Annotated in this window: 59 protein-coding genes and 1 pseudogene (1 of these 60 only partly in view); 22 read left to right on the top strand and 38 right to left on the bottom strand. The window is 69.4% G+C overall.

All coding sequences use genetic code 11. The features are described 5' to 3' along the window. On the bottom strand, positions 1 to 246 hold the start of the coding sequence (locus HNQ79_RS29215) for a recombinase family protein (protein WP_185035985.1). The gene continues 624 nt to the left of window position 1, outside the view; 246 of the gene's 870 nt are visible here — the first part of the coding sequence; its start codon is at positions 244 to 246; its stop codon lies off the left edge, out of view. Between the two features lie 287 nt (positions 247 to 533). Between HNQ79_RS29215 and HNQ79_RS29210 the strand changes: the two genes are divergently transcribed. From HNQ79_RS29210 to HNQ79_RS29185, 6 genes are all read left to right on the top strand, one after another. After that, positions 534 to 2,114, top strand: a complete 1,581-nt coding sequence (locus HNQ79_RS29210) for a Mu transposase C-terminal domain-containing protein (RefSeq protein ID WP_185035984.1) — start codon at positions 534 to 536, stop codon at positions 2,112 to 2,114. Further along, a complete protein-coding gene (locus HNQ79_RS29205) occupies positions 2,114 to 2,878 on the top strand; it encodes an AAA family ATPase (protein WP_185035983.1) in 765 nt (254 codons plus the stop codon). The genes HNQ79_RS29210 and HNQ79_RS29205 overlap by 1 nt, the downstream gene beginning before the upstream one ends. Continuing rightward, complete coding sequence (locus tag HNQ79_RS29200) at positions 2,875 to 4,410, top strand: hypothetical protein (protein ID WP_185035982.1); 1,536 nt, start codon at positions 2,875 to 2,877, stop codon at positions 4,408 to 4,410. The genes HNQ79_RS29205 and HNQ79_RS29200 overlap by 4 nt, the downstream gene beginning before the upstream one ends. Further along, positions 4,407 to 5,204 (top strand): helix-turn-helix domain-containing protein, encoded by a 798-nt coding sequence (locus HNQ79_RS29195; RefSeq protein ID WP_185035981.1) that lies wholly within the window; start codon positions 4,407 to 4,409, stop codon positions 5,202 to 5,204. Before HNQ79_RS29200 ends, HNQ79_RS29195 begins: the two co-directional genes overlap by 4 nt. A gap of 360 nt (positions 5,205 to 5,564) precedes the next feature. Then, the gene (locus HNQ79_RS29190; RefSeq protein WP_185035980.1) at positions 5,565 to 6,446 is read left to right on the top strand and encodes a hypothetical protein; all 882 of its coding nucleotides are present in this window, start codon (positions 5,565 to 5,567) and stop codon (positions 6,444 to 6,446) included. A gap of 12 nt (positions 6,447 to 6,458) precedes the next feature. After that, a complete protein-coding gene (locus HNQ79_RS29185; RefSeq protein ID WP_229923728.1) occupies positions 6,459 to 7,292 on the top strand; it encodes a hypothetical protein in 834 nt (277 codons plus the stop codon). A 144-nt stretch (positions 7,293 to 7,436) separates the two neighbouring features. Here the strand turns inward: HNQ79_RS29185 and HNQ79_RS29180 are convergent, their stop codons facing one another. Together HNQ79_RS29180 and HNQ79_RS29175 are read right to left on the bottom strand one after the other, a co-directional pair. Continuing rightward, a complete protein-coding gene (locus tag HNQ79_RS29180; protein ID WP_185035979.1) occupies positions 7,437 to 7,589 on the bottom strand; it encodes a hypothetical protein in 153 nt (50 codons plus the stop codon). After that, the gene (locus HNQ79_RS29175; protein ID WP_229923729.1) at positions 7,586 to 7,993 is read right to left on the bottom strand and encodes a hypothetical protein; all 408 of its coding nucleotides are present in this window, start codon (positions 7,991 to 7,993) and stop codon (positions 7,586 to 7,588) included. The genes HNQ79_RS29180 and HNQ79_RS29175 overlap by 4 nt, the downstream gene beginning before the upstream one ends. A gap of 122 nt (positions 7,994 to 8,115) precedes the next feature. Between HNQ79_RS29175 and HNQ79_RS29170 the strand changes: the two genes are divergently transcribed. The 5 genes from HNQ79_RS29170 to HNQ79_RS29150 all read left to right on the top strand — a co-directional run bounded on the left by HNQ79_RS29170 (position 8,116) and on the right by HNQ79_RS29150 (position 12,663). Beyond that, positions 8,116 to 8,388, top strand: coding sequence for a hypothetical protein (locus HNQ79_RS29170; RefSeq protein WP_185035978.1), 273 nt, complete (start codon positions 8,116 to 8,118; stop codon positions 8,386 to 8,388). Further along, positions 8,385 to 8,777 carry a hypothetical protein gene (locus HNQ79_RS29165; protein WP_185035977.1) on the top strand — a complete coding sequence of 131 codons (393 nt, stop codon included), beginning with the start codon at positions 8,385 to 8,387 and terminating at the stop codon, positions 8,775 to 8,777. The genes HNQ79_RS29170 and HNQ79_RS29165 overlap by 4 nt, the downstream gene beginning before the upstream one ends. Positions 8,778 to 9,153: 376 nt before the next feature. Next, entirely contained in the window at positions 9,154 to 9,987 is an 834-nt protein-coding gene (locus HNQ79_RS29160) for a nucleotide-binding protein (RefSeq protein WP_185035976.1), read from the top strand. Between the two features lie 74 nt (positions 9,988 to 10,061). Next, positions 10,062 to 10,910, top strand: a complete 849-nt coding sequence (locus HNQ79_RS29155) for a hypothetical protein (protein ID WP_185035974.1) — start codon at positions 10,062 to 10,064, stop codon at positions 10,908 to 10,910. Positions 10,911 to 11,193: 283 nt separating this feature from the next. Beyond that, positions 11,194 to 12,663, top strand: coding sequence for a DUF2637 domain-containing protein (locus HNQ79_RS29150; protein ID WP_185035972.1), 1,470 nt, complete (start codon positions 11,194 to 11,196; stop codon positions 12,661 to 12,663). 87 nt (positions 12,664 to 12,750) lie between these two features. Here the strand turns inward: HNQ79_RS29150 and HNQ79_RS29145 are convergent, their stop codons facing one another. The 9 genes from HNQ79_RS29145 to HNQ79_RS29105 all read right to left on the bottom strand — a co-directional run bounded on the left by HNQ79_RS29145 (position 12,751) and on the right by HNQ79_RS29105 (position 17,326). Then, positions 12,751 to 13,662, bottom strand: a complete 912-nt coding sequence (locus HNQ79_RS29145) for a serine/threonine-protein kinase (protein ID WP_185035971.1) — start codon at positions 13,660 to 13,662, stop codon at positions 12,751 to 12,753. Between the two features lie 159 nt (positions 13,663 to 13,821). Beyond that, a complete protein-coding gene (locus HNQ79_RS29140; protein WP_221508280.1) occupies positions 13,822 to 14,499 on the bottom strand; it encodes a hypothetical protein in 678 nt (225 codons plus the stop codon). After that, positions 14,496 to 14,870 (bottom strand): hypothetical protein, encoded by a 375-nt coding sequence (locus tag HNQ79_RS29135; protein WP_185035969.1) that lies wholly within the window; start codon positions 14,868 to 14,870, stop codon positions 14,496 to 14,498. Before HNQ79_RS29135 ends, HNQ79_RS29140 begins: the two co-directional genes overlap by 4 nt. Then, a complete protein-coding gene (locus HNQ79_RS29130; protein WP_185035967.1) occupies positions 14,867 to 15,031 on the bottom strand; it encodes a hypothetical protein in 165 nt (54 codons plus the stop codon). Before HNQ79_RS29130 ends, HNQ79_RS29135 begins: the two co-directional genes overlap by 4 nt. A 176-nt stretch (positions 15,032 to 15,207) precedes the next feature. Then, positions 15,208 to 15,645, bottom strand: coding sequence for a hypothetical protein (locus HNQ79_RS29125; protein ID WP_185035966.1), 438 nt, complete (start codon positions 15,643 to 15,645; stop codon positions 15,208 to 15,210). Then, a complete protein-coding gene (locus HNQ79_RS29120; protein ID WP_185035964.1) occupies positions 15,642 to 15,788 on the bottom strand; it encodes a hypothetical protein in 147 nt (48 codons plus the stop codon). Before HNQ79_RS29120 ends, HNQ79_RS29125 begins: the two co-directional genes overlap by 4 nt. After that, complete coding sequence (locus tag HNQ79_RS29115; RefSeq protein WP_185035961.1) at positions 15,785 to 16,240, bottom strand: hypothetical protein; 456 nt, start codon at positions 16,238 to 16,240, stop codon at positions 15,785 to 15,787. Before HNQ79_RS29115 ends, HNQ79_RS29120 begins: the two co-directional genes overlap by 4 nt. A 196-nt stretch (positions 16,241 to 16,436) precedes the next feature. After that, positions 16,437 to 16,826 (bottom strand): ATP-binding protein, encoded by a 390-nt coding sequence (locus tag HNQ79_RS29110; RefSeq protein WP_185035960.1) that lies wholly within the window; start codon positions 16,824 to 16,826, stop codon positions 16,437 to 16,439. Between the two features lie 44 nt (positions 16,827 to 16,870). After that, a complete protein-coding gene (locus HNQ79_RS29105; RefSeq protein ID WP_185035958.1) occupies positions 16,871 to 17,326 on the bottom strand; it encodes a hypothetical protein in 456 nt (151 codons plus the stop codon). A 519-nt stretch (positions 17,327 to 17,845) separates the two neighbouring features. On the opposite strand from HNQ79_RS29105, the pseudogene HNQ79_RS29100 reads away from it, so the two are divergent. Continuing rightward, a pseudogene (locus tag HNQ79_RS29100) lies at positions 17,846 to 18,570 on the top strand (helix-turn-helix domain-containing protein). Further along, the gene (locus tag HNQ79_RS29095) at positions 18,567 to 18,923 is read left to right on the top strand and encodes a DUF397 domain-containing protein (protein WP_185035955.1); all 357 of its coding nucleotides are present in this window, start codon (positions 18,567 to 18,569) and stop codon (positions 18,921 to 18,923) included. The pseudogene HNQ79_RS29100 and the gene HNQ79_RS29095 overlap by 4 nt, the downstream one beginning before the upstream one ends. A 313-nt stretch (positions 18,924 to 19,236) precedes the next feature. Here HNQ79_RS29095 and HNQ79_RS29090 read toward each other — a convergent pair whose 3' ends face one another. The 5 genes from HNQ79_RS29090 to HNQ79_RS29070 form a co-directional block, all read right to left on the bottom strand. Further along, the gene (locus tag HNQ79_RS29090; RefSeq protein ID WP_229923730.1) at positions 19,237 to 19,596 is read right to left on the bottom strand and encodes a hypothetical protein; all 360 of its coding nucleotides are present in this window, start codon (positions 19,594 to 19,596) and stop codon (positions 19,237 to 19,239) included. Next, a complete protein-coding gene (locus HNQ79_RS29085) occupies positions 19,593 to 20,207 on the bottom strand; it encodes a hypothetical protein (protein WP_185035953.1) in 615 nt (204 codons plus the stop codon). The genes HNQ79_RS29090 and HNQ79_RS29085 overlap by 4 nt, the downstream gene beginning before the upstream one ends. 85 nt (positions 20,208 to 20,292) lie before the next feature. Next, entirely contained in the window at positions 20,293 to 20,991 is a 699-nt protein-coding gene (locus HNQ79_RS29080; protein ID WP_185035951.1) for a hypothetical protein, read from the bottom strand. Between the two features lie 180 nt (positions 20,992 to 21,171). Further along, the gene (locus tag HNQ79_RS29075) at positions 21,172 to 21,903 is read right to left on the bottom strand and encodes a hypothetical protein (protein WP_185035950.1); all 732 of its coding nucleotides are present in this window, start codon (positions 21,901 to 21,903) and stop codon (positions 21,172 to 21,174) included. Between the two features lie 62 nt (positions 21,904 to 21,965). Beyond that, on the bottom strand, positions 21,966 to 23,033 hold the full coding sequence (locus HNQ79_RS29070; RefSeq protein WP_229923731.1) for a peptidoglycan DD-metalloendopeptidase family protein: 1,068 nt from the start codon (positions 23,031 to 23,033) through the stop codon (positions 21,966 to 21,968). 522 nt (positions 23,034 to 23,555) lie between these two features. Between HNQ79_RS29070 and HNQ79_RS34140 the strand changes: the two genes are divergently transcribed. The 8 genes from HNQ79_RS34140 to HNQ79_RS29030 are packed head-to-tail and all read left to right on the top strand — an operon-like array spanning position 23,556 to position 32,606. Continuing rightward, positions 23,556 to 24,326 (top strand): hypothetical protein, encoded by a 771-nt coding sequence (locus HNQ79_RS34140; protein WP_229923732.1) that lies wholly within the window; start codon positions 23,556 to 23,558, stop codon positions 24,324 to 24,326. Continuing rightward, entirely contained in the window at positions 24,323 to 24,649 is a 327-nt protein-coding gene (locus tag HNQ79_RS29060; protein ID WP_185035948.1) for a hypothetical protein, read from the top strand. Before HNQ79_RS34140 ends, HNQ79_RS29060 begins: the two co-directional genes overlap by 4 nt. Position 24,650: 1 nt before the next feature. Continuing rightward, positions 24,651 to 25,418, top strand: coding sequence for a hypothetical protein (locus HNQ79_RS34135; protein WP_229923733.1), 768 nt, complete (start codon positions 24,651 to 24,653; stop codon positions 25,416 to 25,418). Beyond that, on the top strand, positions 25,411 to 27,264 hold the full coding sequence (locus tag HNQ79_RS29050) for a hypothetical protein (protein ID WP_185035946.1): 1,854 nt from the start codon (positions 25,411 to 25,413) through the stop codon (positions 27,262 to 27,264). Before HNQ79_RS34135 ends, HNQ79_RS29050 begins: the two co-directional genes overlap by 8 nt. 3 nt (positions 27,265 to 27,267) lie before the next feature. After that, positions 27,268 to 28,794: an SCO6880 family protein gene (locus HNQ79_RS29045; protein WP_185035944.1), complete on the top strand. Its 1,527-nt coding sequence runs from the start codon at positions 27,268 to 27,270 to the stop codon at positions 28,792 to 28,794. After that, the gene (locus tag HNQ79_RS29040; RefSeq protein ID WP_185035942.1) at positions 28,794 to 30,344 is read left to right on the top strand and encodes a putative type IV secretion/conjugal transfer ATPase; all 1,551 of its coding nucleotides are present in this window, start codon (positions 28,794 to 28,796) and stop codon (positions 30,342 to 30,344) included. The genes HNQ79_RS29045 and HNQ79_RS29040 overlap by 1 nt, the downstream gene beginning before the upstream one ends. Then, positions 30,344 to 32,053, top strand: a complete 1,710-nt coding sequence (locus HNQ79_RS29035) for a type IV secretory system conjugative DNA transfer family protein (protein WP_221508278.1) — start codon at positions 30,344 to 30,346, stop codon at positions 32,051 to 32,053. The genes HNQ79_RS29040 and HNQ79_RS29035 overlap by 1 nt, the downstream gene beginning before the upstream one ends. Then, a complete protein-coding gene (locus tag HNQ79_RS29030) occupies positions 32,046 to 32,606 on the top strand; it encodes a hypothetical protein (protein ID WP_185035941.1) in 561 nt (186 codons plus the stop codon). Before HNQ79_RS29035 ends, HNQ79_RS29030 begins: the two co-directional genes overlap by 8 nt. A 65-nt stretch (positions 32,607 to 32,671) precedes the next feature. Here HNQ79_RS29030 and mobF read toward each other — a convergent pair whose 3' ends face one another. Next, positions 32,672 to 38,317, bottom strand: a complete 5,646-nt coding sequence (gene mobF / locus HNQ79_RS29025; RefSeq protein ID WP_185035939.1) for a MobF family relaxase — start codon at positions 38,315 to 38,317, stop codon at positions 32,672 to 32,674. Positions 38,318 to 39,216: 899 nt separating this feature from the next. On the opposite strand from mobF, the gene HNQ79_RS29020 reads away from it, so the two are divergent. Next, a complete protein-coding gene (locus HNQ79_RS29020; protein WP_221508277.1) occupies positions 39,217 to 39,807 on the top strand; it encodes a hypothetical protein in 591 nt (196 codons plus the stop codon). 97 nt (positions 39,808 to 39,904) lie between these two features. On the opposite strand, the gene HNQ79_RS29015 is transcribed toward HNQ79_RS29020, so the two are convergent. From HNQ79_RS29015 to HNQ79_RS28920, 20 genes are all read right to left on the bottom strand, one after another. Continuing rightward, positions 39,905 to 40,507 carry an HNH endonuclease gene (locus HNQ79_RS29015; RefSeq protein WP_185035936.1) on the bottom strand — a complete coding sequence of 201 codons (603 nt, stop codon included), beginning with the start codon at positions 40,505 to 40,507 and terminating at the stop codon, positions 39,905 to 39,907. Positions 40,508 to 40,570: 63 nt separating this feature from the next. Then, positions 40,571 to 41,542, bottom strand: a complete 972-nt coding sequence (locus HNQ79_RS29010; protein WP_185035934.1) for a hypothetical protein — start codon at positions 41,540 to 41,542, stop codon at positions 40,571 to 40,573. A 172-nt stretch (positions 41,543 to 41,714) separates the two neighbouring features. Further along, on the bottom strand, positions 41,715 to 43,178 hold the full coding sequence (gene dndC / locus HNQ79_RS29005; RefSeq protein ID WP_185035932.1) for a DNA phosphorothioation system sulfurtransferase DndC: 1,464 nt from the start codon (positions 43,176 to 43,178) through the stop codon (positions 41,715 to 41,717). A gap of 194 nt (positions 43,179 to 43,372) precedes the next feature. Beyond that, positions 43,373 to 43,669, bottom strand: coding sequence for a hypothetical protein (locus tag HNQ79_RS29000; protein WP_185035930.1), 297 nt, complete (start codon positions 43,667 to 43,669; stop codon positions 43,373 to 43,375). Between the two features lie 79 nt (positions 43,670 to 43,748). Further along, positions 43,749 to 44,189, bottom strand: a complete 441-nt coding sequence (locus HNQ79_RS28995; protein ID WP_185035928.1) for a DUF6197 family protein — start codon at positions 44,187 to 44,189, stop codon at positions 43,749 to 43,751. Between the two features lie 77 nt (positions 44,190 to 44,266). Further along, positions 44,267 to 45,184 carry a hypothetical protein gene (locus HNQ79_RS28990; protein WP_185035926.1) on the bottom strand — a complete coding sequence of 306 codons (918 nt, stop codon included), beginning with the start codon at positions 45,182 to 45,184 and terminating at the stop codon, positions 44,267 to 44,269. A 331-nt stretch (positions 45,185 to 45,515) separates the two neighbouring features. Further along, positions 45,516 to 45,707: a hypothetical protein gene (locus tag HNQ79_RS28985; RefSeq protein ID WP_185035924.1), complete on the bottom strand. Its 192-nt coding sequence runs from the start codon at positions 45,705 to 45,707 to the stop codon at positions 45,516 to 45,518. A gap of 179 nt (positions 45,708 to 45,886) precedes the next feature. Continuing rightward, positions 45,887 to 47,797, bottom strand: a complete 1,911-nt coding sequence (locus tag HNQ79_RS28980; protein ID WP_185035922.1) for a DUF3560 domain-containing protein — start codon at positions 47,795 to 47,797, stop codon at positions 45,887 to 45,889. Positions 47,798 to 47,995: 198 nt separating this feature from the next. After that, entirely contained in the window at positions 47,996 to 48,427 is a 432-nt protein-coding gene (locus HNQ79_RS28975) for a hypothetical protein (protein WP_185035920.1), read from the bottom strand. Positions 48,428 to 48,493: 66 nt separating this feature from the next. Next, positions 48,494 to 49,297 (bottom strand): hypothetical protein, encoded by an 804-nt coding sequence (locus HNQ79_RS28970; RefSeq protein WP_185035919.1) that lies wholly within the window; start codon positions 49,295 to 49,297, stop codon positions 48,494 to 48,496. Between the two features lie 129 nt (positions 49,298 to 49,426). Next, the gene (locus HNQ79_RS28965) at positions 49,427 to 50,011 is read right to left on the bottom strand and encodes a hypothetical protein (protein WP_185035917.1); all 585 of its coding nucleotides are present in this window, start codon (positions 50,009 to 50,011) and stop codon (positions 49,427 to 49,429) included. 73 nt (positions 50,012 to 50,084) lie between these two features. After that, entirely contained in the window at positions 50,085 to 50,252 is a 168-nt protein-coding gene (locus tag HNQ79_RS28960) for a hypothetical protein (protein ID WP_185035915.1), read from the bottom strand. Positions 50,253 to 50,380: 128 nt separating this feature from the next. Next, complete coding sequence (locus tag HNQ79_RS28955; protein WP_185035913.1) at positions 50,381 to 50,923, bottom strand: hypothetical protein; 543 nt, start codon at positions 50,921 to 50,923, stop codon at positions 50,381 to 50,383. A gap of 233 nt (positions 50,924 to 51,156) precedes the next feature. After that, positions 51,157 to 51,669: a hypothetical protein gene (locus tag HNQ79_RS28950; RefSeq protein WP_221508275.1), complete on the bottom strand. Its 513-nt coding sequence runs from the start codon at positions 51,667 to 51,669 to the stop codon at positions 51,157 to 51,159. A 218-nt stretch (positions 51,670 to 51,887) separates the two neighbouring features. After that, positions 51,888 to 52,235 carry a hypothetical protein gene (locus tag HNQ79_RS28945; protein WP_185035909.1) on the bottom strand — a complete coding sequence of 116 codons (348 nt, stop codon included), beginning with the start codon at positions 52,233 to 52,235 and terminating at the stop codon, positions 51,888 to 51,890. A gap of 75 nt (positions 52,236 to 52,310) precedes the next feature. After that, positions 52,311 to 52,655, bottom strand: a complete 345-nt coding sequence (locus HNQ79_RS28940) for a hypothetical protein (RefSeq protein WP_185035907.1) — start codon at positions 52,653 to 52,655, stop codon at positions 52,311 to 52,313. Positions 52,656 to 52,864: 209 nt separating this feature from the next. After that, positions 52,865 to 53,137, bottom strand: coding sequence for a hypothetical protein (locus tag HNQ79_RS28935; protein ID WP_185035906.1), 273 nt, complete (start codon positions 53,135 to 53,137; stop codon positions 52,865 to 52,867). Positions 53,138 to 53,378: 241 nt separating this feature from the next. Then, positions 53,379 to 53,546, bottom strand: coding sequence for a hypothetical protein (locus HNQ79_RS28930; protein WP_185035904.1), 168 nt, complete (start codon positions 53,544 to 53,546; stop codon positions 53,379 to 53,381). A gap of 125 nt (positions 53,547 to 53,671) precedes the next feature. Beyond that, positions 53,672 to 54,742, bottom strand: coding sequence for an ArdC-like ssDNA-binding domain-containing protein (locus HNQ79_RS28925; protein WP_185035902.1), 1,071 nt, complete (start codon positions 54,740 to 54,742; stop codon positions 53,672 to 53,674). 184 nt (positions 54,743 to 54,926) lie between these two features. Next, positions 54,927 to 55,562, bottom strand: a complete 636-nt coding sequence (locus HNQ79_RS28920; protein ID WP_185035900.1) for a hypothetical protein — start codon at positions 55,560 to 55,562, stop codon at positions 54,927 to 54,929. Between the last annotated feature and the right edge of the window lie 145 nt (positions 55,563 to 55,707).

Below are 55,707 nucleotides of genomic sequence, written 5' to 3'. Positions count from 1 at the left end.
GCCGCCGACGGCGAGGTCGGGTTCGGGGCCGGGCTCCCATGCGCGGCCGGGGCCGCGCGCGGCAGGGATGCGGATCGCGGGTCCGGACTTCAGTCCGGGGATCTTCGCGTACCGGCCGGTGTGGTAGTCGACGGCGACGACGCCGGAGTTCGCCCGGCACACCGAGCCGGGCGGCGCCCCGCACCGCGGGCACGGTTCGCGCTCGACGAGCTCGGCGCGGACGATCTCGTCCAGCTCGGCGTTCACATGTTCCCCTCTCGCCCGGCCGCACGGCGCGGCCGTCCCGAATACCCGTCCTGCTTCTCCGCCGCGCCCTCCGGTTTCGGGACGCCTTTCGGGACGGCATCCGCACCCTGTCCCCTCCGGCGGGCAGTCGTCCCGGAAACGGTCGTTTCCGGGACGGAGGGACACGTGCCCTGCTCTAGCAGTTGGAGGGGGCGGGACGCAGGTGTTCCGGGTCCGGTTCGCCAGTTCGAGCGGCACTCATGTCAGTGGGGTGTCGCGGCGGCGACATGCCACTGACACTTCGGGACGTGGCGAAGATCGCGGCGGAGGTTCGGCGGGCGGCGGTGGCCCGGCTTGAGGAGCTGCGCGCCGATGGGGTGCTGACGGCCGGGCACGTACGGACCGTCGCGCAGAGCACCGGGGTGAGCGAGCGCACCGTGTGGCGGTGGCTGTCCCCGCCAGCCGCCCGTTCCGTCCGGCAGCCGCGGCCGCACTACGTCCTCAGCGAGACCGACCGCGAGGCGTTCGCCTTCTACCGGGGCAACATCGCAGCCCTGCACCGTGCCCGGCACGCCGTGGTCGCCGGGGACGGCACCACGGCCGGGGCGCCGGTGCCCGGCTTCCTCGCCGAAGGATGGGACAGGGCACGACCGGTGACCTTGCGGACCTTGCAGCGGGCGTTCGCCGAGGAGCTGACCCCGGCCGAACGGGCGGCGTGGCAGAGCGGAGAGTCCGGCCGGCGCGCGGCCTCGGTGTACCTGCAACGGCCCGACGCGCTGCGCGGCCGGTGCTGGGAGATGGACCACAAGCAGATCCCGCTGCTGGTCCTGCCGCCGAAGGGCAAAGCACTCTGCCCGTGGATGACGACCGTCGTCGACGACGGCACCCGCGCCCTGCTCGGCTGGTCTGTCGCCCTGGCCCCGACCTCGGGGACGGTGTTCACCGCGATGCGGATGGCGATGCTGCACGAGCCGGACGTCTCGCCGTTCGGCGCGGTGCCCGAGCGCGTACGCATCGACCGCGGCCTGGAGTTCGCCGCCGACGCCGTCGAGGCGGCACTCGGCACCCTGGCCGTCGTCATGCACCGCCTGCCCGCCTTCACCCCGCACCGCAAGGGCAAGGTGGAGCGGCTGAACCTCACGATCGAGCAGACGCTAATCTCCCAGCTCCCCGGCTTCACCGGCGGGCCGCGCGACGCCGGCGGCAAGCTGTACGGGCCGGTGAAGGACTCGGTGGCCGCCAAGCAGGCAGCCGAAGGGCAGGCGGGCGGGCCGATGCGCATCGAGCGGTTCGTCGACCGCTTCGCCGCCTGGGCCCGCTGGTACAACACCGAGCGCCCGCACCGGATGCTCGGCGGTCGCACCCCCCTCCAGGCGTGGACGGACGATCCCGCGCCCCTGCGGCGTATCCCCGCCGACGAGCTGCGCCACCTCATGCTCGCCGACGCCGAGCGCACGATCCGCAAGGACGGGATCAGCTTCAACTCCCTGTCCTACGTCGCCCCCGAGCTCCAGGGTCGCGGCGGACAGGTCGTCCAGATCCGCTACATGCCGCACGACGACCGGCAGATCGAGGTCTACCTCGCGGGCAAGCACCTGTGCACCGCACACCCCACCGGGCAGCTCACCGCCAAGCAGACCGACGCCTTCCGCATCCACGCGGCCGCCGAGGCCAAACGCCTTGGCCAGGAGCGCCGCCGCGCCTCCCGCCAGGCCCGACGCACCCTTGCGCCGATGACCGGCGACGGCACCCCGCCCGCCGAGTCCCGGCTGGTGCCCGAAGGCGACGGCCGTACCCGTACGCAGCGCGAACGCGACCAGGCGCTTGCCGCCAGGGCCAGCACGAGCCTGCTCGGACTGACCGACCCCACCGCCGACCCGGAGAGCTGATGCCGCGCCACTTCGTCGACCTGACCGGGGCCGCGGCCCTGCCCACCGGACACTTCCAGATGACCGCCCGTATCGTCCGCGATCTCGTCGCCAACGCCGCCACCGGCGTCGTCCACGGCCCGGCCGGCACCGGCAAGACCTTCGCCGTCGAGGCCGCCCTGGAAGCCATCGACCTGCTCGATGCGGTGTCCCGCCCGCGAGTGTCCGTGATGACCTTCCCCGCCCGCCCCACCATGCGGATGATCGCCGACCATCTGCTGCGCGAACTCACCGGCACCGAGAACCCCTCCTCCCGCAACCGCTTCGACCTCACCACCAAACTCGTCGGCCTGCTCGCCACCCCGATGCGCCTGGTCGTCGTCGACGAGGCCCAGCGCCTGACCGGCGACTGCATCGAGCTGCTGCGCCACCTCCACGACCACCCCAGGACCCGCTTCGCCCTGCTCTACGTCGGCGGCGACGGCTGCTGGGAAGTCCTGTCCAAGGAGCCGATGCTCCGCTCCCGGGTCTTCCGCCGCCTACCCTTCTCCCCGCTCGACCCCGTCAAGGTCCCCGCCCTGATGCGCCGCTACCACCCCATCTACGCCGAAGCCCGCGACGATCTCCTCCTGGAGGTCGACAGCTCGTACGGTCACGGCACCATGCGCGACTGGGCGGTCTTCACCCACACCGCCGCCGCCCTGTGCGAGGAGCAGGGCCTCAGCACCGTCGACGACACCACCGTCCACAACGCCTACGCCCTCCTTGGCGGCGGCCTCCAATGACCGGCGTCCTACCCACCGGCGAGGTGATCGACGACCCCGCCGCACGGCCGCCCGAACCCCACCGCACGGTGTACGTCGTCATCGACGGCAACGACGACCCGAACCTTTCCCGGCGCCTTGCCGCACTGGAGGCCCCGGAGCGGATCGTGGTCCGCCCCAACCCGGTGCGCTCCGCCAATGACCTGGTGTGGGACGTGCTGGCCGGAGCGGGCAAGAACCCGGCCGCCGTACGCACCTGCCGCCTGAGCATCGCCGACGCGTGGAAGGCCGCCACCGCGTGGATCACTGCCGCCCGCGTCACCGACATCCTCATCGAGCGCGCCCACCGGCTCACCCACCGCGAGGCCCTCCAGCTCGCCGAACTCGCCGACCAGACCAACGCCGACCTGTGGCTGATCTGGTCCGGCGGCGGCGACCCGGCCCGCATGTGCAACGCCATCGAGAGCCTGGGCCGATCCGAACGCAAGGGCGCCGCCCGTGGGCGCATACCCTTCGGCGCACCCCACCGGCCGGTCCGGGCCATGGGCGGCGACACCTTCGAACGCGTCCTGCCCCTGCCGGCCCCGGCCGTGTCCCTCCCGCTGAACCCCGACGAGTACGCCGACCCCGACGCCGACTGGCCCGCGCTGCCCACCGCCGACTTCCCGCTCTTCCTCGCCGCCTGCCGCCGCCAGCTCGCCGGAGACACCTTCGACCAGCTCCACCTCGCCTACCGCACCGAAGCCCAGGCCACCGACGCCTTCGTACGCCGCCACCGCAACCACCTCGCCGAAGGCCGCACCGGCAACGCCTTCAAGCAGGCCCTGAACGCCTACCTGCGCGACGAACGCCTCGGCCCCGCCGCCAGCGGACGCCTCGCCCTCATCCGCCTCCGCGCGATCCAGGCATCCCTGTTCATCCAAGGTGTCCTGCTGCGCTGGCAGTCCCGCGCACTGGGACCGGCCGCCGCCGACCAGCTGACGACCTGGCTCACCCCGGGCATCTGCCGCGCCCTGCGCGCCACCGTCTCCACCCACGCCGCCGCCGTCACCGTCATCTCCCTGCACCTGACCGCCGCCCCCGACCGGTTCTCCCATCTGCTGTGCCGCAACCTCGACGAGCACGGCCACTACCTGTACCTGCCGACCTTCCCGGATGCCGCCGCCTACCTGCGCGCCGACTGGGCCCACGAGATCGACCGGCGCCACCAGGACGAGAGCCCCAGCTACGCGCACACCACCGGCAAGACCCCCCTGCCCCCGTACGCCGCCGAACTCCTCGCCGCCCACCTCGCCCACCGCCGCGCGGACGGCTCCGGCACCCGCCGCCGCTACTTCGCCGACCCCAAGAACCCCACCCTCGACGCCTCCGACCGCGCCCTGGTCGAGACCATCGGACGGACCTGCCGCCGGATCGGCGTCAACCCGTTCTGGCTCCACCGCGGCATGTGCGAAGTCGCCGGGATCGGTGCCGGGCCCGCGCCCCTGACCGACTGGATGGCAGCCCGCCGCCTGGACGTGGTGATCCTCTCCGACGAAGGCCCCGACCGGTGACCGACCGCTTCCACCCTCCCCCGCGCTACAAGCCCCGCGGCTGGGGCGACGAACTGCGCCGCCGCCTGCACAATGCGGGCCTCTCCGCGTGGGAGCTCGCCGACCTCCTCGGCGTCCACGAGGGCGCCATCACCATGGACGCGCTGCCCAACCAGCCCCTGCACGTCGTCCTCGAACTCGCCCGCCGCCTGGACCTGCACCCCGCCGACCTCACCCCGTACGCCGAGGCCGTCTACCAGTTGCCCCGCCACCGCGACACCGAGCACCCACTCCAGGACCCCGGCACCGACGCGGACGCGGCCGCCGTCCTCAACGCGCTCGCCCACGCCGGCCGCCCGCTCACCGCGGATTACCTCGCCGAGTCGCTGCACTGGACCTACGACCGCACCGCCGACGCCCTTGCCCACGCCTGGGCCCACCCCGAGCTCGGCGGACCGTACGCCCTGCGCCGCGCGGCACCCCACCACTTCACCCTGAGCCCGCGCAACGACGTCCTCACCGACCGGCAGATGGACTGGCTCCACCCCGCCGACCACGACCGGTCCTGGCGCACCCCCCGCCGGCCCCCGGACCGCGACGTCCTCGCAGACCTCGACGCCACGGTGCTCTTCCACGCGCACCACGCGGGCAGCGTCTCCCCGTACGACAGGGACACCCCGGAGTGGGCCACCGCCGTTGCGGGGCTCATCGACTCCGGCCTCCTCGTACCGACCGAGGGCGACACCGCCGTCCTGGCCCCCGATGTCCAGTACGGCCTACGCCTCCTCGACTCCGACGAGACGACTACCTACTGACACACCTCATGTCGTCGCCCACTGACATCTCGTGTCGCCAGCCACTGACATCCTCATGTCGTCCGACACGAGTGCCGGTCCGTCGGACCACTGTTGGCAAAGGGTTCTCCTCGGGGGCCGTTTTCATGATCGGCAAGGCCGCGCATAATTCCGGTTATGCGCGAAGGAGGATGGTTGACTTTTCGGGCATGTACATGCCATTTCCTAGTAGGAAAAAAACGCGTCGGAGGCGGTACGCTACGGAATGCGACCGATCCGCAGTCAGGCCCATCGGGCTAAAACGCACAGGTCAGAGCAGCTTTTCAGGAGAATCGACGCTCGGGACAAGCCCGCCGTCACCCCAAACCGGAGGACGCACGGATGCGTGCCAGTGAGGATTTCCTCGGAGTCACCGAAAGCATCACGGCCTGGGTGGAGTGGGCCCTCTGGCTCGGCGTGGCCGCCGGGGTGCTCATGACCGTGGCCGGCTGGATTGGGGTCGCGCTGGGGCGCCAGTCCGAGAACTCCCACCTCGCCCGGAACAGCCGGTCGCTGATCGTCACCGGTCTCGCTCTCAGTGTCGGCACCGGGTTTCTCAGCGGAGGGCTCCGCCTGCTGACGGGCGGGGCGGACACCGAGCCCTCACCCGACCCGAAACCCGCGGCGGACTCCGGCAGCGACAGCATCCTTCCCGATCTGCTGCTGTGGGGCGGCCTGGCCCTCGGCGGCCTCGCGGTGGCTGCGCTGGCCGGTTGGGGAGCCTGGCGGGTACGGCGTCGCCGCACCACGAAGCGGCGCCGTCGGCAGGCCCTGGAGCGCACACACGACACGGTGGCCACCGCGTACGGGGACTACCTCGGCGACGTCCTGGAGTGGCTGGACCGGCCGTCACTGAGTGACGTGAGCGTGCCGGAGACTGCCGCCCTGGTGCAGGCCCTCGCCGCGGCGGACGACGCGCGACTCGGCGACGACGTCGACCGCTACCAGCGGGCCGTCGCGGCACTTTCGACCGCCTGGAAGGCTGCCGACGATCGCGCCCGCCGCACCGGCCTGCGACAGCTGCCTCCCGCCGAGCGGCGCGCGGCCGAGCAGGCCCGCAAGCTCCTTGCCACGGCGCTGGACACGGGCGGCAGCGACCATGAGCGCCGCAGTGCGTACGCGAGGGCGCGCGACCTCCTCGACGGAATCCTTGTCGTCCCCGCGCAGGCCGTGGCGGCCCTGGAGAGCACCCACCGTCTGGCCCTGGCACCCAAGCACCTCTGAATCCCCGGCGAGATGACGATGCGACGCCCCCGCAAAACCCCAGCACCGACTGCCCGCGACACGCGGCCCGCACGGGAGACGCCCGAGGAGCAGCCGCGCGTGCTGGCCGCCCGGCTGTACGAGCTGCACCGCGAAGCCGGCAAGGGCGAGCCGTACCTGGAGCGCTGGCCCGGTGACGCCGAGCTGTTCGGCGTACTCACCTTCGCCCAGCAGTACGCCAACCAGCTCAAGGGGGAGGCGCACCGGAAGGCGGCGGTGCTGCGCATGCAACTGGCCGAGTGGCTGCGTCTCGCTGCCGACCCCTTCCAGCTCTCCGCGATCGATGACGCCCGCGCCGGCGGTACCTCCTGGAAGGAGATGGCCCTCGTTCTTAGGTACCTGAACCGGCTCGGGGAGCCGAACCCGGGCAGCGCGATGAATCTCCGCAAGCGGCTGTACGTCGCCGTCAAGGGCCGCCCCGGCGACCGGCGGCAGCCGCAGGTCGCGCACCTGATCGACCGGCGGGCCATGGAGGCCCGCATCGCTGAGGCCCAGTTCATCGCAGCCGGGGAAGCGCGCTACGCCGAGCTCGACGCGGCCGCGCGGGCTCTACTGAAGCACTACGAGGCCGGAGAGATCCACGCCGACCCCGACGACGATGGGTTCTGGTGGGAGCAGCTCACCGAGGCCGTCGACGACCGGCGCAGCGCCTCCGAGCGCGCCAACCTCCTGGTATACGTGCGCGGCGTCGTGCGGGAGACACGGGCGTACTCGAAGCGGTCGGGCAAGCCCCCAGCAGCCACGGAACAGGCAGGCAGCATCTTGGAGGCGGCGGCCAGACTCCTGGATCTCGACGCTGACAGCTGAGGCCAGCCTCGGGTACGCCAGCCATCAGCAATCGAAGGTCGCGCCGGTGAGTACGGGGGTGGTAGCGGCCGCACTGAGGTCCGCCGCAGCTCTTTGGAACTGGTGGGTGCGGCCGCCACCTTCAGGTTAGAGGACGGCCGCCGGTCATCCGTATGTCACCAGCACGATGAAGGCGACGGTGGCCGCCATCAGGATCGCCAGGCCCGCGAGCAGGGAACGGGCCTGGCCTTCGGCACGGCGGCGTTCGTGCGCTTGCAGCCCACGCGCGACGCCTCGCGCGATCTCGTCCTCGGTCATTTGACCTTCTCTCCCCTGCTCGTGTCCGTCTTCTCCGCCGCCTCCCGACGGGAAGAGGTACGTCCGTTGTGCACGCCCCGCCGCCTGGCCGGCCACGACAGGGCCTCACCGTGGGTGTGCTGCCGGTGGGCAACATCCCGGCTCAAACCGGCGGCCACACCGATCTGTTCGTACGTCGCAGGGTTCCCCGCCCTGTTCTCACCCCGGCGTGCCGGAGCGACCGCCTGATGCGCGGCGCGGCCCGCAGCGTCCGCGACCAGCATCAGCAGCTCGATCCGGCGCAGCGGGTCTATAGCCAGGTTGGCGGCGCGGGCCAGGAGCTCAACGCGCTCGGCACCCTCGGCCTGGTCGGCCTGGCCCGCGAGCTGCTCGACCTCGTCGGCGAACATGTCGATGTCGTACAACGGACTCCCCTTTGTTGGTTACAGCCAACACGAGAAGCGAGCCTACCCACCCCGCGTTGGCTCCAGCCAACAAGTTCGGCGAACCCCTCCCGACACATCCCGGAGAGTGGTATTACTCGGGTATGACCGAGCCTAAGAACCCACCCAAAGCGAAAACGGCGATCACCCTCCCGCAGGAGGTCCTCGACCAGCTCAAAGAGCGGGAGGCCGCAGGGCAGATTGCCAGCGTATCGGGACACATCCAGTCCCTGCTACAGCGCGAACAGGAATCCACCGAGGTCGACGCCGTCCTCTCCCGCCTCTTCCCCGGCGACCGGCCCGGCCCTGAGCACGAGGAATGGGCCGCCAAGGCGCTCGGCATCACCGGCGGCACCGAGCAGAGCAGCGCCGCGTGATCGGCGGCCGCATCCTCGACACCACGGCGCTGGCGGCCGCCGCCCGAGGCAGTCTCTACATGCAGGCCCTGCTGTCGATCGCTCACCAGCGCGTGATCCCGCTCCTGGCTCCGTCCACCGCTTTGTCGGATGCGTACGCCAGCCTGAAGCCCGATGCCGCCCACGCCCTGTCGGCCATCCTCCGGTTCCCGCTCCTGACCGTCGCGGCGCTGGACGAGGCGGACGCTCGCGGGGCGGGCCTCCTGCGCTCGAACGTCGACACCGGGGCTGGCACTGCGGCCGGTCACGTCGCCTACCTGGCGGCTGCCAGACAGTGGCCAGTGATCACGGGAGAGCCCGACCGGCTCCGCGCGTTGTACCCGGACATCGAGCTGGAAGACCTGCCGTGATGATCGGCCCGAGGTCCGCGGGCTCACCGCAGTGCACATCAAGGCCACCAAGATCACCCGCGAGGAGTACCCCGCCGGGTTGACCGCACTCGCATTCCGTCGACCACGCCGCCCTCGCCGTAGTGGTCCACGTTCGACGCGCGTCTGCCCTTCGCCCTGACCGGCATGACGAAGGCCCCCACCTAGTAGGTGGGGGCCTTCGTCATGCCGGTCAGAACAGACCACGGGGCCGGTCGGCCCCGATGCAGGCGGTCTTGCCAGCCCCGAGGTACCCGCGCGGATACGCTCGCTCCCGGAAGCCTCGGTGTCCGTCTCCTGCCAGAGACGGGCACCGTTCAGACCAACCGTCAAAACCCACCCTTTTGCGAGGAAGATCGTGACGACACTCATCCCTGAGCCTAGCGGCCCCCCGGACATCGCGAAGGCACGCCCAAAGGACACCCGTTGCATCGCAGTTGGCGCCCTGAAGGGCGGCACGGGGAAGACGAGGCTGGCCAAGCTCATCGCCCTGTTCCTGGCGGTTGTCCTCGGCCGGAAGGTCGTACTGTTCGACGCGGACAGTGCCAGCCAAACGAGCAGCAAGTGGCCGGAGAAGGCCAAGTTGCGCGGCTACTTCCCCTGGCCCTTCGAGGTCATCCGCTATCCGTTCGCCAACCTCGATAAGGAGATCGACAAGATCAAGGCGCGCGGTGACGTCGACGACATCGTGGTGGACGTGGGCGGCGGGAACTACGAATGCTTCCTGGCGGCCGTCCGCCGCGTGAACATCCTCCTCATCCCGCTGTGCCCGGACGAAGGCGACACCGAGCAGGCACCCCAGACGCGTCAGGCCGTGTTCATGGGGGCGGCGCTCAACAACACCGGCAAGCCGCTGGACATGTACTTCGTGCTCAGCCGCTGCGAGAACAGCAACGACCGGATCGATGCCCGCGAACGTCTCCTCGCCGAGGACCAGGAGGGCGGCCCCTACCCGTTGCTCGACACGGAGATCCCCATGCTGGTCGCCTACAAGCGGGCCTACGGACGGATTCCTGGCCCGGCAACCGTCTTCGAGGACAGGGAGGAGACCGCCGCCGACAAGGAGCGCCCTCGCTGGAGGGACCTGACCAACTTCATCCCGCTCCTGGTCGAGTCCAAGATCATCACTCGCGATGAGGCTCTCGGTACGGGGCTCATCATCGAGCGCGAACTGGAAAAGGTGGCGGTCTGATGCCGGTAAAGGGGTCCCAGATTCCCACCGGCCAGACGGCCCCGGAACCATCCACACATGGCAGCGGACGCCACGTGCTTCCTCCGCTGACCGGCTTCCCCGTCAACGTCACCCCCGAGTCGGAGGGGCGGAGCGGGGAGACGGTATCCCCACCAGGTCAGACCCTGCCGGCGCAGGCGGACGGGCAGGGTGCCGAACTTGCCGGGCCGACAGCCCCGGTCATCCCCACCGCCGTGGCCGAGGGCCTGCCCGCTGCCATCCACCAGGCGCTCGCCGCCGAGCTGCCGGAAGGCGCCGCACCCGGTGAGATCATTACCGCGTGCGAGAAGCGGCTGCACGCCGCGCAGACCCTCCGCGACGCGATGGAGCGCCGGGCGCTCGCGGCGTACTTCCACTACGCGGGGCCGGCGGTCCGGCTCGCGAACTCAAGCAACTGCTGGCAGCACATCGCCGACCCTGCGACCGGCAAGCCGTGCCGGTCCTGGTCTGCATGGCTCAGAGTTGTCGGGGTCTCCCGGCAGCACGCCTACCGCATGGTCAAGGAAGAGCCCCTGCTGGAAGCCCTGGAAGGGCTGAATGTCGGAGAACTCGGCGTACGACAGATCGACGTGCTCTCTCCAGTGCTGACCAACCACGGCAAGGACAAGGTGCGTCTGGTGTGGACCACGGCGGCCGACGCTGGGGACACCAGGGCGCCGAGCCTTGAGAAGATCCGTGATCAACTCGGCCTGGCAGCTAGTCCCGTGAACGGTGACGACGATTCCGAGAAGTCTTCCAGCACGCCGGTGCTGCGCTTCCAGGCAGGCCCCGGGACCTTTGACGAGAGCAGGGTCCGCGAAGTCGCACGGGCTCAGCCTGAAGTCTCGCTCCTGGTCGCCCGAACCATCCTCTCCGAACTCGGAGAGAGCGCAGCGACGCCGTAGCAGCCACACCCGACCTGTATCGCGCGATACAACCCGGGGACCTGTATCGCGCGATACAGGTCCCCGGGTTTTCGACATTTGGTGACGAAGGGCCAGGGGCCGGACGGACCCGCGGGGCCGGAGAGGGAGCTGCGGTTTCAGTGGCTGTGGGTGTCGCAACCTAGGGTATGGAGCCCGAGCCCCAGAAACCGATGATCGGAGTGACCATGCGTCACCAGGCGGCGGATAGCAGCCGCAGGCCCATCCCGACCGCACCCGCGAGCGGGAAGAAGGGGTCCCGCGGATGAAGGTCGAGAAGTTCCTGCTGCCTGCCGGTATCGGCTTCGCGGCGCTTTGCGTCCTCGGCGTCGTGGCCCTGGTGCTCCGTTCCCGCCGGACGCGTGAGCAGGACAAGCTGTCTGCGGAAGACCGCGAGAAGTTGGCGGTGGAACGGCGTAAGACGTGGCGACGCCGTCTCGCTGTTACCAGTCTTTCGGTGTCCTTCGTCATCATCTTCTGTATCGCGGGCATCGCGGCCTGGCTGAGCTTCGGCGCACAGAAGGCGTACGCCTTCGACCGCAACGGAGGCTCGTGGACCGCGGCAACAGGTTTCGCTCTCCTGCTGGACGCCGGTGCGCTCGGCCTGTCACTGCTGCGGCTGTTCGAGGCGCTTACCGCTCGGTCCAGCCAGCTGACCCGCTTCTACCTGGTCGGGTTCATCGTGGCCTCGGCCGTAATGAACCTGCTGCACACCCCTCACGCCCCCGGAGAGTCGCCCACCCTCGGCGGTCGGCTTGTCGCGGTCATCCCGCCCCTGGTTTACGCCATCTTCCTGGAGTCCTTGCTCAAAAAGGTGGAACAGCTGGTCCTGGGGAAGTATCCGAAGAAGAAAAAGAAGAACGCGGAGCGGGGCTACAGCCTGCTGCTGTGGGTGCCGTTCGTCGGCTACCCACGGCAGATGTGGAAGAGGTGGCGCGAGGATCTGCACGACACCCTGGAGTACGTCCGCGCCCCCGGCTCCAGGAAGCCCCTTCCCGCCACGGAGGTTCCGGCTCCGGAGCCGCGGGCGGAGGACGTTGGGGCTCCCCGCCCGGCAGCGCAACCGGCTGAGGCTGTCGCACCGTCGCCCGTGCCGCGAGGTGAGGCAGCGGTGCCGGTTCCGCGCCCCGCTCCCGTCCAGCAGGCCCCGACGGCGCCGGCTCCCGTACCAAACACCGGGGCCCCCGTGCCGATAGCCGCGGCCCAGCAGCCTCCCGCGCAGCCCGTGAGCCCCCAGGCGGCTTCGCGCCCTCCAGTCCAGCCGATGCCAGTACAGGCACCGGATGCCGGGTCGGCGAAGTCCCAACTCCGGGAGGTCCTCGTAGCCCAGATCCGGAATGGCGACCTGCGTGTCCTCGCCGATCATGCGCAGGTCCGCAATGGGGTTGCGTACGCGGCCAACATACAGCTGGGCAAGGCGGCCGGGAAAGGACTGGATGGTAGGGGAAATCAAGAAGGGCTGATGCAGGATGGGGCCGTCCGCCGGGCGCTGGGGCAACTCCTTCCCGAGCTCCGGCAGATCGCGCAGGAAGCACAGCAGGCTCAGCGCACAGCGGCGGCCGCCGCCCCGCCAGTGGCACCCGAGCCTGCACCCGAACACCAGGGCCCCGCAGATGACGGGACGACTGGCGGGAGCGAGCTGCGGGAACGCCAAGACCAGGAGGCGCCCGTCACCATCGGGCACCAGCGCGAGAGTAAGACGATCGACGAGGAGAAGGAGGCGGCGCTCGCATAGGCCGCAGGCCGCAACTACGGCTGCACGTGCGGAAGGGCCCTACGGATTCCCGTGGGGCCCTTCCGCACGCCAGTGGTCCGCCGCGCTCTACGGGGACACGGAACGAAGCCACTGAGCGAGTTGCAGCGCTGACGGGCGCTCGTGCGGGCGTGTGGCGAGTACGGGCCGCAGGACTTCCTCCAGCTGTGGCCACTCGGGGATGTGGCCGAGTGGTGCCCAGCGGCGCAGAAGTACCTGCCGCAGCGCCTTCGCCGTGAACTTCCCCGGGTCGATCCCGATCTGGGCGTAGTCCAGAGGCCAGGAGTTCGAGGCGGCCCACCACAGGCCGGCTGCCAGTGCGTATGTCTCGTCGGGCTGGCTCGGACCGACCGGCCGTTCTCCAGACTCGACGCGCGCCATCAGCTCGGGGGGCATGAGGTGCAACAACCCTCCGTGGAAGGCGTACGAGGGCGCCAGCTCCATGTTCCACGCCCACGAGCAGCCGATCAGTCGTACGCCGCTCGGCGTGTGGATGGAGTGATGGGGCTGTATGTCTCCATGGACCCATCCGCTCTGGTGCAGCGAGCCGATGGCGGTGGCCAGATCGACGGCCGCGGCCAGGGCCTCGTCCCGCTCGGTCTTGCCGTCGCGGACGGCACGGAAGACCTCCCAAGTGGAAGTGCCGTCAAGCCACGGGGTGAGCAGCCAGGCGCTAGTGGAGGCCCTGTTGCTCTTGGCCCGCGCACCGTAGGAAGCCGAGGGCACGGTGGAGTGAAGGCGGCCGAGCACCTCCGCTTCCCGGCCCACCACGGCGGCGCCTTCTCCCCGGCCGATCTTCAGCGCCCATTGCCCAATCGGACCGGTCACCCGCCAGACGGTTGTGCCGCCGCGGTCCGTCTTCAACTCCCACGTAGTGGGCGAGCCCGCAAGCTGCTCGATCTCGGCCCGTCCCTCCGACGGTGCGTTCGTCTGCGGCGGGATGGTGGTCAGGACTGAAGCGGGGTGGATGGTGTCCGACATGTTGATGGTGCCCTTTCTCTACGGGATACGGGGCGTTCAGGAAGTGAGGTCCCCGGCGCGGGGCCTGGGCACGAGGGGGACATGCTGGTTGTCCCGCGCCGGGGGGCATGAACCGTCGGGCGGACCGGGGATTCTGGCGGCCGATCCGGCGACGGGGGTCTAGGCCACGGCTCCCTGAGCCGCGAGGTCTTCCAGATCGACGGTCGTGCAGCCGTGCAGGGTCGCGACATCGCGGGCCGCCAGAACCCATCGGATCGACGGTTGGTCGAACCCCACCTCTGTGAGGCTCTCCTCGGAGTCTGGGAGAAGGGGCTTGAGGGTCTCGGGGTCGTAGACGGTGCCAGCGACCCCCCATGGCTGGGCATGTTGCACCAGAGCCGCGGTATAGCCCTTGCGCAGATGCGGGCAGGCGCGGACGGATTCGACTGCGCACGGCTCGCACACGGGGGGCGTGGCGGTTCGCTCGCCCTCGTTGATCAGACGGCCGTCCACGGCACGCATGAGGACCAGGTGCCGCTCACCCCACCGCTCGTACGCCGGGTCGTCATACGTGGACTTTCCGCAGACCTGGCACAGCATGTGGGACATGGCCTGTCTCTGGCGCAGCGGGTGCACGCCAGCCAGATCGGGCTTCCCGGCCCCGCGCACGACGGCATACCGCATCCACAGGACAGCGTCCCTGCGGTCAGCGGTACTGAGTTCGTCGGCGAAGCCGAGCCCCTCGCCTCTGCGCCCTCGTCGCCGGATGACGGTGTACGGGAGGGGCTTCTCGCGGCTCCATGGCGCTATGAAGGGGACGTGAAGCCCGTTCCAATAGAACTGGCGGAGCGTCATCATGCGACCTCCTTTACTGCCCCGCTCTCTGCGAGCCGTTCCAGCAGGTCCTTCGGCGGGTGGGTGTAGGCGTAGGCGAGGTAGCGCAGGCGGGTCCCGAAGGACCGGCACCAGTGTGCTGTCGCCGATGCTTCCCGGTCGGCCTTCAGGAGCCCCTCACAGCGCCGGGTAGCCGCCAGCAGACGCTTCTGCCAGGACCTCGGGGCCCAGGTGTCAACCACGTCGATCAGGGCGCTGTACGCGTCCCGCAGGCCACGGGCGAGTTCGTCGAGCTCGGCGTCCGTGTGCTCGTAGGCGAAGATCCCGGTGGCCCGGTTGATGAGGATGTTGATGTGTTCGGTGTCGATCTCCGGTGGCGCTATGGCGGTGGTCACTGGTCCTGCTCCATGGTGGGTGGGAAGTCGTGGTGGGGGTCGTCGGCGTTGAGCGGGGACGCAGGCCCTCGGCGTCGCGCCCAGGTCTCCCCCCAGCACAGGAGGGTTGCTCCCGCGAGCCCGATGACGAGGGCGATCAGGACCGGGGTCGAAACAGGCAACTTGTGTGTCTCCTTGCGTGTGGGCGGGAGCCCCTTCCGGGAAAGGCGCCGGAACCAGAAGGGCCCCGGTCCGCCACTCTTGGATGAGGCGGCGTCTCCCCGCCGGCCCGTCGTTGGCGCCAGGGTGGCGGGTTTCGTACCGGAGGCACCCAGCGGGGAAGTCGTCGATACGGACATCAGGGGGTAGGGCCGCCGCAGTGCCTGTTGATCCGCTCCCGGCGCTGCACGCTGAGGACTTCGGTCAGAGCCTTCACTTGCTCAGCCATTTGGTGGGCCTGCTGGAAGGCTGCACGCGTCTTCGCCCTCTGGTGCTTGTCGGCCGGCCAGACGTCGGCATACTCCGCGACCTCCATCGCCTCGATGAGCGCTCGCCCCTCCCGTACGGCCGACTCGTAGCGCGGGTGGAGTATCTGGTGGACGTCGGTGCCGTCGATCTCTGTGATCAGTGCCTCGTATGCGGTCTCCATATCCAGCAGGGACTGGTTGATGTCCGACCGGGCCGGGATGCTCCGGGCGGACAGGATGCAGGAGTAGAGCACGCGGATCTCGCCCAGGTCGGCCGCTTCGACCTGGGCGTCGCCCGCGACCGTGAGCTTCCGCCTGGTGGGAATCACTGGTTCTCCTCCTTCCTGTCGGCGAGGGCTCGAAGGCTGGCCTCGGCGCCGGTGTCCCGCAGGACCCACTCCAAGGCGACCCCGGCGGCACGGGCATTCTCGTGACGGGCCCGTGCCGGGTCGTGGGCGGTGGTGTCGGTCATGCCGTCATCTCCGTTCTGGCAAAGGCCAGTTCGTCGGACATGGTGCTGCCCTTCTCGTTCGGGTGCGGAGGCGATGCGCGATAGGCGGTGATGGCTTCGAGGACGAACTCGGTGAAGCTGTCCGGCGCGGATATCTCCAGGACAAACCGATGTCCTGCCTGGAGCGCGGCGAGTGCCTGCTGGGTGAAGTCCTCTGCCATGAGGCGGGAGCGGAGGGTGCCGACGTGGTCGGCTTCGTTGGCCCAGACGTCTTCGAATGCGGATGCTGTGGCGTGCCCTCGTTCGACGAGCCAGCCCACGGCGGCTTCCGGGTCCGCGGCGCCTTCGACGTCAGCGAGGATCTGGCGGCCCTCCGGCAGCACGATCCACTGTGTGCAGCGATACAGGCCCGACGTCCGGCTGCTGACGTCCAGCCGCGTGCTCTCAGGCGCCGCGCCGAGGGTGTGGGTCACGTCGCCCCCAGGCCAGGCCGTGGAGGAACGCCCGCAGCTGGGGGCGACGTGGTGGGCGCCGGCTGTGCGCCCACGGACCGCGTCGGGCGGGGACGCCTCGTCCACTCCGTCGCGGCGATCTGGGAGGCGGGACGGGTGTCACGGGTCGAGATGCCGGGGATGCTGCGATCGCCTGACGGTAAGGGCGCGGACACGTTCATGCAGGTCCCCCCGTCTGGATCATGGCCCAGACCAGCAGTCCGTTTTCCGGCACTGGCTCAGCGCCCCACTTCGAGGTGAGGGTGTCGACCAGGAGCAGACCGCGGCCTCTCTCCTTCAGCGTGCCGTCTGTCCGGGCGGCAAGCGGCGCCTCCGGTCGGGGGCCGCTGTCGCGCACCGCGACGTGGATCTCTCCATCGGGATAACACCCGACTTCGAACTGAACCCGGCTGGACAGGGTGTGCTCGACTGCGTTCGCGGCGATCTCTGAGATCACCTGCACCGCCGTGTCGATGGCTTCTGGGGACACCTGCCAGTCAGTGAGGACGGCACGGACCTCGCGCCTGGCGGTGGCGGGCACGGAGGGAGCACTGTCGAGCTCGTACACTCGGCGGCTTTCCGGGGCGGTTCCGGGGGGAGCAGGTACGGGCGTCACAAGATGCCTCCGGGGTTGCTCTGCTGCACGGGCGCCTCTGGGGCGAGCGTGCGGAAGGTCGGATAGGCCAGGCGCAGCGCGTGCCACAAGGTCATGGCGGGCAGCACGCCGCTGCCGTCTTCGCTATCCGGGCGGCGCTGCCAGACCGTCAGGTCGCCGCAGAGGCGGCTCGACGGGTGGGGGTCGGCAAGCCAGGCTGCGGCGTCGAGCGTCCAGACGTCTTCCCCCCAGATCCCGCCCTGTCCGGGCTCGGTGAGGAAGTACGTACGAGCCCGGGTCAGCTCTTCCAGGACGACAGGCCGCAGATGAGGGAAGAGGACCGTGAGCGCCTGCTGCACGCTGTCGGCGAGGTGGGCCGGTATGGCAACGGCGTCGCCCGCCAGGCTGGCGGGAAGCTGGGTGCCAAGGGAACTGAGGCAGCACGCACGGCCGACGATCGTCCCGGCGCTCACCGCGACGCCCCGATGCAGTGCGCATGCGCCCGCACGTCCCATGCGAGAGGGGCGCAGTCGTTCGAGGAGACGGTGAATGCACGTCCGTCGGGAAAGAGCCGACCTCCCTGGACTGCGCACCTGATGCACAGCACGCCTTGGAGTTGGCGTAAGAGCTCGCGACTGACGGGGATCTCGAACCGTCGCTCGGTAGCCGTCGCAGGCATAGGTGATAGCGGTTCCTGGTGCCGACCTTCGTCGTTGTGCATCCCGGGGCTTCCCTCCCGGCTCTGTATGCCGCAGCACTCGGCGCTGTTCGCCCCAAAGACCACGGCCGACTGAGATTCGATGATCACCAGTCGTTATGAGCCCGTCACTCTAGGATGTACCTCAGAAGATTCTCTCTGCAACTTCCTTGAGAAGATTCACAGAAGTTTCTGACGAACGGAGGGCCGCGTGGGCACACCGATTACGCCGAGGCCACGCCGTACGGCAGGATGGAACCGTGTGGGCAGACGGAGCTTGAGGGGAGGCGGAAAGATGGCCATCCAGGGACCTGTGGTCAAGCGACGCAAGATCGGACGCGAACTTCAGGTGCTCCGTGAAACTTCTGGGCTGACGATCGAAGAAGCAGGGGCCAAGATCCAGCGCTCCGATTCAACGATCAGTCGTATTGAGAACGGCCAGCGGGACGTCCAGCTGATCGAGCTCAAAGGTCTTTTGGAGGCGTACGACGCTCCGGCCGAGACACGCGAGGCCCTGCTGAACCTGTTGAGCGGTGCACCGGAACAGGCTTGGTGGACCAATTTCGATCTTCCACCGAAGCTCGAAACCTACGTCGGCCTGGAGGCCGAGGCAGCCGCGCTGCGGGTGTTCGCACTCGGCGCCGTCCACAGCCTCCTCCGTACCGAGGACTACGCCCGCGCCGTCCTGCGGGGCACCAGTCCCTCCGCGCCGACGGGAGAGATCGACTCGCTCCTGACGTTCCACATGCAGCGGCAGCAGGTCCTCGCCCGGGAGTCCACCCCGTTGGACCTCGTCGTCGTGCTCGACGAGGGATGCCTGTGGCGGCAGGTCGGCGGCCTCGATTGCCAGCGTGATCAGCTGCGGTGGTCTACATGGACAACCCCGGCGGGAACTTGTACCTCCAGAAGGCCAAGGACACCCGTCGCTTCGATCAGTCCCACAGCAGCCTGCGCGGCATGGCGCTCGATGAAACCGAGTCGGCGCGGTTCATAAGGACCGTGCTGAAGGAGATGCAATGACCAACCCTGACCTGACGCACGCCCAGTGGCGGAAGGCTTCCCTCTCCGAGAGCGCCCAAGGGTGCGTCGAAGTGGCGTTCCTCTCCGGTTCCCTGGTCGCGGTGCGCGACAGCAAGGTCCCGCTGAAGCCCGCGCACATCTACCCCGTGGCCGCATGGACCGTCTTCCAGGACCACCTCCGCGGAGTGGTGCCGGCTGCTGAATCCCGCATCACGGTCACCATCACCGATACCTCTGTGCTGCTCAGCGACCGCGCGGGAACCGTCGAGCCCCACAGCTACACACACCGCGAGTGGCTGTTCTTCCTCGACGGCGTACTGAAGCGGGAGCCGCAGCTCTGTTCGGCCGCCTGAGCGGCCGTCAGCGGCCCGACAGGAGGAAGGTTCTCCTGCCGGGCCACTGGCATTTCCGGGCAACCCTCACTCCGGGCCGCGGGCTGGCGCATGTGTCCAGCTTTTAGCACAAACGGCAGACGAACGAACAGAAGGAAGGGGCCCCGGAGGCAGCAAATTCGCTGCCTCCGGGGCCCCTTCCGATATTTGGCCGCCTGCCCGTGTCAACGGAGAAGGAGGACCAACAGCCCGACGATGACCGGCGAGAAGATACCCATGAGGTTGATCAGGTCCATCACGGGCTCACGCCGTCCTGTCCGGAACCTCGTCATCACTATCGCTCTCCCTCTTCGGTGACGGCCGCGGCCTCCTGGACGACGTATTCCTGGACGTTCGCGAGGCTCCAGCGCGGGTCGGCCGCCGGAATCAAACCGCGGCTGCTGTCGTGCAGCTGGTCGTGCTTCCACAGGAGCATGGCGGTCTGCTCGGCATCGGCTTCGGCGTCCTGGACGTCGACGCCGGTGGCGACCGCCTGCGTCAGGTGCCGCTGGGCCAGGGCCGCGCGGCGCAGCAGGAACGCGCGCTCCTGCTCGGGGGTCGTGGTGCCGACCAAGTCGCTGCAACGGAGTTCGTCGATGAGCCGGTGCACCTCGGAGGTCTCACGCAGCAAATCCCACAGTTCCTCGGACATCATGCCCGTCCCTTCTTGGTCGAGCGGAGGGTGAGCCAGCTGGTGACGAGGGCGGCCATCACGCCGATACCGCGGTGTAGGGCCTGGTCGAGCTCGAAGGCGGCGCTGCCCGGACCGGAGCTCTCAACCTGCACGGTCCCCTCCTCGTCGATCTTGCGCACGACGGTGCAGTGCTCGACGTACCCGCCCTTCCCGGCTCGTGCGGCCAGCCACAGCAGGGGCTGGCGTTTGTCGATGACCAGGTGGGTGAAGCCGTTGATCCCTGCTCCCACCAGGAGCGCACCGACCGGAACACGGTAGCCCAGGGTGCGGGTGACGATGAGGGTTCCGGCGAGCTGGCCGGCGGAGTAACTGGCGACATGTCGGGCCGCGCTGATCCAGCCCAGACGCGTGGCGGTCATGGTGGGGTGTCCGGTGCGGTCGTCGCCGTCGGGCTCTTCTCCCACCGGCGTCCCGTCCCGGTAGACCAGGTGGTCGCCGCAGGCGCCCTTGTTCGCCGCATCCCTGCCTGCCTGAAGCCATTGGTCAAACAGTGGATGTAGTCCGTCCCATGTCGCGGTCAGGGCGCCGGTCAGGGCCAGGCCGTGCACAGCTGTCGAGCGGTGGGCCATCATGGTGCTGCTCCTCATTTCGTAGATGCGGGATCGGGAGTCCTCGGGGCGGCCGTCATGCCTCCAAGCCGTCGGCGGCCCCGGGGTTTCATTCACCAAGCGGGTTCTCTTCATGGGCCTTGGCCTGCCGTGAGGCCGTCACGGTGTTGGTTCCGGTCGGCCCCGACCATCCGCACCGGCAGCGGGCTTCGATCTTTCCCGGCTCCTCGCTGTCGTAGACGCCGGTCTCGTGCTCGCGGGGCGGCTCGGCGGCACGGGGAAGCTCGCCGCCGTTGGCATACAGGGCTGCGCGGGCCGTGTGCTGGGCCAGCCATGAACGCCACTGGGCGGTGTCGCCGTCGAGGATGCGCTTATGTCGCTCGATCACGGTGCTGTGATGCTGGCCCAGCTCTTCGCCGATGTCTCGGAAGGGGAGGCGTGCCCGGCCGCTCGGGCCGGACTCGCGGGCGAAGAGCAGCAGTTCCTCCTTCAATGCGGTCATGCGTGTCTCCAGCTTCCGCACGTCGCGAAGGTACGCCCGCAGGGTGCCCGGGTCGATTTCCTCCCCGTCGCGGAGGGCCTCCAGGGCCCGGAGAGCGGTGTCCGCCTCGTCGGCGACGGTCCAGCTGATGTGGCCGCCCTTGAAGTGGAGGAGATAGGACGTGGTGCTGTCGGGCCAGAAGACGGTGGGGCCAGCGAGTTCGGTCGGTTCCATCACGGTCGTCGCGGGAGTCCGGGTCTCCGGGTCCAGCTCGACCTGCGAGATCTGCCACTGCGCGCCCTTGTAGTTGGGGCTGTAGGTGGTCACAGATACCCTCCGCATCCATGTCGCGCCCCCGCCATTTTGGTGGGGAACCCCACCAGCTTGGCGGGGAACCCCACCAAACGTCAAGTGGTTCGACGGAGCGGGCAGTTGCTCCTGACCGGTTCCGGCCGGAAAGCACGAGAACCCCCGGCTGTGCCGGGGGTTCTCGTGGACAGGGCTGTTCTACTGCGCGAGCTGCTTGTGGCGCCGGGCGATTCGGGCCTGCACGAAGCGGGCGGCGTCACTTTCCTCGCCGAGGACGGCAGCGACCGCCTTGGCCAGATCGCCGCCGATCAACACCACCTCGGCGGGGTCCTTGACCTGCTGCCAGGTATGGACAGCCCGCCGGACGGAGCTCCCGGTGTCTGCGTGGGCCGCGCCGCGCGCGGCGATCTGAAGGCCGGTGGTGTGCAGGAACCAGCGGGCGGCCGTGGCCGAGTCGCCCATCAGGAAAGCCAGCCAGCCGCGGATTTCCCGAATATTGATCGTGTAGGGGTGCTGGTCCCCGTACTGAGCAGTGAGCTCTTGATCGATCGTCTCGGCTTCGACGGCCGCGGCGGCCAGGCCCTCTCGGTCGTCAGGGCGGCCGAAGGAGGCAACGAGGGAGTTGATCCGGTCCAGGTAGGCCGCTGGCGGTCCGTCCTGGGGCGGGGAGGCCGCGGAGGAAGCAGCCGACTGCGCCGCCTCGGCGGTCGTCACCACATCGGTCCTGGAGTCCTCTTCGTGTACCGGCTCGTCGGAACTGCTGGCGGACGGTCGGGCTTCCTCGGCCGGCGGGTTCTGCTGCGGAGGGACGACGTCCGCGGGTCGTGAGGGTTCGTTCGTGACGGTCCCGGAGGCCGGGGTCAGGCCGCTCTCCCAGAAGTCGGGCCTGATGGTGCCCCACGGCCGGAGCTGCTGGTGTTCATCGTGCACGGTGGTTCCTCGGGGTAGGTGCTGGGAGCGCTGCGGTCGCGGGGGCGAGCCGGGCGCGTGCGTCAGATGTTCACGCCCTTCTTGCGCAGGTACGGGAGCGGGCTGATGTCCGTCCCGTAATCGGGTCCGGTGCGGACCTCGAAGTGCAGATGCGGGCCGCTGACGTTTCCGTCTGCTCCCGAGAGACCGATGGTCTGGCCGCCCTTGACGGTGTCTCCTGTCGAGACCTTTAGCTCCGACATGTGCGCGTACTGGGTGTATATGCCGTCGGCGTGACGGATGATCACCTGGCGCCCGTAGGCGGCCACCCGGGAGGCAGAGACGACCTTGCCGGGCCCGGCCGCTCTTATCGGGGTTCCGATACCTGCCGCGAAGTCGATTCCCGTGTGGTAGCCGCTGGACCACATGCCGCCGGACTGGTGGTAAGGCGTGCCGAGTGAGGCGTTGACGGGTTTCGTCCACTCCCCCGACATCTCGGGCTCTCCGGCGGTGTCGGGTGCGGTCAGCTTGGCCTGGGCGGCCATGATGAATTTGACGTAATTGTAGGTCTGCCCCGCGGCGAAGGACACGGGCGGGACGCCTTTGTACTCCTGCACCCGGCCCCATCCGGCGTTGTAACCGGCCAGGGCGAGCTCTATCGGCGACCCGTTGTATTCCGGGTGCTTCTTCGCGGTCTTCAAGAGCTCGCACATCATCTTGCCCTGGGACGGAATGGCGTCTTCGGGGTCCCATACGTCTTTCTTGCCGTCGCCGTTTCCGTCGATTCCGGAAGATGCCCACGTGCCCGGAATGAACTGCGCGATTCCGTCCGCGATCGGCCTACCGGTTTTGGGGTCCTTGGACTGAGCCTTGGGATTGAAATTTGACTCTGCCTGAATCTGGGCGGCCAGGATTCCCGCCGGAAGTCCCTGGTCGCAGGCCGCGGCGGCTTTCTCGATGAGCGCTGCGTACTTGGCGGGCACGTAGCCCGGCCCCACGCGCAGGGTTCCGGCGCTCAGCTCGAAGTCACCGCCACCACCGCCGTCGTCATCGTCGGATGCTGCGATGAGAAGGATGATCCCGAGCCCCAGTGCCAGCGGGCTGACGATGAAAGCCGCAGCCAGCAGCGCGATCCCCCGTTTGGCCTCCAAGCCACTCCCCCTTGCGTGCGCGGTGCGCCGTTCTGTGCCGTCGCGCGGAGGAAGGGGGTGCGCATGCTCGTCAGCGCATCGCATCGCCCGTTCAACAGTTCCCCCGCGGCAGCGTCAACGCCACCCTGCCACATTGCATTTCCACTCCCAAAGCAGTGAGACGGACGGCCGAGGGATCACCCTCACGAGGCACAACAGAACGGGGCGAAAGCCAGTTAATGATTACGAACACTCACAAGTGGTGTGTCGCATAAGGGAATTGACGTGCACTCGACCCCAGGGGCACCACTAGTGTGTCGCCTGCCCGGCATAGACTTCCGGACACATGTTCACTTTCAGTGACCGCTGCGATGGTTACATTTGCAATGCGGGGGAGCGTTGGCTAAGAAACCACAGACGGCCCTGACGTTGCCCGTCCAAAGCCGTTTGTTTGTACCGGTCTTGGGTGCGGGGGGCGGAAGCGGCCGCACAACTACCGCGGGGCTGCTGGCCCGTGCACTCACCACCCTGGGAACCAGCGTCGTGCTGGATACCGCCCCACGCCTGACGTCGCCGTGGCCGTCCTGGCCCGACGTGCCCGGCACCGGGCTGGCGTCCGTGCCTCCGGACAAGCCGTTCACTCGCGCTCAGGCACGCGCGGCCGCCTCACGGTCCGTCGGGCCGGGCGGCGAGTGGGACGTACTGACCGATCACCGGGAGTGGAATCACGGCCCGCTGGCCCTGCCCGCCGAACCGGCGGCGTGGTACCAGCTGGCGGCCGGGGGCGGCTGGCAGTCGGCCGTAGCCGACACGTCCCACCCGATAGCGCACGACATCGTCACCTCGCGCTCCCAGCACCTCCCGGGCCTGACGGCCGCCTGGTGCTCGCTGCCCTTCGCGGTCCCCGTGCTGTGCGCACCGACGACCGGGCCCGGCATGGCCGCGCTCCAGACCGCCGTCAAGGCCGCATCGGCCGAAGGGCTGCCGCTCCAGCGCATGGTCGTCGCTCTGACGGCGCCGGGCGAGGGGCGGCTGCCTGCTGCGGTGAAGGCCGGCGCGACGATGCTCCAGTCCCAGGTGTCGGCCGTGGTCGTCGTGCCGTTCGATCCGCACATCCGCAATCACGGAATGGCCCAGGCGAACCGCCTGGGCCGCCGTACGGCAGAAGCGGGGACCGCCCTGGTGGCGGCGGTTCTCGCCTCGGCGCATCGCACCTGGGGCGATCCGTTGCCTCCGGCCGCTGTCCCGGCCGGTCTGTCCACCGCCCATTCCGATTCTGTCCAACCTGGTCCTGAAGGGGTCCTCACGTCATGAGCCAGATGCTCCAGACCACCCGCGAACTCGTCACGCTTGCCGCTGAGGCACCGGTCATCCCGGGCTTCACCCCGTCCTTGCCCGGTTCTCTCCAGAACCCGACGGGACAGATCCTCGGCTGGACGGCGGGTATCGGCCTCTCCCTGGCGGTGCTCGGCGGTCTCACCGGCTGGGCCTGCGTCGCCATCGGGCACAACTCCGAGCGCGCGCAGCTCGCCTCGCGCGGCAAGTCCGCCATCCTCTGGTCGCTCGTCTCCGGTATCGGCATCGGCGTAACGTCCGGCCTCGTGTGGGGTATCTACACGATGACCCAGGCGAAGTGACATGGCGGACTTCGACAGCAAAGCTCGCAGGGCCCGGCTGCGTCTGATCCTGATGGGGACCGTGGCCGTGGCCGTTCTCACCACCGGCGGGGTCCTGGGAGTCATGACTCTCAATGCCGACAACGACGACCTCAAGCAGGACGCGAAGGCATCGCCCAGCACGGCCCCGACGAGCGGCTCGACCCCGTCGGCCAGCAAAGAGTTCGTCCCGGCCAACGCGCCCAGCATTCCGCGGCTCAAGCCGGCGTCGGACGCAGCCGGGATCGGTACGGGCTTTGAGCACTCCTCGCTCGGCGCGACGTCGGCCGCCATCTCCTACTGGGAGGACCTCGACCTCCTGGACGACGTCATCGCGCGCAAGCAGTGGACAGCTATCGCCGCCAAGACCTCCCCCGGCACCATCGACCAGGGCGTCACCGAGGTCCGCAAGGTCCGCGAAGGCATCGGGCTGGCGCCCTCCGGCGGCACTCCCGACGGCATCACGTTCTCAACCAACGTGAAGGCGGCCCTGACGCGCTCGCTCGACACCACCGGCGACGTCGTCAATGTGTGGATGGTCTTTGACCGGTACGCCACCATCCGCGACAAGGGAGCCGACGAGAACCCGCTGAAGGACGAGATCACCAACCTGGTCCTGAAGTGGGAGGGCAACGACTGGAAGGTCACCACCGAACCCCAGTACACGGCCAAGGTGAAGGGCCCCCGCGCCTACGACCCGGCCAGCAAGTTTGCGTGGGCGGCCGGGTGGAGGACGGTGGCCGGTGGCTAGGCACCTCGCACGGCTGGTCACCCTGCTGGCCGCCGTCCTGATCGTGCTGGCGTCGGGGACCTCGATAGCCCTGGCAGGCGCCAAGCCTCCGGACCCGTATCCGAAGGAGCTGAGCCACGGTGAGCGCATCGGCATCAACGAGCAGACCGGCGAATACTGCGACATGGACGCAGCCAACCAGAAGGATCGCCTCAACTGCCGGGCTCCCGTGGACTGCGAGGACTTCCCCGCAGGCTCGACCGTCTGCCAGGGCGAGATGTCGAACGACCCGAAGGAGTCCCGCGTCTTCGAGCTCAATGAGCTGAAGCGGTGGGAGAAGAAGGCCGATAAGAACGCACCGAATTACAAGAAGCACCACGACCATCTTGTCAAGTGCGTCAAGACGGACGAAAAGCCCTTCGCGGAGTGCAATAGGGAAGCCGCCGGTTTGTACCCGCCGCCCGCCAAGACCCCACTGGACTGGGTGGCCGGCAAGGTTTCCGAGATGGCGGCCAACGCGCTCGAAGAGGCCGCCTCGGTGCTCGGCCATTCCGTGGTGTGGGTGCTGAAACAATTCGCTGAAGCCTTCAATGAGATCAGCACCATCAACCTGGCGACGACGGGAATCGGCCCGATGCTGGGCATCACTACCGGGCTGTCGCTGATCATCGCGACTTTCATGCTGCTCGTGCAGTTCTCGAAGCTGGCGGTTTCCCAGTCGGGCGGTCCGCTGGTCACCGCCGTCGTCGGGCTGGCGAAGTACGGCGTCATCCTCGGCGTGTACCTCCTCGCCACACAGGTCGCCCTTAATTGGAGCGACATCCTGTCAACGGCGTTGATCAACTACACCTTCGACGGCGCAAGCCCCGGCGGCAATGCGGCCCAGGCGATGGAGAAGCAGCTCGGCAGCCTCTTCGCCGGCCTCGTCGGCGGGGGCGGCGCGGTCGCGGCGGGCGGGGCATTGATCACTGGCAGCGGCATCGCCCCGACAGCGGTCGGCTTCGTGATCATCATTTCGATCCTGTGCATCCTGGCCATCGGCGCCCTGTGGATCGAGATGCTGGTCCGCCAGGCCGGAATCATGATCCTGCTGGTGATGACCCCGATCGCCCTCGCCGGTTCCATGTCCGACGCCACGAAGGACTGGTGGCCGAAGACACGGAACGCACTCATTGCGTTGATCTTGATGAAGCCGACGATCGTCATCGTCTTCAGCATCGGATTCGCCGCGATGTCGACGGCCGAGGGCGTACGCAACGTGATCGTCGGACTGATCATTTTCATCGTCGCGGGCGTCAGCTGGCCCGTGCTGGCGAAATTCATCGTGGTCAGCAGCAACGGTGACGGCAACAGCGCGGCCTCCGGGATGATCAGCAGCGTCGGCAGCAGCGTCAGCTCGATGTTCGGCGGCAACCAGTCCTCGCTCAGCGGTGCGGGGACCTCCGGCGGCGGCGCCAATTACACCAAGGCCCTGGAAGGCGAGAACGCCACCTCTTCCGACGGAGGAGGCAGCGGGGGCTTCTGGTCGAAGGCCATCAAGGGCAGCAAGGGCGGCAGCGTCATGGGCAAGGCCGCCGGTGTCGCCGGTGTCGGTCTCCAGGTCGCCGCTATGGGCAAGGACATGGCCGAGAGCGGGTTCCAGAACGCGGCGGCTCACGCAGGTCTTGGCACGCCTGCGCAGGGCGGCCGCCACGTCGTCGTCCCGCCCCGGAACGGCGAGGGCTCTCCGTCCACAGCAGCCTCGGCTCCGGCGGAGCCTGCTCCCCTTCCCCAGGAGACTCCCGCGCCGCCATCGCCCCGGCCGTCTGGCTCCGGGGCCGGCGGGGTCCCGGCCACACCTGCACCCACCTCAACCGACGGGAGCTGACCTGTGTCCAGCACCGAACCGGCTCTCTACTCCGGATGGCAGCCGGAGCGCTCCGGCTTCATGGGGAACCTGAGCGGCCTGGGCTTCGCCCTGGTGGCGGCGTCCGCAGTCATCGCCCTCCTGCCCGTCTACACCCGCTCGTGGAGCGCGGCGTTCGTCGCCGTGCCCGTGGCCATCGTGCTGCTCGTACTCGCGTACGGCCGCGTACTCGGGTTGTCGGCAAACGAATGGATCATCCTCGCAGTAAGGCATCAGATCGCCGTGGCAACCAATCGCAACGTCTTCTTCTCCGGCGCGTTCGCGCCAACGACCAAGGACGGCAACCAGCCGATGGACCTGCCGGGACGGCTCGCCCGGCTGCACCTGCTGGAGGCGTCCGACGGACTCGGCGGCCAGATCGGGATCATGCACAACCCGGTCGACAACACCTACACAGCCGTCTGCAAGGTCACCTTTCCTGGTCTCGCACTGATCGACACCGAGCGTCAGAACATCCGTGTCAAGGCATGGGCCGCCTTCCTGCGTTCCCAGTGCAAGGAGGACGGGGCGATCACCCGTATCTCCGTTCACCAGCGCAGCCTTCCCGACGACGGGGCGGCCTTGCGCTCGTGGACCGAACGGCACACGTCGCCGGATGCTCCGGCCGCGGCCGTCCAGGCGCTCGACGAGCTGATGGAAGGGGCGGGCCCGGCCGCGACGATCCGTGAGACCTACCTGTCCATCACCCTGTCGGCACCGCGCGCGCGGCTCGCCGTCAAGGGCGCCGGCGGCGGCCAGATCGGCGCGGCCGCCGTCCTCGTCCGAGAGATCAACGCCATGGCGGGATCGCTGTCGAGTGCCGGTCTCCAGGTCACCGAGTGGCTCCCGCCCCGCGGCGTCGCCCAGACCATCCGCACGGCCTTCGACCCCGAGGCGCAGCTGGCGCTCTCGGCCCGCAACACTGCGGCCGACGACCCGCATTGGGAGGGCGCGGCCAAGGGTGTCGCCCCGGAGCTCGCGGGCCCGGCGGCGACGGAAACCGTCTGGGGCCTTTACCGGCACGACGGCGCGTGGACAGTCAGCTACCAGGTTCGCGGGTTTCCGCAGTCCGAGGTCTATGCGACATTCCTCCAGCCGTTGCTGCGCCCCCGCAGCAACGCCAGGCGCTCGCTGAGCCTGGTCTATGAGCCGATCGGTCCGGCGAAGGCGCGGCAGGAACTGGCCCGTGAGAAGACCAAGAGGGACGCGGTCAGGAAGCTGCGGGCCAAGACCGGCAGGACGGAGAGCGAGGACGAGCGCCGCGAGTCGATGACTGCGCGGTCCCAGGACGTGGCCCGCGCCAGCGGCCACGGCGTCGTCCGGCTGACGGCGCTGGTCGCTGTCACGGTGACCGACCTGGAGCAGCTGGAGACGGCGTGTGCCGAACTCCAGGCGGACGCCTCGGCTGCGGGCCTGGAACTCAGGCGGGTATGGGGTGCCCAGGACGACGCGTTCACCATCGCCGCCCTGCCGCTCGGTCAGGGCCTGCCCGAGCGTCGGGCGGGAATCTGATGGGCTCCCTCTTCCGCCGCGGTGACAGCGGCGACACGAAGCTGAAGGCATCCCGCCTCGGGGACTTCCTGGACGAGATGGAGGGGGCGCCGGTTCCCCGGCAGCTCTCCGCGCGCGAACTGCGCCGGTCCCGCCTGCTGGAAAGTCCAGAAGCGGCCATGCGAATCGCTCCCCGGAAGGGCTGGACCCAGCCCTTCGCGGGCCGGGCCGCCTCGATGGCGAAGGCGGAGGTCTTCCGGGCCGACACCGAACGGGCCAGCGGCATTTACCCCTTCCTGCACGCGGCGAGCTTGCCCCCGATCGGCGTGTACATGGGGTGGAACACGCTGACCATGCAGGCGTTTTCGGCGCACCCGGCGGCCTGGGTCGGCGCGGGGCTCGCCACCAACCCCAACGTGATGATCACCGGCATCCCCGGCTCGGGTAAGTCGGCGCACATCAAGGCGCTCTGCTTCCGGCTGATGGCCCTGGGCCACCGCACGCTGATCGCAGGTGACGTCAAGGGCGAGTACAAGGGCCTGTGCGAGCACCTCGGGGTGGAGCCGGTCCGGCTCGGCCCCGGCCTGCCGGGCCGCCTCAACCCGCTCGACGCGGGACCTCTGGGGTACGACCTGGAGACCATAAAGGACCGGGCTGTACTCCTGGCCCGTCTCCAGGAGATCCACCGCAGGCGCCTGACCTTGTTGAAGGCGCTGCTGGAGCTCCAGCTGAGGAGGAACCTGCGCCCGCAGGAGGAGGAGTGCCTGGACGTCGCAGTCCGCGAGGTGACCGGTGAGCTGCACGGGCAGAGCAGCCTGAGCGTGCCGACCCTTCCCCTGGTCTACGCGAAGCTGCGGGACCCGAGCCCGGCCATGGCGCGGGAGCTCCGCGTGCGGGACGACGACATTCAGCTCGCCCGTGAGCAGATGGCCTCTCTGCGCTCCGCGCTCGGCGGGATGATCACCGGTCACCTGGGCGGCCTGTTCGACGAGCAGACCTCGATCGGCCTCGACTGGGACGCCCCGATCCAGTCGGTCGACATCTCCGCCCTTGAGCAGTACGGGGACGAAACCGTCGCCATGGTGCTGACGTGCGTCTCCTCCTGGGCGCAGTCGGCGATCGACCGGCCGGGCGAGCGCCCGTGGATCGTCGTGCGTGATGAGCTGTGGCGGCAAATGCGTTCGGGCGGCGCCGCGATGGTGAAAAAGATCGACGCGGACCTCCGCTTGTCCCGCGCGACCGGCACCATCCAGCTCCTGGCGACACACAGGCTGTCGGACTTCGAGTCCGTGGGCGCGGCCGGGTCGGAAGCGGTGAGCATCGCCAAGGACTTGATCGCGAGCTGCGAGACCCGCATCCAGCTGGCTCAGGACACCAGGCCGCTCCAGATCACCCGTGAGGCGATCGGTCTCACCGACGCCGAGTGCGAGCTGATCGGAAGCTGGGGAGCCGGCCAAAGGGGGCGCGCACTCTGGAAGGTGGGCCGCGGCGGCGGCAGTCACGCGGTCCAGCTCATGCTGTCCCACACCGAGCAGGCCCTGTTCGAGACGGACGAGCGGATGGTGGTCTGATGGCGAGCGAAAGGAGCGTGGACGACAACACGCTCCTGGCTGCCATCGCTGCCGGGTTCCTCATCGGGGCCAGCGCTATCGTCCTCGCGGCCGCACCGGTGGCGGCGCTGGTGACCGGCAACGGGTGGGCATCGTCCAGCAAGAGCCTGCCCGAGACCGTCCTGCTGAGCGTCGCCCGGGGGCCCGGGTCGGTCTATGAACCGGCACCGCCCACCTGGGCGTTCTGGCTCGTGGCCGTCGTTTTGCTGGTCCTGCTGATCGTCGCCGCGGCGCTCCTGCTGCGGGGCTTCGGGGGAAGGAAGTCGCACTTGGGCGGCGCCAAGTGGGGCGGCAAGGCGACAGAGCGTGAGATGGCCGTCCCCGAGAAGCCGGAGGAGCGGCCCGACCGGATCACGGCAGGCCGCGGGCAGCTCACGAAGAAGATCGTCGCTGTGACCGAACGCAGCGCGTCCGCCATTGCCTTCGGGCCGCCGGGCAGTGCGAAAACGACCGGTCTGCTGCTGGGCAACGTCGCGGAATGGCAGGGCCCCGTGGTGTGTACGACGACCAAGGCGGCCGACCTGGAGGCCATCTACAACAGCAGAAAGCATCTGGGCCCGGTGCACGTCATCGCGCCGGCAGGACTGCCCAACGGGCGGACGAGCGCCCACTGGTCTGCCGTCGACTACTCGCACGATGCCGACAGCGCAGAGCTGATGGCGGAGTGGATGGCGGATGCCGCCCAGAAGCACTACGACCCGCGCGCCGAGCCGTGGATCGCCCAGGCCCGCGCCATCCTCGCCGGTCTGCTGCTGGCGGCGAACATCTCCAAGGGCGGCATCCGTGCCTTCCGGGAGTGGCTGGCACTGGGCAAGGACGCCGTCGATCACGTCCGGGCCATCCTCGAACCCGACCACCCCGAGGTCGCGCTGGACTACGCGCAGCCGTGGCTGAAGCTGCACGAAGACGGCGCCGGTTCAGTCCAATTCACGTTGAACGTGATTGCCTCCGTCTACCGCAACAACAATGTGCGGGAGGTGTCGGCGACGACGGATTTCACCGCCGAGCAGCTGCTCGACGACAACGCGACGCTCGTCCTGGTCGCCTCGCCGTCGAACGCGGAACGCTTCGCCCCGCTGTTCACTGCACTCATCGCGTCGGTCATCCACGCTGCGGAAAGGCGCTTCGAGCAGAACGGCAAGCCGCTGGACAAGACGCTGGGCTGCTTCATCGACGAAGCCGGCAACGTCCTGCGCTACCCGAAGCTGCCGACCATCCTCACGACCGGGCGCGGCATGGGAATCGCCATGCTGACGATCTGGCACGACCTCTCCCAGCTCACCGCACGCGTGGGCCGCGAAGGGGCAGGCACCGTCATCTCTGCTTCCACACTGCGGATGCTTCTGCCGGGTCTCGCCGACCCCGACACCCTGAAGTACTTCAACTACCTCTACGGAAAGCAGGAAGTCGAACGCACCACCCGCTCCAACAGCGGCGGCCGCAATTCGACGTCCACCCAGCCCACGGACAAGGACCTGCTGCCGGTCCACGAACTGCAACAGATCCCGGAGTTCACCGCCATCGCCCAGTACTTCAACCTCCGCCCGATCAGGACCAACATGCGCCTGACCTGGCGGGACGAAGACCTGCGGGCCTGGCTGGAGCGACCCGAACCACCGGTGTCCCTGGACAAGGCGCAGGACCCGGTTTTGGAGGCACGTCATGGCTGAGACGACAGACACCGAAGAGCCCGCGAGCGCGCCCGCCCCAGGGGGAGCGTCGGAGAAGAAGCCCGATCCGCCTCAGCGGTGGGTATGGGCCAACATGCCGGTCGGCGAGCGGGAGACCCGACTGGGCGAGCTTGTGCTGTGGGTCGACTGGGTCATCGAGACCTACGAGGTCCGCAGCCAGATCGCCAAGTGCTGGTATCGCCACCCTCGCATCCTGGAGCAGCTCACGGCCCTCTATGTGGGCTGGGCGCGCACCTACGCCGGCGATCCCTCCAAGGTCGGTCTGCGAGGTGAAGTCGACTGGATCAAAGAGTTCTACAGCTTCCTACCCCGCCTGAACTCCGCCAGTTGCCAAAGTGTCCACACCGATCCGCCCAAGGTGCCACTGACGGACGGTGAGGCGTTCACGCAGTGGGCGGACGAGCCTGCGGCCTTCCTTGCCGAGCCGCCTGTGCACCCCGCTCATGCTCTGTCCCACCGCATGGCGAAAGCAGCCGAGGCCGAAGCCAAGGCCCGCGCCGCCCGGACCGAAGCCGGCCAGCAGAAGGGCTGAACACCTCTCGTACGGCGAAGGGCCCCACCAGGAGATCGTTCCCGGTGGGGCCCTTCGCCGTACGCCTACCGCTTGGGACCGCTGCGGTTCTGCTGGTCCTCGGGGCCCGGCCGCGCGGCCTGCTGGGCCTGAACCTGCTGCTGAAGCACGGCCTGCTGGGCCTGAATGCGGCGGGCGTCCTCGGCGATGCGCTGCTGGTACGGCTGCCCGTCACGCCGGTTCATCTCCTGGCGAACCGTGGCCGCGGCCGCATCGAACTGCCCGACGTCGCGCCGCGTGGCGGCGGCTTCCGTCACCGCCGAGTCGGCACGTCGCTGCCGCGCGGCGAGCGTCCGCTCCAGGACCGCCTCCCGCGATCCGCCGGCACGCTGCCAGGCGGCGAGAACCTCGTCGTGCTCCCGCGGGTTCCCTGCTACCCGCTCGTTCTCGGCCTGCCTCTGACGTGCAGCAGTGATCTGCGAGGCGAGCTGTTCCTGCTGCGCGCGCAACGTCATCAGGCGTTCCTCAAGCTGCACCCGTTCGTCACCGCGCACGGCGGGCCGACCGAACCGAGCGGTCTCCGCGAGACGGTCCTCAAGAGCCTGAGCCTGCTGGCGCTGCCGGAGATCGGTGGCCTCCAGCACAGGGATCTGGCTGGCTGTCTCCCGCAGGTTCTCGATGGCCTGGACGCGGGCCGCGCGCTCGTCGACGGTGCGCTCGACCGCTCCCCCGGGCTCCAGTGCGGCCAGCAGTTCGGCCGCCTTCGCCTCCTGAGCGGCAGCAAGCGCCTGCGCCGAATCGGCGGCCTCGACGTAGTAGGCCAGCGTCTCGCCCAGCTCGGCGTCGGGCGTATCACCGTAGGGACGGCGCTGTTCGGGCTCCTGGCCGTCCTCTCGCCGGGCGTCCTCCTCCTGTGTAGTGGTGTCCGCGTCGTACGCCGCGGTGGTGGGCTCTTGCACTTCTTCGGGATCGGCCGTCCGCTCCCCGGCAACCGCAGCACGCAGCTGCTCCGGCTCGGGCGCCTGGACCTCTTCGACCGGATCGACCTGGACGTCACCGGCATCGGCCGCCCGCTCGGCCTCCAGCTCCAGCTCGGGAGCCCGGACCTCTTCAGCGGTGTCGAGCTGGACGTCGTCGGCACTCAGTGCACGGGGGTCCTGCTCCGGCTCGGGGACCTGCACCGCGTCGTCGACCGCACGGGCCTCTTCCGGCGCCGGGGTGTCGACGTCGTCGTCAAGGTCGTGCTGGATGTCGGCCGAACGATCCGGTACCGGTGCCGTCTCACGCTCTGGCTCGGTGGTGTTGGCAGCCTCCTGCCGCTCGTCAGCGGCCGTCGTTTCTGCCACGGCGACAGCTACGGGCTCGGGGGCGAGCTCGGCGGTGGGTTCCCCGGCCGCTCGGGCGGCGGCCGCCAGGGCCTCGCCTCGTTGAGCGGCGGACGCGGTGGCACGGGCACGCCGCCCGACTTCGGCAACCTGTTCCTGAAGTGCCTGCCATGCCGCCGCGTCGCGGCCGCCGGGCTGTTCGCCGATGCCCGGTTGCGTCGGGCGCACCCGTCGCTGCGTACGCCAGGCGTCGGCGAGAGCCGCCGCGCGTTCCCATGCGGCGCGCAGTTCGGTGTCCCGGGGCGGCACCGGACCAAGTGTGCTCGCCCAGCCGGGCGGGTCCGCGGCCAGTGCGCGGCCGGTCTGCGCCAGGCGCTCGTCGATGATCTGACGTCGCACGTCCAGATGCTCGATCCAGGCCACGGGGGTGTGCTGGTCGCGCTCAACTTCGCGCGGCGCGAGCCATTCCGGCAGCGGGCCAGTGTGGTCAGCCACGGCCTCGGGCGCGTCAGGCAGCAACCTGCGAAGCCGCTGTTCGGCCCGGACCCGCTGGTCAACCAGTTCCGCCCGGCTCAGCCTCTGCTGCGCCTCGTCCTGTCCGTACAGATTGGCGCGCATCTCTGCGGCCACGCTCTCGCCGTCCATGCCGGCGGTGTGCGCACGGCCGGGGCCGGGTTCGCGCTGCCATTCTTCGCGGGACCGGTCTCGCCAGGTCATCGCGCCCCGCACCCGCTGCTCGTCCTTCAGTGCGTGCAGACGGGCTGCCGCCTCGCGGGCGTCCGCGCGGCGGGCCGCCACGAAAGCGGTCCGGTCCTCGCGCAGCGCGGCGGCGCTCTCGTCCTGCCCCTCACGCAGGGCTGAGACGTTGTCGATCCGTCCCTCGCGCAGGGCGCGGGTCACCGACAGGGCGGCCAGGCGGGTATCGCGACGGGCTTCGGCGATGGCCTGGGAGAGCTGGAGACGGCTCAGCTCTCCGTACTGACGCCCCGGCCAGGCCGGGACGGGAAGGCCGTCGACGACCACCGGGCGCGGCTGGTTGGCCACCCGCGCGTCGGCCCGGTGCAGCGTCTCCAGGGCCTGGGTCCTGCGCTCCGCCGCGCGTTCGGCGAGACGGCCGAGCTGGTCGTCCGTCAGGTCGCGCAGCGGCCGGGTGGTGCCCTGTTCTTCCAGACGTCGCAGGACCGACCGGGCGTCATCGACGTGGTTGTCGAGCCTCCAGCTCAGCACCGCGGCGTTGTCCTCGGCGTCCGAGAAATCCCGCTCGTGGTACGCGCTGAAGAGGATGCGCTCGGGGGCGAAGCCCGCCCGCTCGGCGTCCCGCAGCGCACGCTCCACGGCGGGCCATGCGTCCTCGGCGATGAGGGACTCGGCGCTCTCTCCCAGCACGGACCGGGCCATGCTCTGGTAGCGCAGCGCCAGGGCGCGGGCGTGGACGTCGGTGTACTGCGCGGCCAGTTGTGGGATGCCCCACTCGCGATCCTGCTCGGCCCGGATGGCCTCGGTGGCGGACACCGAAGCACGCTGGGTCTGGGCGATGGTGTCGAGTACGTCCCGCATCGTCTGACCCTCGTCCAGGACGACGTAGATGCGGTTCTGCTGACGGCCGCGGGTGGTCTGTACGTAGGCGGATTCCCGGCTCGTGGCGCGGGTGAACAGCCCGCTACCGGTGTCGACGGTGGCGCCCTGGCCCCGGTGTCCGGTGCTCGCATAGCCGAGCTCCACGAAGGAGTTGACGTAGTCCGCCGGCAGCACGGTGCGGCCGCCGTGGTCGGTGTGCCGGACGGCCAGATCGCCGTTCTGCTGGATCGCCTCGATCACCCACTGGTCACCGTTCTTGACGAAGTCCTTGCCACCTCGCAGCACGTTGGTCCGGGCGTTTTTACGGGTGACGATCATGTCCCCGCGGTGGGCCTGGAGGCCGTCGGGCAGGTCGACGGCTTGCCCGGCATCGACCTGCCCGGCGCCCATCCGGTACGCCTGGGCGAGGGTGTTCAGCTCCGTCACACTGGCGTTGTCGTCCGCCATCATCAGCGCGGTATGACCCTGCTCGATGTCGGCCTGCCAGTCCGCGAAGATCGCGTGCAGCATCTGCTCGCGGGTACCGGCGACGACACGTTCGTTGTCCAGGTACCAGGTCCATGCGTCTTCCGGCTCGCCGCTGCGCAGGGCCAGGGAGGCGGCTCCTTCTCCTGCGGTCCGGAAGCGGTGGAGGCTCTCAAGTTCCACCACGTGCACGGTGTTGGCGAGGAGTCGCAGAGCGCCGCCGGACTCGACGGCGGAGAGCTGGAAGGGGTCTCCGATCAGGCGGACCAGTGCGCCCGCGGCCTGGGCGTCGGCGACGATGGCAGCGAGGCGCTTGCTGCCCGCCATGCCTGCCTCGTCGACGACGATGACGTCCCCTGCGTTGAGCTGGAACTCAGCGCGGACACGCTGGCCCTGTTGCAGGCGTTCACGGGCTCCGAGCCATTCGTGAAGGACGTAAGCGGGGGCGTCCAGGCCGTTGGACAGCTCACTTGCAGCGCGGGCTGAGGGGCCCAGTCCGATGACGCGGCCGCCGCTTTCCCGTACGGCGTCGGCGGCTACGCGCATGGCGGTGGTCTTGCCTGCACCGGCCGGTCCGATGCCTGCGGCGACGAGCTGTTCACTGGTGGCGAAGGTGCGGGCGAGCTCACGCTGACCGGCGTCAAGACGCCGCTCCGGGTTCGCCTGCTGATAGGCGGCTTCGACGCGTTCATAGACCTCGGCGGATACCGCCGGGATGACCTGTGTCCGTGCCGCTGAGACGATCCGGTCCTCCGCCGCGAGCACTGCGGTAGAGGTGTAGAGCTCGGTTTCACGGCGGCGGTAGATGCTCGTTCCGTCATCCCTCATCAGGGGTGCGAACGCCGGGTTCAGGTCGGCCGGGGTGATGTCGATGACCTCTGCGGCGAGTACCCGAGTGGTGATTCTCTCGGCCAGATCACCACTCGGTGCAGCCCCACGCGTGGCCTGCATAACCCAGCGCCGGGCCTCGGCAAGTACCTGCCGCCGGCCCCACACGCTCCGGTGGTCCGAGACCGTTTCCAGGACCTCCCGGGCGGCCCTGTGCACATCGAGGTGCGGCACGGCTTCCGCGCTGGGGCGAGTCTTGGCGGCGGCTGCCCGAGCGTTCTGGAGAAGGTGGTCGACACGGTCGGCACCGAATGCTTCGACCGCTGCTTCACGCCATTCCGTACGCAGCTCGGCCAGCGGGCGGGCGGCTCCCTTGTCGGGCCGTGTTTCGAGTGTGGCCTGCTGCATCAGCGCCGTGAGCGTCTTGCTCGACGGCTCGTGTCCGAACTTCTCCCGGTACTCCGCCACCAGCTCGACAGTGCGTTCCTTGATGCTCTTGGAGCGGCTGGAATGAGCTTCGATCAGGTCCGTTCCTACGCCCGCGATCTCCATGACGGGACGCTTGCCAGGGGTGACTTCGCGGGCCTCCGCCCGCAGCCCCAGGCTCTCGCAGACCGCTTCCATGACGCGCAGGTTGTAGTACTCACTCGCCGGGACGTTCTGCGCGTACAGCAGCTTGCTGTCCAGGCTTCGCCACTTGCCATCCAAGCCCATGACCTTGTTGGAAACAACGACGTGATCATGGAGAAGCGGGTCACCGGTGCGACTGTCGTAGTGCCGGAAGCGTGTGGCGACCAGCCCACCGGCGACGTTTTCCTGGGCGATGCCGTTGACACCAGTGCGGGTCATTGTGGCCTTCTGCTCCAGCCACCCCAAGGTCTCACCGATGGCCTGCACATGGGCCTGCTCGACCGCCTGACGCACACCCTCATCGCCCAGCCCCCACAGCACAGAGACGGACTTAGGGGCAGTGAACACCAAGTCGAAACCGGCGACCGCATTGCGCTGCTTGCCGCCCTCCTGGAGCTTGATGAAGCGGCCCAGCTCCTCCTTCGACTCCGGACTGCGGCCGTGCTCCGAACGGAACTGCACCGCCCCGACCCGGCCCCGGATCTCGGCCCGCTCCTTCGCGTTCGGCTCCCTCAGCTCCTGCCGTAGGAACCGCTCGCTCTCCTCATTCAGCATCCGGCTGAACGGCGTGTCCTTCTGCACAAACTGCATGTACCGGCGGCCCAGTTTCACGGCCCGCAGCGCCTGCTTCGACGTGTAGCCGGCGGCGATGCGCTCGGCGATGATCTGCTCCGCATCGGGGTGCAGCCCCTCACCGAAAAGGGCCTTCATCTGGGCTTCGCTGACAGCTCCCGAGACGCCCAAGGCGTCGATGCCGGACCCCATCCAGATGCCCGGCGGGTTACCGCTGGCGGCGTAGTAGTCGCCCAGTTCCTCACCGCGCTCGCGCTGTTCATCGGCGCTGGCTGTCTCGCGGATGTAGTACGCATACCCGTCCCCCGCGCTGAGGAGGTGGACGGTCATCATGGCGTGATCTTACCCGGACTACGATCTTTACGGGCGTGGTACAAACCCTGGCACATTCATAATGCCTGAGGTGTGACCGTATTGATCTTGAAGCGCGTTGCGCGTCCAGACGAATCGTGGAGGAGCTTGCGACGATCACGATGAGGCGGACGGCAACGCGCTTCAAGATCAATACGGTCACAGACTTGTCTGGCGGCTTTCCATAGTCGGGTCCTCCGGACACGGCTGTGGAAAGCCGCTCGTGCGATCTCACCTGTGGGCGCGTCACATGCTGCGCCGAGACGGCGTGGCGTCACGCGCCAGCAGCGCGTCACCAGCGTCGGCCGCTCGGTGGTGCGAGGCACCCGCAGTCGGCACGGAGGCGCGCGGTGCACTCGCTCCGTGCACCACATTGCGGTCGCACCGGCGTAGCTCGTGCGACCGCAATGCGGCACTCCCGCACCGAGCTCCCGCACCGCACCGCGCGGCGCAGCCGCGCGGTGCGGTGCACCCTGCCCGTGCACCGCGTCACCGCCGCAACAGCTGTGACGGTGCGGCGACAGGTGCAACTCCCCGCACCGGCCGCGCGAATCACCACGTGCGGTACGGCCGTGCGCCTGGTGCGGTCGGCCCCGGAGCCGACCGCACCAGGCAACGGCGCTCACAGTGCGGATGCCCGTGCACCACCGTGCGCACCGCCACCCATCCGCCAGGAATCGCACGGTGCGTGGCCCGGCGCACCCGGGCCGGACGTCCGGCCCTCCGCCGCATTGGCGGTACCGGTGCGGCGGCAGGTGCAGCTCCTCCGCGCGGTGCCCCGCGCCACCACGGGCGTTACATCGCGCGGGCACCACCGGCCCCGGGGATCGGGCCAGGCAGAATGTGCCGAGTAGTCACACGACACGGAGGTGCAGCAGCACATGACGCAGAAGCAGCGGCGAAGCTCCAGGGCGGTACAGGCACGAGAGACGGCGCGGGAGAAGGCCGCCCGGTTCCGCGCACAGGAAGACGAGCGTCTCCGCATCGCTGAGAAAGCGATCTTGCTCCAGGAGGAGATCGAAACCTTCGACGAGGAGACCGAGCGGCGCATCGCCAAGTTGCGCGAGGAGCGCGACGGACAGCTGGTGCAGAAGCGGGAGCAGATCGACGCTCTTGTGGTCGAGATGCTCGACACCGACGTTCACGCCCAGCAGGCAGCGGAGCGTCTGGGCATGTCGGTGGCTCAGGTCCGGACAGCGAAGCGGAACTTCGACAAAACGGTGGCTGCCCTCGCCGAGCAGAGCACGGGTGCAGTCGCTGCGGCCGAGTTCACTCCGGCCGCGGCCGCGCCGCCCGGCGGCAAGGAGGGGCCAGCACTGTCCGAGACCGGTGTGGCGCCGCAGACAGAGACAGATGAGGCTCCGGCGGCCTACAACTTCCCGCCGCCCGGTGGGCCGGTGACGGTCCCCTCCCAGGACGGTTCACCGGAGACCGCTGAGGCGGCAACCCTTCCGCCAGGAGCGACTGGCTGAACTCGTTTACCAGCGCCGAAGGCCCCTCCCTCGGATGGTTACCCATCCGCCAGGGCGGGGCCTTCGGCGTTACTGCGGGGGGAACGTTCGCGGCAGCTCAGAACAGCAACATCTGTCCGTCGTCGTCCAGCGCTTCGGGAGCTTCGTCGGTGGCGTCTGCCGGAAAGAGCGGGACGAACGCAGCGCTTGGGTCGGATGCTCGGACGGCGGCCAGATACGACTTCGCGTCGTACCCGGCCGCCAGGGCCTTGCGGACGAGCGGACGTGCCTCGCCCTCCAGCATTGCGGCGGCCAGCGCCTCCAGATCGAGCCCTTGGCGCAGTGCGGCCTGGATCGCTTGCGCCCGCCCGAGCGAGCCGCGTGTGTCGGCGTACCCGAGATGTGCCCGCCCGGCCGCACGGCCCTGGTCGGACATCTGCCGCATGTTCGTGCGCTGCGTCGCGTGCGACAGGTGGTCGATGTGCACGCACAACGATTCGTTGCAGCTGTGCGCGGTGATCGCGCGTGGCGGGAGCGGTCCGTGCACCTGCTCCATCAGCCACCGGTGCACCCGTACGGTGCGTTCGCGGCCGGCTTCGGTCACGACGGCCTTTGCGTAGCCGTCCGTCGTGAGGCTCCGGAGCCAGTAGCGGCATCCGTGCGGTACCAGAATGCTGCGCTCGTCTACGTACGCCCGTGCCTGTTCGGTGCTCTCGCCCACCGTGCTCCCCCGCTCGTCCGGTGCTGGCGATCATCATCCTGCCAGGGCCCGGCCGGCGGGGGCTCACTGCTCGGCGGATTCCTCGCGGACCTTGTCGAGCAGCGTGCGGGCGTGCGCGGTGACGCTGAAGCCGAACGTGGCCTGGACATCCTCAACGGTCAGCTCAGGCCGCTTCGCCAGGAGCTCGCGGAGCTTGTCCTGGCGGGCCGCATGCAGCAGACGTTCCGCGTACCCCTGTGTGACCCCCACCTCTTCGGCGAGCTTCGACGCGGTAAGCCCGTGAAGGTTCTCATCGAGCAGCTGACGGGTGCGCTTCCGGCGCTCCTGTGCCTGCTGGGTGGCGAAGGGCACGCTGTTGCTCTCCTTGCGGGCCGCACTCAGCAGACGTTCCGCGTGTACGGGGTGGACCCCCAGCTCCTCGGCGAGCTTCGCCGCGGTGAGCGTGGGGTTCTCGTCGAGCAGCTGGCGGGTACGGTCGCGGCGCTCCTGCGCTTCCGGCGTCAGGCGCCGCGGTGCCGCGTTCTTGCTGCCGACCTTGCGGCCGCGGCCGGGCACGCTCCCGGGCCCGGGGCGGTTGGCGTCCCAGTCGAGGATGGTCTTCCGGAACCAGAAGTCGTCACCGCCGACCACCTCGCCGTCCACTTCCTTCCCGCCGAGGTTGAAGTCGCGTTCAGGCAGCCGGGTCTTGGTGCCGTACTTGTAGGTCTGCCAGGTGCTCGGGGTGACCCGGCGCTCCTCCGGCACGGCCAGGCGGGACTCCTCCAGGTCGAGCAGGTCGTAGGGGTGTTCACCGGCCGGCACCGGGGGGAGGTCGAACTTCGGCATCTCGTTGTCGCGCCTGGCACGGGCCTCCTGCATCTGCGCGGCGATCAGCTGCTCCTTGGAGTAGATCCGCCGGCGGGTGCCCTTGCGGTTGAGGAGCTTCAGGCCAGGGATTTCCGTCCAGTGCTTCTTGTCCTTCCAGTAGCCCAGGCTGTAGCCGAAGATGTCGGCCGCAGCCCGGTCGTCAACGGGAGTGACTCCATGGGGGATCATCGGTGTGGTGCTCCTTGGTATGGGTTTCGAGTGCAATAGAGCGGCGCCGGCAAGGTGCCACCCTAACCAACATTGAAAAAAATACCGCACTTGGGCCAGGCGTGGGAAGTCGGGGGCCGGAATTGGTGCCGGCGGGGCCGCCGACGGTGTTCGGCGGTGGCCCCGCCGGAGGTCAGAACAGCGGCTGCTGTTCGTCACGGTCGGGACGGACGGCGCGGCGTGACTGGGCGAAAGCCAGGGCCTCCTCCTCGTCGGCGAATGAATGCTTCCTCAGGACACCCTCCAGGGCACCGAGCAGCCCGGCCCGGCGCTGCATCGTGTTGTAGACGCGCTCGGTCTCCAGGAGGGAGCGGAGAAGGAGGTAGTGCTGCTCGTCCTCGCCGCACACCTCACGCAGCACCTCGATCATCGGCTGTGCCGCGTTGAAGCTGATCGACTCGTCCAGCGGCCGGCCGGGGAACGGCTCGCCGGTCTCCTCCGCGTAGATCAGCGGCAGGCTGTCCTCGACCTCGTGCTTGTCAAAGACCCAGAGGCGGCGGATCAGGTGCAGTTCATCGAGCGTGATCAGCGTGAGGTCGCTGACGTAGTCCGGGCCGTGGGACCGAATCCAGGTCTGGGCCCGCAGCAGGCGCCGCAGCCAGTCCTCCCGTGCGCTCTGGAGGTACGGCCCGTGGACCAGGCGGTCGCGATGGACGAGCAGTGATCCGTTCATCTTCCGGAAGTCACGCAGGTGCCGGTCGTCCTCGATGTCGAGTGCGTCGCGCAGGGAGAGCAGCGGACGCATCCAGCTCAGTTCTTCGTCGTTGGTGACCATCGCGGCCAGGCTCTTGTCCTGCTCGACCATCGTGCAGGTCCAGCAGCCCATGCGACTGTCTCCGCAGCTCGGGGTGGAGGTGTCCACCACGAGCGGGCATTCGCTGTCGGCGGAGGCTCCCCGGTACATCGCCAGGAGGTCCTTGTTGGAGTGCCCCCACGGGTTTCGGTACTGCATCAGCGCCATCCAGACCTCATCGGTCGTGAACGCTTCGATGGGGCTGTAGACGAGGGAATTGGGGAGGCTGCCGTGCGGGCTGACCCGGTCGCGGACGCGGCCCTTCTCGTGGCGCCGCATCGCGCGGCCGCGGGCCTGGCTCTCGGTCTTGCGGATACCCAGGACGAGGATCACCTGGCCGTGCTCGCTGACCACGTTCTGGATGAACGCGTTAGATGGTTTGATCTTCAATCTTTCGGTGCACCAGCGGAATTTCGGCCGGGGTGCGGCGTAGCCGCGGCCGATCAGGCTGACCCAGAAGGTGTCTTCCGGCTTCGGAGTGAGGCGGTGCGGCTCGATCGGCAACTGCTGTTCGGCGGCCGCGGCCCGCATCGCGTCTAGCGACCGGTTCGCCCAGGCGGCGACGACGGGGTTTTCCACCAGCGTGTCCGTGCTGATGACGTACACCGTCTTGGTGCGCTGCTCGATGGGCAGGCCGGCCAGCGCCATCCAGACCAGCATGAGGATCAAGGTGCTGTCCTTGCCGCCGGAATAGCCGACACACCATGGCACGTCGTCGGCACGGTAGAGCTCGCGGATCTCGTCGAGCAGCTCCTGGACGACGTCGTGCATCGGGCGGCCGCCGAAAGGCTGGGGCTTGACCACCTCCAGGGGGAGGAAGACGGGCGTGGGCGTGGACAGGGGGAGCTCCTTCTCGTGGGTGACGGACGGCGGCGCGGCGGGGAGTCGCTGCGCGCCGGGGGATGTTGCGGGGTGCGGCCGGCGCCCGACGGCGCGTAGACCGTCGGGCGCTCGCTCGGCGGGTATTGAACGGGACCTGTCGGCGCGGCCGCCGTCGACTACCGCGCGGCGGCGGCCTGGGCGGCGTAGTCCAGGGCGGCGGCCCGCGGGTCAGCGGCAGCGCCGGCGGGCGGCGTGCGTCGGCGGCCTGCGCCCAGGTGCGGGCGTCCCTCGGCACGCTCGGCGCCGGTGCGGCGGCGGGCGCCGCTCCCCGGACAGTCGGCGGTGGCGGTGCGGGTAGGGCGGTGGTCGATGACGGCGCCGGAGACAAGGGGCTTGTGGAGTCCGCAGCAGGTGCAGCGGACGGTGTCGGACTTCTCCGCCGGGTCGGCGGCGGGGCGGGTGCTGGAGTGCACGGTCGGGTTCTCCTCGGATGAATCGGGTTTCGAGAGGTCCGGGGCGGCGGTGCCAACCGCCGCCCCGGACAGGGGGCGTTCAGAAGAGGCGGTGCGCAGCGTCGGCGAGCTCGGCCGCCGCGCGCAGCGCGGCGGCCGCCTCCTGGGCGGTGCGGCCGCGGGCCAGGCTCCACTGGTGGACGATCACCCGGCGCCACTTCTTCGGGTCGGTGCCCTCGGAGGTTTGGACAGGGGCGCCGTTCAGGTGGTCTGCGAGCACGCGGTACGCCTCTTCGAGGACGGCGGCGACGGCGTCCAGGTCGTACTCGCGGCCGGGGGTCATGCGGTCGCGGCCGGCGGCGACGTCGAGGGCGCCGCCGACGGAGCACCGCCGGTTGATGAGTCGGCCGGGGCCGCTGAACAGGCTGTGGCGGCTCTGGTAGATCCCGACGCGCGCGATGTGCGCGGCGGCCCACTCCAGGAGGGCCCCGGGTGTGGTGGGAATCAGGACGCTGTCGGGTGCGTAGCGGATGCCGGGCACGCTCTTCCTCCTCGTGCGGTCGGGGTTCGAGCGCCCCGGGGGCGGCGGTGTCAACCGCCGCCCCCGGGGCGGGGCGGTTAGGTGCGCAGGACGTGCTGAAGGGGGAAGCCGAGCCAGGTGCGCCTGCCCTCGCACTGGGTGTCGCCGTCGCGTGAGGCGGGGGCCTCGCTCAGGGCGGAGGTGTAGAGGGTGGTGCCGCAGTGCCCGCAGTGCCCGCGCTGGTGGAGGGCCTCGGCGTCCTCGCCTCCGCACAGGTGGTCCAGGTGGGCGACCAGGAACCGCAGGTCCTCGGGGGCGTACGCGATGAGCTCGGCGTTGGCGCGGGAGTCGGCGATGTCCTCGGCGGGAGTCTCGGTGTCTTCGGGGCCGTCGTGGTTGACGGCGATCTCGGCCACGCGCATGTCGTCCGCGTCCGTGACGACAAAGTCGGTGTGCACGGCCTCGGGGTGATCGGCGTCGACGAGGCCGCCGTCTCGGGTGTAGACGAACTCCTCGGCGGACCAGGGCGCGCGGGTCGCGGCGGCCAGGCGGGCGCGGATCTCGGCGAACCTGGCCGTCTGGTTGGCCTCTTCGGGGAGGTGGGCGGCCTGGGTGAGGTCGAGCCGGTAGCCGACTGCCTCACCGATGGGCCCCTCGTGCTTGCACAGGGGCAGCCATACGGGGCGGTTGCCCTCGTGCAGCTGGTTGGTCCAGCCGAGCAGACCGTCGTCCGTCAGGTCGGACGGCTCGATGCGGCGCTGCTCTCCGCTGGTGGTCCAGTACGTGCCGTCGGTGCTCAGCACATGAGCAGTGCCCCGCTGTCGGATCAGACGGAGGTGGGCGGCGTCGAACGGTGCGTCCGGGTCATGGTCGGTGAGGATGTCGCGGACGGCGGCGGCGATGTGCGCGCACGCGATGCGGGCCAGTCGGTCCTCGGCGCGCTGGAGGCGTTCGTGGGCGTCGTCGAGAGCGAGGGTCAGGGTGCTGTCGTCGACGGTGTACGGGGTGGCGGTCATGGGTTCCTTCCGGTTCGGTGCGGGGTTTCGAGGGGACCGGGGCGGTGGTGCCATCCACCGCCCCGGTGAGAGCGGGCAGTTCGTGGGTACGGGCGCGGTTTCCGCCCGCAGGCGGGCGGAAGTAACGGATAGGGGCAGAGGGAGGACAGTGACGGTTCACCCCCGGCCGCCCTGGCGACGCGGGTAACCGGCCCGCGTTTTTGCCACTGCCCGCGCGCCGCGTCACCCCGCGTCAGGGGCTGATGAGTGTGGACGGTGCATGGTGCCGTCCGGGGTGGGGGTTCGAGTGCGTCCGGGGGCGGCGGTGCCATCCGCCGCCCCCGGCGTTGATTCAGTCGATGACTGCGACCTGCTCCCCGGTCGCGTATTCGACGGCGTCGCCAGAGGAGTAGGTGACGCGGACTCGACCGTTCGGCATGTCCGTGACCGCATCCACGAGATAGGGCAGCTCGTCGCTGTTGATCACGACTCGGTCGTTGCGCATCAGGCAGTCCGCAGTGATCAACTCGGTTCGATCGTTCATCTGCATCGCATCTCCTGCGGTGGGTTTCGATGGAGTGACGTTGGTCGGGGTGCCACCCCCTCCCAACGAGTTCAATATTACCAGCTTAGCGCCTGATTTCCAAGGGTGCCGGACACCGGGGGACGAGTCGAGCACCGGGGACCGGCCGCCGATGGCGGCGGCCGGTCCCCGGCTGGCTCCTACTCCGTTCCGGCTGCCGCGCCCGCCGGAACGGCGGCCCACTCGCGGCGCGGGGTGATGCCCAGGTCTTCAAGGACCGGGTCAAGGCTCCCGTTGTCCGGCACCCATTCCCAGTCGGCCCCTTCGATGCCGGGGTTGTCGGAGAACGTGAGGATGTACGAACGGCCCGACGTGCGGGAGTCGCCGCACACCGCTTGCGCCTCGCGGCGGGTCATCGCCCAGAGGGCGCGCTTGCGGGCCCGGCGGGTGTTCTTCGAGACGATGAGCACCATGGCTTGCGCCTCCTGCCCCTCCGCGGCGGGGGGCGCACCGGTCGGCCTGACCGTCGGGCTGTGGTAGCAGTGGGCACAGACGCGCGCCTCGGGGTCCCAGCGGCTGGAATGACACATGGGGCACGTCTCGGCCGCCGGCGCCCGCTCCTCGACGGCCGGAGCCTGCTCGGCCTGCTCCTGGTGCTCGACGGGCTCCGGCGCGGGTGCGGCCGCCGGGGGCTCCTCCTCGACGGCGGGGGGCTCGGGCTCTGCCGCCGGAGCGGGCTCGATGGCGCGCACCAGGCCCCGCCCGGGGCCACCGCTCCACCCGCCGCCCGAGTACGCGTACCCGGCGGTGGCCAGCAGGGCGGCGACCTCGGCCAGCAGCGGCTTCGACCACACCGAGTCAGTGAACTTCACCCCGTCCGGCGCGGTGATCGTTACCGGCTGGTGGGCCTTGTGCGGCTGGTTGTTCCCGTTCAGCCACGTCAGAGTTGCCTCGGTGGCGTTCCACCTGCATTCGACCTTGACCCGCTTCGGAATCTTCGGGTCGCTGCGCTTCTTCTTCGGCTTCGGCTTGGCGGCCAGGGCCTCGCGGACCGCGCTCGCCGGTGTGGCCTCGGAGGCTTCCCGGGCCCCGCGGAGAGTGGGCACCTTGCCGTCAGCGAGGAACGCGCGCATCGCCTCCCCGGGGCATCGCGCCCGGACCTTCGTGTAGTCCGCGGTGTGCGTGCCGACCCGGCCGCCGTCGAAAGTGGCGTCCTCCGCGCTCATCACCTGCTTCGGGGCAAGCCGCAGGTTCCACGCGACGGACAGCGACTTGGGGTTGACCCTGACCACCTCGTACCAGTCGCCGAGGTATCGCACGAAGTCGCCGGGTGCGAAGTCGCCGGGCCCCCAGACTTTGACGCCTTCGGCCTTGGCCTTCTCGACGATCGCCTCCCAGTAGGCGATCTCCTCGGTGTAATCCTGGATGTTCCGGGCGTGCCGGTCGACCGAGCTGTAACCCTTCTCGACGGCCTCCGCGTGGTGCCGCTCCTGCCCACGCAGGTCGGCCCGCAGCTTCTCCAGCCGCCGCAACGTGCGGTGCGGGTCGTTGCGGTACGCCGCATAGTTTTCGGCCGCCCGGGTCCGATCCGACCAGTACCCCGCGCGGTCGCGATCCTCGAACGACTTCCGCATGTTGTTGTCGATCCGCGCGGCGTCGCGGCGGGCGCGGCCCTCGCTGTGGTGGCCGACCAGAATCGGCTGGCCCCCCTCGAACCGCTGCGAGAGCTGGTCTGCGGCCGCTCGCCGGCCATCAGCCGAGGCGACGGCCCGGCCCGCGCGGTCGCTGAACCGGTCGGCCCGCTCGTCCGCGCGCTCCTCGCGGGCGGCCTCGGCCTCGGCGAAGGACCGGCGGCGGTCCTCGTCGATCTCGATCGTGACCTCGTGGCCAGCCGCGCGCAGTGCCTCGGCCGCCCGGTTGATCCGCCACATGTCGGCTTCCTTGTCCTGTGAACGCCGGATGTAGAGGCCGTCCACGTTCCGCGAGAACCAGAAGCCGTGATGCCGCACGATCTCAAAGACGCCGTCCCCCTTGCGGGAGCCGGTGAGGATCGTGCCGTCGGCGCGGGTGTGGGTGATGGTGAGGGCGTCCTTTGCAGGGTTTTCGGTCATGGGAATGCCTTTCGTTGTACGGGTTTCGAGTGGTGGCGCTGGCCGGGGTGCCATCCCCTTCCAACACGCTCAATACTACCAGCTTTGAGCCCGATCATCTAGCAGGAAAGACGGTCTGAGCTGGGATTTTCTGACTTCCCCCTCCCCCTGTAGGGGAGGGGGAAGCGGGGCTAGCGGGCGTGGTGCGGGTCCGTCGGTTCAGAACAGAGCGGACTGCCCGGCTTCCTCGGCGTTCTGCTCCTTCTGCTGACGGTGGAGCAGGGAGAGGAGCGGGGCCTGGCGGGCGGCCGCGTCCCGCCTCCGGGCCTGGAGTTCCTCGGCGGTGGCCCAGCGGACCAGTTGTTCATGGTCGGCCAGGCCGGGGGCGTCGTCGGTGAGGGTGTACCGGATGTACGGCTGCTGGAGCCGGTTTCGGATCTCGGCCCGGGTCATGACCCAGTCCGGCCCGTAGGCGCCGGCCACCGTGAGCGGGGTGCCGTCCGGGGCGCGGTAGCTGCGGACGGCGAATCCGTCCGCGCGGTAGAGAGTGGGGCGGTCCTTCTTCTGCGCGGCCTCGGTGAGTCTCAAGTCGGTGAGGCCGCCCTGGACCAGGTGGTGGGCGACGGTGTGCTGACGGGTGACGCGCGGCATCGCGCTCCTCTCCGTGTGATGCGGTGGGGCGGCGGATGTGCCGCCGCCCCACCGGAGCCGGGTCGGTCAGTTCTTGGGCTTGGGCTTGGGCTTGGGCTTGGGCAGGAGGGTCTTCATGGACTCGGCGCGGGCGCTGCTGGCGGGGCAGGGTGCGAGGAGCTGCGTCAGCAGCGGCCGCAGGGTGTCGACGTCGTCGGCCTTGCGGGCGCGTTCGGTTCGGTCAAGCAGCTGCTCGATGTGCTCGGCCGTGGTCGGGTGGGTGGTCTCCTGGCAGGGGCAGACGGCGGGGGGCTCGCCGATCAGGGCGGCGACCTTCGCGGCCTGGTCCTCGAAGTCGATGCATCCCTCGTGCCTCCACACCGGCCGGGGGGTGTTGTCCCCATTGCGGCCGCGCAGGTGCGACCACCAGCGGACGACGACCTTCCCGTCCAGACAGCACGTCAGTTCCCACGGATTGTCAGATCCCGGGTAGCCGGTGATGTTCCCGTGCTCGTCCTCCGGGCGCCAGGCCAGTTCGGCGACACGGCCGAGGGCGATTCCGGCGCTGAGGATGTTGCGGCGGGTGGGCTTCAGGCGCGGAGAGAGCCACGGGACGATGCCCTGTGCGGGGGCGGCCGGGATGGCGGGAGGGGCCGCGGGGTCGATGTCGCCGGAGTCGACCAGGTCGGCCAGGTGCGCGGCGGCCTGGTGGCGGTCGTCGTGGCGGCTTTCCTCGGCGTGGCCGTGGGGGCGGGCGTACCACTCTCCGTGGAAGCGGTGGATGTCGCCGCCGGGCTGGCCGTCGACGGTGACGGGGTAGCGGCCGCGGGCGTTGCGTACGCCGATCTCGTAGCGCTCTTCGGCGGGCGTGCTGGTGGTCGTGGTGGTCAAGGTGGTTCCTCTCGTCGGGGGTGTGGGTTTCGAGTGGCGCCCGGGGCGGCGGTGCCAACCGCCGCCCCGGGCAGGGCGGACCGGGGTCCGGTCGGGGGCGTCTCCCGGCGGGCTGCCGGGGTCAGCCGGTTACTTCGCGGGCAGGAGGAACGCGTTCGTGGGAGCGTCCTGGGGAAGCTGTCGCTCCGGGGCGAGGATGTAGAAGGGGCGCTTGCGGCCGTCCCCTTGGACGGTCCAGGCGTAGAGGTCTCCGGCCTTGTGCTGCCGCGGTCCGCCGCCGGTGAAGAAGCTCCCGCTGTCGAGCATCACGGGGTCGGCGGTGGCCCAGTGGTGACCGTCGGCGACCCATCGCCGGTAGACCGTCCGCAGGGAATGGGGGCCGCCGGTGCGGACCTCCCACGTCTCGGCTTCGGCGTCGTTGAGGTCGGTGACCTTCTGGACCTTGGTGATGCGCAGAGAACTCGGGTCCGGTGCCGTGATCGTCTCGGCGCACTCGATACGGGCGGCGTATCGGGACGGCCAGTGCGTGAGGGACCGGCCGACCGGCATGGTCGTCAGGTGGTCCGCGAAGGAGCGCGCCTCGTCCTTGGTTGCGCGCCGGTTGTCGTGCAGCGACTGGGCGGCAAGTGCGGCGGCCTTGCCGATCGTGGGCATCGGCACGGACACGGGCCGCTCGGTGCCGTTGGGGAAGGTGTGGACCAGTGTGAACTTCACGGTTCCTCCGTGGGTGGGGTTTCGAGTGGGTCCGGGGCGGCGGTGCCATCCGCCGCCCCGGCGGGGCCTTCTTCTACCAGCCGGGCGGTACCGGCTCCTCGTACTGGGAGGGGGCTTCGATCTCGCGGGTGTACCCGCCGTCGCGCTCCTCGTCGTAGTTTTCGCACTCGGGGTCGCAGGGCTCCCCTTCGTCCGCGCCGCAGTCGTCGCAGGGCTCTTCGAGGTCGATGTACGCAGGCATGTCGGGCCTTCTTCCGGTCGGGTTTCGAGTGGTTTCGCTGTCCGGGGTGCCACCCCCTTCCAACAAGCTCAATACTACCAGTTTTAGACCTGATTCCCTAGCGGGGAAGGGCCTTTGATCTGGGGTTTTCAGTCGGGAATGACGGGGAGGTTGAGCGGCGCCCACTGGTCGCCGCTCCAGTACTGCCAGGCGTTCACGTGGGGGTCGCTGGCCTTCAGGTCGCGGGCGAGCCGGGGCAGGAACGGGGCGTCGGCGCGGGCGAGCCGGTCGGGCGCGGCGGCAATGGCGATGAACACGACGGGCTCCTTCTCTGCGTCGAGTCCGCGGAGCAGGCTTGCCTGCCGTCGCGTGCACTCCGCGATTTTCAGGGCGGTCTCGTGCTCGGTGATCAGGTGCTCCAGTACTTCCTCCTCGGGCAGGGGTTCGCCGCCCATGCGGGAGGCTGCGGCGAATTCGTGGACGGCCCGGTGATCGGCGGCCGTGGCCGGGAAAAACCAGGTACCTCCGCCGTTTCCCTGGTTCTCGATGACGCCCACGCAGCGCTTCCCCTCGTTGAGGGTGGCGTTGTAAACGATGCCGCAGCCCATTTCCATCTGCTGGAAGTCGGTGAGGGTGTAGCGGTCGTGGGGGACGTGAAGTCCGGTGTGGGGAAGCTGGATCAGGTCGGTCATTGGGGTCCTCTCGCAGGGTGAGGCACCACCGGTGGGTGATGCCGAGACGTGGCGGCGCACGGTGCCGGCCACGGGCGGCGGGTCGTCGCCCGTGGCGGTCCGTGACCACCGTGGGGCGCGGCCGCGTCGGGGGCCTGGGGCCTGTCGGCGCGGCCGCGCTCCGCGATGGTCAGTTCCGGGTGGGGCCCAGTGCCCCGGCGGGGCCGGGGCACTGGGCCAGTGCCGCGCCGGTTTCAGGCGGTGGCGCGGGCGATACGGAGCAGCGTGTCCACCACGGTTACCGGCTCGTCGAAGAGTGTGACGGTGACGCGGTTAAACGCCAGGCTGGCGCTTCCGCGTTCGTACTCGTAGTCGGCGCGGTAGTCGATCCGGTGCTCCTCGTCCCCCTGGGCGAGGAGTGCGAACGTGGGCCATGGGGCGGTGAGGCACTCGCAGTTGTGATCGTGGCGGCAAAAGTCGCGATCCTCGGCCCATGCCCGCATCCGCTCGTAGGCGGCGGGGGTGATGCCGTCCAGCGAGACGTGCGCGCGGTCTCCGTGCGACTCGGACAGGATGTGCGCGGTGAAGTGCGCGGACCGGACCACGCACCAGGTATCGCCGTGCTGTTCGTGCGAGCCGTTGTGGATGCTGCCCCGGCCGCCGTCTGCCTCGATCAGGATCAGGGCGGCGGTGTGCGCGGCGGCCTTGGCGGCCGCGCGGGCGGCCTCGACTGCCATACGCAGGCTGGTGGAACTGGCTTCGGACATGGTGGGGTTCATCGTGTTCCTTGTCGTGGAGGGCTTCCGCGGGCGTGGCCCGGGAGGTACCGAAGTGCGGGATGCGCGCCGGGCGGCGCTGAAGACGTGCGGCCGTCGCCCGACGGCTGACTGCTGGACGGACGGGCGCGCGGCAGGTCGGTCTGGGTGTGGTCGGCGCGGCCGCGCCGGGGGCATGTGCCCGACGGAGCGGCCGCGCCCTGCGGTGGTCAGTTCGTCTGCGTGGTCGCCCCGGGGCCGTTCGGTCCCACGAAGATGACGTTCACGTGCGTGCGCCCCTCGCGCAGACCTCGCACTCCTCGGCGGCTGTGCCAGGCACGCGGTGTGTCGGCCACGATCCGCCGGGCGGCGGTGCGCGAGCAGTCGCACCCGTATTCGTCGCAGACGGGCAGCCGGGTCTCGAAGTCGGCGACCGGCGTGCAGAATCCGCCGTCGTTGTCGATTAGCGCGTCGTACCAGTAGACGCGCCCGGTCTCCGTGCGGACCGTGTCCGCGTGGGTGCTCCGGTGGGCTTGGGTGAGGGCCTCGCGGTAGGCGCGGGCGTCCTGGGTCTTCACGTGGTGACTCCTCGGTTGTTCGGGTTTCGAGCGGGGGCCGGGGCGGCGGTGCCATCCGCCGCCCCGGCGGGGGTGTTAGCTCATGTCCCAGTTCACGCGGCGGCGCGTAACCGGGGTAAGGGCGCGCTCCATGCGGAGGGACTGGAGGCGGGCCGGGTCGTTGCGGTAGCCGGTGGTGGAAAGTGCCGCGCGGACGGCAGCCCGGTCCCGGCGGTGGGCGGCGGTCTGGTACGCCTTCCGTACGCCGGGCTTGGCCCAGACGTTCGCGCTCCGGCTGTACTGCGGGTATCCGTCGTCGAGCCGTACCGCCGTGGTCAGGATTCCGGCGCGGGCGGCGGCCCGGTCGTCGACTCCGAGCACACGGGTGGGGTTGCCCTTGCGGGCCGGGCGGGGGCGACGGTGGTGGGTGGTGCGGGACATGACGTCCTCCTGTGGTGTGGGTTTCGAGGGGGTTCGCTGTCCGGGGTGCCATCCCCTTCCAACAAGCTCAATACTACCAGCATTGGACCGGATCGCATAGCGGAAAGGGGCCTCTGGCCAGGCTTTTTCCTGAACTTCCATGATCCTTTAGGAGGGGTCCGGGCCGCGCCGACCACGGCAAAGACTCCGCCCCACGGGCTGACTGGCTGTTACCCGCGTTCTCCGACGTAGAGGCTCACGCTGGTCTCGTCGGCCTGCGGCGGGAGCTGTCCGAAGGGGACGCGCAGAACTGTCCAGCGCTGGGGTTCCCGGTCGCTACAAGGGCACACGTTCTCACGGCCGAACTTCTCGGCTGCGGTGTCGGCGAGTTCTCGGGCCGTCACCTCGTTGGTGGCCGTCGAGTAGACGACGAGTGCGGGCGCTTCGGTCTCGGGACCCCATCCGTAGACGACAACCCAGGTGGTCATGGTGAGCACGTTCATTGGCCTGATCCTTCGCGCGGTGCGGTCGGTGTTTCGAGAGGGGGCCGGGGCGGTGGTGCCATCCGCCGCCCCGGCGGGGTAGTTCTGGCGGCGCGCCCCTGGCGGGAGCGCACCGGCCGCCGGTCCGGCAGCGCGGCCGTCGCCCGGCGGCGGATGCGGGTTCAGCCGTCGTCGGCTCCCGCACTATGGCGGGCCGGTCGGCGCGCTCCGCTGGACAGGGGAGCGGCCGGACCTGCGTGGCTCAGCAGGTGATGTAAGCGGGAAAGCCTTCGTCGCCCCAACCGGCGGCCGCGTGCTCGGCCCTGGTGACCTCTCGCCAGACTGCGGGCGCGTTCTCGCTGTGCCACTTGTTCGCGTGCAGCCTCTGGGCTTCGCCCTTGTGCACGGCGGTGCCGCACTTGCAGAGCATGAAGGGGTCATATTTGATAGCCGCTGTTCCTGGCTTGGTGGCCATTTCTGGGCCTTTCTTCGCTGTGATGGGGTTTCGAGCGGGCACGGGGCGGCGGTGCCATCCGCCGCCCCGGGAAGAGCTGCTCACATGCTGCTTACCTGTCCGGCCGTGCTGTTGAGCGGCTGGCCCTGCTCGCGCTGCTGGGCGGCCTCGATCATGTCGGCGCGCTCCTCCTGGTAGGCGGCGTGGGCTGCTTCCTCTGCTGCGCGCTCCGCTTCGCCCGTCTCCTCCGCCTCGTCCGGGGTGGCGGTGGTGGTGGCCAGGATTGCGCGGGCGGCGCGAACGACCGTTGCGCTTGCGGCGGCGAGCGTCTCGCGGACTTCCTCGGCGGTCCGGCCTGCCCAATCCGCGATGTACGGAACGGACGTAAGGGCGGCGTCCAAACCGGCCACCCCCGCCACGATGTACGCGACGGATTCGGCCTCGCACTCCATGCGGCCCTGGTGGCGGCGGTACTCGGCCATGTCCACCGCGAGGTGTCCGCACTCGACGTGTCCGACTTCGTGGGCGAGCGTGATCACACGGTGTGCCTCGGGGTCGCTGGCCTGGATGCCGATTACGCCGGTCTCGGGGTCGGTGTACCCGTCCGCGCGGCCGGTGGTCTTCACGCTGACGGCGTATCCGTGGCCTTGGGCGTGGACCGTGAGGCGCTCCCACAGTTCGGCCGGGGCGTCACCCTGCACCTTCCCGCCGAGCGCGTAGTCGGCCTCCTCGTCCTCCTGCGGGGCGGCCTGCCCCTCGGTGGGGTCAGTCTGGCTGATGTCGAAAACGGGAACCGACTTGAACCGGAGCCACTTTTTCTCTTGGCCGTTCTCGTCCAGGACCGGCGCGTCGTTCTCGTCCTTCTGCTTTCCGGTCATGGGGGCAAAGATGCGCAGACTCGTTTCCCCCTTGCGGACGGAGCGGCCGTGCTCCTTCCACTGCTTGAAAGAGCGGACCTGGGTGGCGTGCGGGCACTGGGCCAGGATCAGCAACATGTTGTTGGCGGAGTAGCGGCCGATGTTCGCGACAGTCGCGCGAAGCATCGCCTTCCACCCGTCGGCGGTGACCAGAGACGCAATCCCGGTGTTCAGCTGCTCGTGAAGCGCTTCCATCTGGGCTTCGCGCTCCTCGGGGGACTTGGTGGAGCGGCGGCGCGTCGTCTTGGTGGCCATCTCGGTGCCTCTCGTTGAAGTGGTGCGGTTTCGAGCGGTGGTCGGGGTGCCAACCCCTCCCAACAAGCTCAATACTACCAGCATTGAGCCGAATTCGGGAGTGGAAAGGGGGCCTGATCAGGCTTTTTTCTAATCCGGCCCCCTCCGGGGCCGGGGCGCTTCCCGCGCGCCCCGGCCGTTCGGGTCATGCCCCGGTGGCAGCCTTCGCCTTGCGCTTGGACTTGACCTTGCCCAGCACGAGGGGGCTACCGGGCTCGGCGTCCTCCACCAGGCCGGGGATCTCGTAGGCGCAGAGGGAAAGCACCTCGCCCACATCGGCCATAAGGCGGCGGGGGTTCCAGCGCCGGTTTCCGAACCCTCGGAAGCTGAGCACCCGGCCGCCATGCTCCCTCTTGCTGTCAACCCACCAGTCCTTTTCGTTGACCAGACGGCTGGCCAGGATGGTTACGGGACGCTGCCACGGGCTCGCCTGAATCGTGAGGCGGGCCGCCAGACCGACCGCGACCCCTTCACCGTCGATCATCTCCACGCGTTCCACGGTTTCCACGGTGACCCGGTAGCTGGTCACCAGACCGCTGTCAGGGTGCCGAGTGCTCACGGTGGCAGTGGGCTCGGCAACCGTGGGGGTGGGGGTGGCAACCGCCTCCCTGATGACCTTCCAGACGGAACCGGGGTACTCGTGGTGGTGCTCGGTGGCAGGCACAACCGCGATGATCTTGAGACCCTCAAAGACCGTAATGGTCGTCTCCGTGACCTCGGCGGTGCGGCGACCATCGGCGGTGCGGTAGTGGGTGGGGCGGGAGTCGCGGTTGACGCTCATTGGGTTCCTCCGGTGTGGTTTCGAGTGGTTCCCGTTGTCCGGGGTGCCATCCCCTTCCAACAAGCTCAATACTACCAGCATTGGACCGGATCGCATAGCGGAAAGGGGTCTCTGACCAGGCTTTTTCCTGAACTTCCATGATCCT

It is taken from the genome of Streptomyces candidus (assembly GCF_014207445.1).
Taxonomy (GTDB): domain Bacteria; phylum Actinomycetota; class Actinomycetes; order Streptomycetales; family Streptomycetaceae; genus Streptomyces; species Streptomyces candidus.
Note: the sequence above shows the minus strand (reverse complement) of the source record. Positions and strands in the feature narration are given on the sequence as shown.

Excerpts from the sequence above, each read along its gene's own strand:
- HNQ79_RS29185 (WP_229923728.1), top strand. The coding sequence starts at position 6,459 with ATGACGATGCGACGCCCCCGCAAAACCCCAGCACCGACTGCCCGCGAC.
- HNQ79_RS29140 (WP_221508280.1), bottom strand. The coding sequence starts at position 14,499 with ATGATGACGCTCCGCCAGTTCTATTGGAACGGGCTTCACGTCCCCTTC.
- HNQ79_RS29085 (WP_185035953.1), bottom strand. The coding sequence starts at position 20,207 with ATGATGGCCCACCGCTCGACAGCTGTGCACGGCCTGGCCCTGACCGGC.
- HNQ79_RS28985 (WP_185035924.1), bottom strand. The coding sequence starts at position 45,707 with ATGAACGATCGAACCGAGTTGATCACTGCGGACTGCCTGATGCGCAAC.
- HNQ79_RS29170 (WP_185035978.1), top strand. The coding sequence starts at position 8,116 with ATGACCGAGCCTAAGAACCCACCCAAAGCGAAAACGGCGATCACCCTC.
- HNQ79_RS28925 (WP_185035902.1), bottom strand. The coding sequence starts at position 54,742 with ATGGCCACCAAGACGACGCGCCGCCGCTCCACCAAGTCCCCCGAGGAG.
- HNQ79_RS28980 (WP_185035922.1), bottom strand. The coding sequence starts at position 47,797 with ATGACCGAAAACCCTGCAAAGGACGCCCTCACCATCACCCACACCCGC.
- HNQ79_RS28955 (WP_185035913.1), bottom strand. The coding sequence starts at position 50,923 with ATGACCGACCTGATCCAGCTTCCCCACACCGGACTTCACGTCCCCCAC.
- HNQ79_RS29205 (WP_185035983.1), top strand. The coding sequence starts at position 2,114 with ATGCCGCGCCACTTCGTCGACCTGACCGGGGCCGCGGCCCTGCCCACC.
- HNQ79_RS29020 (WP_221508277.1), top strand. The coding sequence starts at position 39,217 with ATGACGCAGAAGCAGCGGCGAAGCTCCAGGGCGGTACAGGCACGAGAG.
- HNQ79_RS29010 (WP_185035934.1), bottom strand. The coding sequence starts at position 41,542 with ATGATCCCCCATGGAGTCACTCCCGTTGACGACCGGGCTGCGGCCGAC.
- HNQ79_RS29040 (WP_185035942.1), top strand. The coding sequence starts at position 28,794 with ATGGGCTCCCTCTTCCGCCGCGGTGACAGCGGCGACACGAAGCTGAAG.
- HNQ79_RS29030 (WP_185035941.1), top strand. The coding sequence starts at position 32,046 with ATGGCTGAGACGACAGACACCGAAGAGCCCGCGAGCGCGCCCGCCCCA.
- HNQ79_RS29180 (WP_185035979.1), bottom strand. The coding sequence starts at position 7,589 with ATGACCGAGGACGAGATCGCGCGAGGCGTCGCGCGTGGGCTGCAAGCG.
- HNQ79_RS29120 (WP_185035964.1), bottom strand. The coding sequence starts at position 15,788 with ATGACCGACACCACCGCCCACGACCCGGCACGGGCCCGTCACGAGAAT.
- HNQ79_RS29095 (WP_185035955.1), top strand. The coding sequence starts at position 18,567 with ATGACCAACCCTGACCTGACGCACGCCCAGTGGCGGAAGGCTTCCCTC.
- HNQ79_RS29145 (WP_185035971.1), bottom strand. The coding sequence starts at position 13,662 with ATGTCGGACACCATCCACCCCGCTTCAGTCCTGACCACCATCCCGCCG.
- HNQ79_RS29090 (WP_229923730.1), bottom strand. The coding sequence starts at position 19,596 with ATGATGTCCGAGGAACTGTGGGATTTGCTGCGTGAGACCTCCGAGGTG.
- HNQ79_RS28960 (WP_185035915.1), bottom strand. The coding sequence starts at position 50,252 with ATGCCTGCGTACATCGACCTCGAAGAGCCCTGCGACGACTGCGGCGCG.
- HNQ79_RS28990 (WP_185035926.1), bottom strand. The coding sequence starts at position 45,184 with ATGACCGCCACCCCGTACACCGTCGACGACAGCACCCTGACCCTCGCT.
- HNQ79_RS29060 (WP_185035948.1), top strand. The coding sequence starts at position 24,323 with ATGAGCCAGATGCTCCAGACCACCCGCGAACTCGTCACGCTTGCCGCT.
- HNQ79_RS28920 (WP_185035900.1), bottom strand. The coding sequence starts at position 55,562 with ATGAGCGTCAACCGCGACTCCCGCCCCACCCACTACCGCACCGCCGAT.
- HNQ79_RS29190 (WP_185035980.1), top strand. The coding sequence starts at position 5,565 with ATGCGTGCCAGTGAGGATTTCCTCGGAGTCACCGAAAGCATCACGGCC.
- HNQ79_RS28975 (WP_185035920.1), bottom strand. The coding sequence starts at position 48,427 with ATGCCGCGCGTCACCCGTCAGCACACCGTCGCCCACCACCTGGTCCAG.
- HNQ79_RS28935 (WP_185035906.1), bottom strand. The coding sequence starts at position 53,137 with ATGAACGTGCTCACCATGACCACCTGGGTTGTCGTCTACGGATGGGGT.
- HNQ79_RS28950 (WP_221508275.1), bottom strand. The coding sequence starts at position 51,669 with ATGTCCGAAGCCAGTTCCACCAGCCTGCGTATGGCAGTCGAGGCCGCC.
- HNQ79_RS29150 (WP_185035972.1), top strand. The coding sequence starts at position 11,194 with ATGAAGGTCGAGAAGTTCCTGCTGCCTGCCGGTATCGGCTTCGCGGCG.
- HNQ79_RS29200 (WP_185035982.1), top strand. The coding sequence starts at position 2,875 with ATGACCGGCGTCCTACCCACCGGCGAGGTGATCGACGACCCCGCCGCA.
- HNQ79_RS28940 (WP_185035907.1), bottom strand. The coding sequence starts at position 52,655 with ATGTCCCGCACCACCCACCACCGTCGCCCCCGCCCGGCCCGCAAGGGC.
- HNQ79_RS34135 (WP_229923733.1), top strand. The coding sequence starts at position 24,651 with ATGGCGGACTTCGACAGCAAAGCTCGCAGGGCCCGGCTGCGTCTGATC.
- HNQ79_RS29035 (WP_221508278.1), top strand. The coding sequence starts at position 30,344 with ATGGCGAGCGAAAGGAGCGTGGACGACAACACGCTCCTGGCTGCCATC.
- HNQ79_RS28930 (WP_185035904.1), bottom strand. The coding sequence starts at position 53,546 with ATGCTCTGCAAGTGCGGCACCGCCGTGCACAAGGGCGAAGCCCAGAGG.
- mobF (WP_185035939.1), bottom strand. The coding sequence starts at position 38,317 with ATGATGACCGTCCACCTCCTCAGCGCGGGGGACGGGTATGCGTACTAC.